Origin of the sequence: Vibrio sp. 10N.261.55.F4 (assembly GCF_041470465.1) — a bacterium.
Classification (GTDB): domain Bacteria; phylum Pseudomonadota; class Gammaproteobacteria; order Enterobacterales; family Vibrionaceae; genus Vibrio; species Vibrio crassostreae_C.
This window is the reverse complement of sequence record NZ_JBFRMM010000033.1, coordinates 1-57671: the sequence shown is the minus strand read 5'-3', so window position 1 is coordinate 57671 and position 57671 is coordinate 1. Positions and strand designations below refer to the sequence as shown.

Annotated in this window: 55 protein-coding genes; 30 read left to right on the top strand and 25 right to left on the bottom strand. The window is 42.3% G+C overall.

Annotation, left to right across the window (positions count from 1 at the left end; genetic code table 11):
- The first annotated feature begins 230 nt into the window (after window positions 1-230).
- Window positions 231-1838 carry a BCCT family transporter gene (locus tag AB4249_RS15870; RefSeq protein WP_017064293.1) on the top strand — a complete coding sequence of 536 codons (1608 nt, stop codon included), beginning with the start codon at window positions 231-233 and terminating at the stop codon, window positions 1836-1838.
- Between the two features lie 203 nt (window positions 1839-2041).
- On the opposite strand, the gene AB4249_RS15865 is transcribed toward AB4249_RS15870, so the two are convergent.
- Window positions 2042-2968, bottom strand: coding sequence for a M14 family metallocarboxypeptidase (locus AB4249_RS15865; protein ID WP_017064294.1), 927 nt, complete (start codon window positions 2966-2968; stop codon window positions 2042-2044).
- Window positions 2969-3143: 175 nt separating this feature from the next.
- On the opposite strand from AB4249_RS15865, the gene AB4249_RS15860 reads away from it, so the two are divergent.
- Window positions 3144-4049: a DUF808 domain-containing protein gene (locus tag AB4249_RS15860; RefSeq protein WP_017059964.1), complete on the top strand. Its 906-nt coding sequence runs from the start codon at window positions 3144-3146 to the stop codon at window positions 4047-4049.
- Between the two features lie 117 nt (window positions 4050-4166).
- Here the strand turns inward: AB4249_RS15860 and pyrC are convergent, their stop codons facing one another.
- On the bottom strand, window positions 4167-5195 hold the full coding sequence (pyrC, locus tag AB4249_RS15855; RefSeq protein WP_372103879.1) for a dihydroorotase: 1029 nt from the start codon (window positions 5193-5195) through the stop codon (window positions 4167-4169).
- Between the two features lie 192 nt (window positions 5196-5387).
- Entirely contained in the window at window positions 5388-5546 is a 159-nt protein-coding gene (locus AB4249_RS15850; protein WP_017059962.1) for a YqaE/Pmp3 family membrane protein, read from the bottom strand.
- Between the two features lie 368 nt (window positions 5547-5914).
- Between AB4249_RS15850 and AB4249_RS15845 the strand changes: the two genes are divergently transcribed.
- The 8 genes from AB4249_RS15845 (at window position 5915) to AB4249_RS15810 (ending at window position 16082) form a co-directional block, all read left to right on the top strand.
- A complete protein-coding gene (locus AB4249_RS15845) occupies window positions 5915-8239 on the top strand; it encodes an adhesion domain-containing protein (RefSeq protein WP_102332691.1) in 2325 nt (774 codons plus the stop codon).
- A gap of 581 nt (window positions 8240-8820) precedes the next feature.
- On the top strand, window positions 8821-9351 hold the full coding sequence (locus AB4249_RS15840; protein WP_102332690.1) for a hypothetical protein: 531 nt from the start codon (window positions 8821-8823) through the stop codon (window positions 9349-9351).
- A 66-nt stretch (window positions 9352-9417) separates the two neighbouring features.
- Entirely contained in the window at window positions 9418-9945 is a 528-nt protein-coding gene (locus AB4249_RS15835) for a hypothetical protein (protein WP_240492705.1), read from the top strand.
- Window positions 9945-12746 (top strand): CS1-pili formation C-terminal domain-containing protein, encoded by a 2802-nt coding sequence (locus AB4249_RS15830; RefSeq protein ID WP_102332689.1) that lies wholly within the window; start codon window positions 9945-9947, stop codon window positions 12744-12746. Before AB4249_RS15835 ends, AB4249_RS15830 begins: the two co-directional genes overlap by 1 nt.
- A 13-nt stretch (window positions 12747-12759) precedes the next feature.
- On the top strand, window positions 12760-13464 hold the full coding sequence (locus AB4249_RS15825) for a hypothetical protein (RefSeq protein WP_372103876.1): 705 nt from the start codon (window positions 12760-12762) through the stop codon (window positions 13462-13464).
- The gene (locus AB4249_RS15820) at window positions 13421-14548 is read left to right on the top strand and encodes a hypothetical protein (protein ID WP_017059956.1); all 1128 of its coding nucleotides are present in this window, start codon (window positions 13421-13423) and stop codon (window positions 14546-14548) included. The genes AB4249_RS15825 and AB4249_RS15820 overlap by 44 nt, the downstream gene beginning before the upstream one ends.
- Window positions 14545-15285, top strand: coding sequence for a LysM peptidoglycan-binding domain-containing protein (locus AB4249_RS15815; protein ID WP_065584792.1), 741 nt, complete (start codon window positions 14545-14547; stop codon window positions 15283-15285). Before AB4249_RS15820 ends, AB4249_RS15815 begins: the two co-directional genes overlap by 4 nt.
- Window positions 15286-15818: 533 nt before the next feature.
- Window positions 15819-16082, top strand: coding sequence for a hypothetical protein (locus AB4249_RS15810; RefSeq protein WP_102332688.1), 264 nt, complete (start codon window positions 15819-15821; stop codon window positions 16080-16082).
- 255 nt (window positions 16083-16337) lie between these two features.
- On the opposite strand, the gene AB4249_RS15805 is transcribed toward AB4249_RS15810, so the two are convergent.
- Window positions 16338-17348: a helix-turn-helix domain-containing protein gene (locus AB4249_RS15805; protein ID WP_102332687.1), complete on the bottom strand. Its 1011-nt coding sequence runs from the start codon at window positions 17346-17348 to the stop codon at window positions 16338-16340.
- Between the two features lie 96 nt (window positions 17349-17444).
- Entirely contained in the window at window positions 17445-18401 is a 957-nt protein-coding gene (locus tag AB4249_RS15800) for a helix-turn-helix domain-containing protein (protein WP_102332686.1), read from the bottom strand.
- Window positions 18402-18670: 269 nt separating this feature from the next.
- Between AB4249_RS15800 and AB4249_RS15795 the strand changes: the two genes are divergently transcribed.
- A complete protein-coding gene (locus AB4249_RS15795; protein WP_372099856.1) occupies window positions 18671-19435 on the top strand; it encodes an EAL domain-containing protein in 765 nt (254 codons plus the stop codon).
- A 209-nt stretch (window positions 19436-19644) separates the two neighbouring features.
- Entirely contained in the window at window positions 19645-21516 is a 1872-nt protein-coding gene (locus tag AB4249_RS15790; protein WP_372103873.1) for an MOSC N-terminal beta barrel domain-containing protein, read from the top strand.
- 106 nt (window positions 21517-21622) lie between these two features.
- Here AB4249_RS15790 and nadE read toward each other — a convergent pair whose 3' ends face one another.
- A complete protein-coding gene (gene nadE, locus AB4249_RS15785; RefSeq protein ID WP_017062768.1) occupies window positions 21623-22453 on the bottom strand; it encodes an ammonia-dependent NAD(+) synthetase in 831 nt (276 codons plus the stop codon).
- Window positions 22454-22562: 109 nt separating this feature from the next.
- On the opposite strand from nadE, the gene AB4249_RS15780 reads away from it, so the two are divergent.
- Both AB4249_RS15780 and AB4249_RS15775 read left to right on the top strand, forming a co-directional pair.
- Complete coding sequence (locus AB4249_RS15780; RefSeq protein WP_102535294.1) at window positions 22563-23084, top strand: nicotinate-nicotinamide nucleotide adenylyltransferase; 522 nt, start codon at window positions 22563-22565, stop codon at window positions 23082-23084.
- A gap of 27 nt (window positions 23085-23111) precedes the next feature.
- Window positions 23112-23597, top strand: coding sequence for a hypothetical protein (locus AB4249_RS15775; protein WP_372103870.1), 486 nt, complete (start codon window positions 23112-23114; stop codon window positions 23595-23597).
- A 133-nt stretch (window positions 23598-23730) separates the two neighbouring features.
- Here the strand turns inward: AB4249_RS15775 and AB4249_RS15770 are convergent, their stop codons facing one another.
- Complete coding sequence (locus AB4249_RS15770) at window positions 23731-24357, bottom strand: AraC family transcriptional regulator (protein ID WP_102332682.1); 627 nt, start codon at window positions 24355-24357, stop codon at window positions 23731-23733.
- Window positions 24358-24532: 175 nt separating this feature from the next.
- On the opposite strand from AB4249_RS15770, the gene AB4249_RS15765 reads away from it, so the two are divergent.
- Entirely contained in the window at window positions 24533-25639 is a 1107-nt protein-coding gene (locus tag AB4249_RS15765) for a 1-acyl-sn-glycerol-3-phosphate acyltransferase (protein WP_017062764.1), read from the top strand.
- A gap of 157 nt (window positions 25640-25796) precedes the next feature.
- On the opposite strand, the gene AB4249_RS15760 is transcribed toward AB4249_RS15765, so the two are convergent.
- Window positions 25797-26396, bottom strand: a complete 600-nt coding sequence (locus AB4249_RS15760; protein ID WP_017062763.1) for a hypothetical protein — start codon at window positions 26394-26396, stop codon at window positions 25797-25799.
- Between the two features lie 103 nt (window positions 26397-26499).
- Between AB4249_RS15760 and AB4249_RS15755 the strand changes: the two genes are divergently transcribed.
- Window positions 26500-26796: a YnjH family protein gene (locus tag AB4249_RS15755; protein WP_017067955.1), complete on the top strand. Its 297-nt coding sequence runs from the start codon at window positions 26500-26502 to the stop codon at window positions 26794-26796.
- 36 nt (window positions 26797-26832) lie between these two features.
- On the opposite strand, the gene AB4249_RS15750 is transcribed toward AB4249_RS15755, so the two are convergent.
- Complete coding sequence (locus AB4249_RS15750) at window positions 26833-27132, bottom strand: YfcZ/YiiS family protein (protein WP_017062761.1); 300 nt, start codon at window positions 27130-27132, stop codon at window positions 26833-26835.
- A 530-nt stretch (window positions 27133-27662) separates the two neighbouring features.
- Between AB4249_RS15750 and AB4249_RS15745 the strand changes: the two genes are divergently transcribed.
- Window positions 27663-28124, top strand: coding sequence for a TetR/AcrR family transcriptional regulator (locus tag AB4249_RS15745; protein WP_004731875.1), 462 nt, complete (start codon window positions 27663-27665; stop codon window positions 28122-28124).
- Between the two features lie 300 nt (window positions 28125-28424).
- On the opposite strand, the gene AB4249_RS15740 is transcribed toward AB4249_RS15745, so the two are convergent.
- The 6 genes from AB4249_RS15740 to AB4249_RS15715 all read right to left on the bottom strand — a co-directional run bounded on the left by AB4249_RS15740 (window position 28425) and on the right by AB4249_RS15715 (window position 33306).
- Window positions 28425-29207 (bottom strand): heme ABC transporter ATP-binding protein, encoded by a 783-nt coding sequence (locus tag AB4249_RS15740; protein WP_017062759.1) that lies wholly within the window; start codon window positions 29205-29207, stop codon window positions 28425-28427.
- The gene (locus AB4249_RS15735) at window positions 29207-30244 is read right to left on the bottom strand and encodes an iron ABC transporter permease (protein WP_017064312.1); all 1038 of its coding nucleotides are present in this window, start codon (window positions 30242-30244) and stop codon (window positions 29207-29209) included. The genes AB4249_RS15740 and AB4249_RS15735 overlap by 1 nt, the downstream gene beginning before the upstream one ends.
- A gap of 103 nt (window positions 30245-30347) precedes the next feature.
- On the bottom strand, window positions 30348-31235 hold the full coding sequence (locus tag AB4249_RS15730) for a hemin ABC transporter substrate-binding protein (RefSeq protein WP_372103867.1): 888 nt from the start codon (window positions 31233-31235) through the stop codon (window positions 30348-30350).
- A gap of 165 nt (window positions 31236-31400) precedes the next feature.
- Window positions 31401-31814, bottom strand: a complete 414-nt coding sequence (locus tag AB4249_RS15725) for a biopolymer transporter ExbD (RefSeq protein ID WP_017064314.1) — start codon at window positions 31812-31814, stop codon at window positions 31401-31403.
- Entirely contained in the window at window positions 31811-32512 is a 702-nt protein-coding gene (locus AB4249_RS15720) for a MotA/TolQ/ExbB proton channel family protein (RefSeq protein ID WP_017064315.1), read from the bottom strand. Before AB4249_RS15720 ends, AB4249_RS15725 begins: the two co-directional genes overlap by 4 nt.
- A 2-nt stretch (window positions 32513-32514) precedes the next feature.
- On the bottom strand, window positions 32515-33306 hold the full coding sequence (locus AB4249_RS15715; RefSeq protein WP_372103864.1) for an energy transducer TonB: 792 nt from the start codon (window positions 33304-33306) through the stop codon (window positions 32515-32517).
- Between the two features lie 161 nt (window positions 33307-33467).
- Between AB4249_RS15715 and hutW the strand changes: the two genes are divergently transcribed.
- From hutW to AB4249_RS15695, 4 genes are all read left to right on the top strand, one after another.
- Window positions 33468-34877 carry a heme anaerobic degradation radical SAM methyltransferase ChuW/HutW gene (gene hutW / locus AB4249_RS15710; protein WP_372103861.1) on the top strand — a complete coding sequence of 470 codons (1410 nt, stop codon included), beginning with the start codon at window positions 33468-33470 and terminating at the stop codon, window positions 34875-34877.
- 58 nt (window positions 34878-34935) lie between these two features.
- Entirely contained in the window at window positions 34936-35457 is a 522-nt protein-coding gene (gene hutX, locus AB4249_RS15705) for a heme utilization cystosolic carrier protein HutX (RefSeq protein ID WP_016784265.1), read from the top strand.
- A 155-nt stretch (window positions 35458-35612) separates the two neighbouring features.
- Window positions 35613-36143, top strand: a complete 531-nt coding sequence (gene hutZ / locus AB4249_RS15700) for a heme utilization protein HutZ (protein WP_004731858.1) — start codon at window positions 35613-35615, stop codon at window positions 36141-36143.
- A 113-nt stretch (window positions 36144-36256) separates the two neighbouring features.
- The gene (locus AB4249_RS15695) at window positions 36257-36817 is read left to right on the top strand and encodes an ATP--cob(I)alamin adenosyltransferase (RefSeq protein WP_048610703.1); all 561 of its coding nucleotides are present in this window, start codon (window positions 36257-36259) and stop codon (window positions 36815-36817) included.
- Window positions 36818-36911: 94 nt separating this feature from the next.
- Here the strand turns inward: AB4249_RS15695 and AB4249_RS15690 are convergent, their stop codons facing one another.
- Window positions 36912-37826 carry a chemotaxis protein gene (locus AB4249_RS15690; RefSeq protein ID WP_017062751.1) on the bottom strand — a complete coding sequence of 305 codons (915 nt, stop codon included), beginning with the start codon at window positions 37824-37826 and terminating at the stop codon, window positions 36912-36914.
- 281 nt (window positions 37827-38107) lie between these two features.
- Between AB4249_RS15690 and ppiC the strand changes: the two genes are divergently transcribed.
- Both ppiC and AB4249_RS15680 read left to right on the top strand, forming a co-directional pair.
- Window positions 38108-38389, top strand: a complete 282-nt coding sequence (gene ppiC, locus AB4249_RS15685; protein WP_258185064.1) for a peptidylprolyl isomerase PpiC — start codon at window positions 38108-38110, stop codon at window positions 38387-38389.
- 283 nt (window positions 38390-38672) lie between these two features.
- On the top strand, window positions 38673-40079 hold the full coding sequence (locus AB4249_RS15680; protein WP_017062749.1) for an alpha-amylase family glycosyl hydrolase: 1407 nt from the start codon (window positions 38673-38675) through the stop codon (window positions 40077-40079).
- Between the two features lie 128 nt (window positions 40080-40207).
- On the opposite strand, the gene AB4249_RS15675 is transcribed toward AB4249_RS15680, so the two are convergent.
- From AB4249_RS15675 to AB4249_RS15660, 4 genes are all read right to left on the bottom strand, one after another.
- Window positions 40208-42079 carry a methyl-accepting chemotaxis protein gene (locus tag AB4249_RS15675; protein ID WP_017062748.1) on the bottom strand — a complete coding sequence of 624 codons (1872 nt, stop codon included), beginning with the start codon at window positions 42077-42079 and terminating at the stop codon, window positions 40208-40210.
- A 435-nt stretch (window positions 42080-42514) separates the two neighbouring features.
- Window positions 42515-43885: a YjiH family protein gene (locus AB4249_RS15670; protein ID WP_372103858.1), complete on the bottom strand. Its 1371-nt coding sequence runs from the start codon at window positions 43883-43885 to the stop codon at window positions 42515-42517.
- A gap of 228 nt (window positions 43886-44113) precedes the next feature.
- On the bottom strand, window positions 44114-44788 hold the full coding sequence (locus AB4249_RS15665; protein WP_017062746.1) for a YoaK family protein: 675 nt from the start codon (window positions 44786-44788) through the stop codon (window positions 44114-44116).
- A 175-nt stretch (window positions 44789-44963) separates the two neighbouring features.
- Window positions 44964-45446: a GFA family protein gene (locus AB4249_RS15660; protein ID WP_170926836.1), complete on the bottom strand. Its 483-nt coding sequence runs from the start codon at window positions 45444-45446 to the stop codon at window positions 44964-44966.
- Window positions 45447-45478: 32 nt separating this feature from the next.
- Between AB4249_RS15660 and AB4249_RS15655 the strand changes: the two genes are divergently transcribed.
- From AB4249_RS15655 to AB4249_RS15645, 3 genes are all read left to right on the top strand, one after another.
- Window positions 45479-46132: a hypothetical protein gene (locus tag AB4249_RS15655; protein ID WP_017064322.1), complete on the top strand. Its 654-nt coding sequence runs from the start codon at window positions 45479-45481 to the stop codon at window positions 46130-46132.
- Window positions 46133-46256: 124 nt separating this feature from the next.
- On the top strand, window positions 46257-46556 hold the full coding sequence (locus AB4249_RS15650) for an isoamylase early set domain-containing protein (protein ID WP_009845720.1): 300 nt from the start codon (window positions 46257-46259) through the stop codon (window positions 46554-46556).
- A 276-nt stretch (window positions 46557-46832) separates the two neighbouring features.
- On the top strand, window positions 46833-48143 hold the full coding sequence (locus tag AB4249_RS15645; RefSeq protein WP_136975961.1) for a peptidoglycan DD-metalloendopeptidase family protein: 1311 nt from the start codon (window positions 46833-46835) through the stop codon (window positions 48141-48143).
- 106 nt (window positions 48144-48249) lie between these two features.
- Here AB4249_RS15645 and AB4249_RS15640 read toward each other — a convergent pair whose 3' ends face one another.
- Both AB4249_RS15640 and AB4249_RS15635 read right to left on the bottom strand, forming a co-directional pair.
- On the bottom strand, window positions 48250-50094 hold the full coding sequence (locus tag AB4249_RS15640) for a putative bifunctional diguanylate cyclase/phosphodiesterase (protein ID WP_372103855.1): 1845 nt from the start codon (window positions 50092-50094) through the stop codon (window positions 48250-48252).
- Between the two features lie 180 nt (window positions 50095-50274).
- Window positions 50275-51171, bottom strand: a complete 897-nt coding sequence (locus AB4249_RS15635) for a LysR family transcriptional regulator (RefSeq protein WP_009845717.1) — start codon at window positions 51169-51171, stop codon at window positions 50275-50277.
- A gap of 108 nt (window positions 51172-51279) precedes the next feature.
- Here AB4249_RS15635 and AB4249_RS15630 point away from each other — a divergent pair, with 108 nt between their 5' ends.
- From AB4249_RS15630 to AB4249_RS15620, 3 genes are all read left to right on the top strand, one after another.
- The gene (locus AB4249_RS15630) at window positions 51280-52485 is read left to right on the top strand and encodes a multidrug effflux MFS transporter (RefSeq protein ID WP_372103852.1); all 1206 of its coding nucleotides are present in this window, start codon (window positions 51280-51282) and stop codon (window positions 52483-52485) included.
- Window positions 52486-52585: 100 nt separating this feature from the next.
- Entirely contained in the window at window positions 52586-52936 is a 351-nt protein-coding gene (locus AB4249_RS15625) for a hypothetical protein (RefSeq protein ID WP_372103849.1), read from the top strand.
- Between the two features lie 285 nt (window positions 52937-53221).
- Window positions 53222-53356: a hypothetical protein gene (locus AB4249_RS15620; RefSeq protein WP_277869202.1), complete on the top strand. Its 135-nt coding sequence runs from the start codon at window positions 53222-53224 to the stop codon at window positions 53354-53356.
- A gap of 153 nt (window positions 53357-53509) precedes the next feature.
- Here the strand turns inward: AB4249_RS15620 and AB4249_RS15615 are convergent, their stop codons facing one another.
- The 3 genes from AB4249_RS15615 to AB4249_RS15605 form a co-directional block, all read right to left on the bottom strand.
- The gene (locus AB4249_RS15615) at window positions 53510-54127 is read right to left on the bottom strand and encodes a glutaredoxin domain-containing protein (protein WP_017062739.1); all 618 of its coding nucleotides are present in this window, start codon (window positions 54125-54127) and stop codon (window positions 53510-53512) included.
- A 68-nt stretch (window positions 54128-54195) separates the two neighbouring features.
- Complete coding sequence (locus AB4249_RS15610; RefSeq protein ID WP_017062738.1) at window positions 54196-55086, bottom strand: DMT family transporter; 891 nt, start codon at window positions 55084-55086, stop codon at window positions 54196-54198.
- A 154-nt stretch (window positions 55087-55240) separates the two neighbouring features.
- A complete protein-coding gene (locus AB4249_RS15605; protein ID WP_017064330.1) occupies window positions 55241-56215 on the bottom strand; it encodes a porin in 975 nt (324 codons plus the stop codon).
- A 376-nt stretch (window positions 56216-56591) separates the two neighbouring features.
- On the opposite strand from AB4249_RS15605, the gene AB4249_RS15600 reads away from it, so the two are divergent.
- Window positions 56592-57608, top strand: coding sequence for a succinylglutamate desuccinylase/aspartoacylase family protein (locus AB4249_RS15600; protein WP_122081174.1), 1017 nt, complete (start codon window positions 56592-56594; stop codon window positions 57606-57608).
- Window positions 57609-57671 lie beyond the last annotated feature (63 nt).

Sequence of the window (57671 nt, the reverse complement as noted above, 5' to 3'; positions counted from 1 at the left end):
CTATCACTATCAACGGTGGTTTGGGTGACTATTGAGCTAAAACTCAGTCAAAATGCTTTGAGCTGTGCTATAATGTGCGCCTTGGGATTGAGCCAGTAAGTCCATTTGTCACTAACTATTGTGATTTTTATTGCCTTTTATTTAGGCGGTTCGGCGAGCCAATCAAGTAGTAATTGGATACGGAGAGCGTCCTTATATTCGTTGATTCGGATATGCGAACATCATAATTTATGAGTTTTAAATCAAAAAAATACAGTATTGATTCTACTGACTATCAAGTTGGTCAAGATAACGTCAGTAAATGGGGCATGGATGTCCATAACACAGTCTTCGTAGCCTCAGTAGGCTTATCTCTTCTCTTCATCATCACTCTTCTTGCTCTTCCTCCTGCAGATGCTAAAGCTGCAATTGATTCTATTAAGGGTGCTGTTCTATCAAAGTTTGACTTCCTGTTTATGTGGGGAGCTAACATCATGCTAGCGTTTGCTGTAGTTCTTGCTTTTTCACCGTTGGGTAAAATCCGTTTAGGTGGTGAAGACGCGACGGCGGACTATTCAATGTCATCTTGGATTGCGATGTTATTCGCAGCAGGTATGGGTATTGGACTTATCTTCTGGGGTGTTGCAGAGCCAACTGCGTTCTTCACTAACTGGTTCGGAACGCCATTAGACGCAGAACCTTTCACAGCCGCTGGTCGTGAACTGGCGCTAGGCGCAACCGTATTCCACTGGGGTTTTCATGCATGGGCTATCTATGGCATGACGGCGCTTTGTCTGGCGTACTTTGTTTATAACAAAGGCTTACCGCTATCAATGCGTTCTGTGTTTTACCCAATTCTGGGTGAGCGTGTGTGGGGCAAAACTGGTGATGTAATCGATGTTCTAACCGTACTGGTTACTCTGTTTGGCCTTGCGACTTCATTGGGCTTAGGTGGTACACAAGCAGCAAGTGGTATTAGCCACGTGTTCGGCTTGGAAAACAACATCTTCCTTCAGCAATCTATCATCGTTCTGATCATGGGCTTGGCGATCATCTCTGTACTACGTGGTATGGACGGTGGTGTTAAGTTCCTAAGTAACCTGAACATGGTTATTGCATTCATATTCCTTGGTCTTATCGCTGTATTGAATTTCACAACTGTGCTTGATTCAATGGCAACGGCGGCAACGGGCTATGTGAAAAATATCGTAGCTTTGAGCCAAAGTGCGGGTCGTGAAGACACAACATGGCTGCATGGTTGGACTGTGTTCTACTGGGCATGGTGGGTAGCGTATGCACCTTTCTTCGGTATGTTCGTAGCGCGTATTTCTAAAGGCCGTACGGTTCGTGAATTCCTACTTTGCGTATTGATTATCCCAACATTGGTGACTTCAGCTTGGATGTCTATCTTCGGTGGCGTAGCTATCGAGCAAGTGATTAATCAGGTGGGGCAACTTGGCCTCGACCAAGGCATTACAGATGTATCTCTAAGCTTGTTTTACATGCTAGATGCTTACTCGTTCGGTAGCATTCTGTCTGTTCTCGCAGTCGCGCTGATCATCGTGTTCTTCGTTACAACGTTGGACTCAGGTTCTATCGTTATCGATGGCATGACGGCGGGTGGTAAATTAGAAGTGCCAGTGAAACAGAAAGTCGTTTGGGCGGTTATCTCAGGTGCTATCGCGATGGTGATGCTGTGGATTGGTGGTACTCAATCAATCCAAGCTCTGCAATCTATTACGATTATTGCAGCACTGCCGTTTACGATCATTCTTTTGATTGGTTGCGTGAGCTTGTTGAAAGGCCTACTGACAGAAGTCGGTAAAGGGCAAGAAACCGTAACTCAAACTACAAAATAAATCGTGAATTAAGTAAGTCGCTAGATAGAGATTTACTTTACTCAGCATGATTCAAAGCTCTCTTGTACTTGGTGCAAGAGAGTTTTTTATGCCTAGGAAGAAATCAGAGACCAGATAAAAAAGAGCCACAAGTGAATCATCACTTGTGGCTCTTTTCGTTCTTAGTTCTAGGTGCTCGGTTCTAGTTATTAGCGGGTATGAGCTTATGCGTTCAATTCGTGCTGAATAACGTAATCTAAAGCACCAACAACAGCAGCAACTTGAGCATCATTACACTCTTCGTCTGTTACTTTGTCACTGTCTGGGTAAACCTCTGTGGTTGTACCGTACTTACAGTCAGTCACGCCGCCACATAAGCCAAGCTTCTTCATTGGGTAGTTGATCACGCCGTGTTGAGTGACGTCTGAACCAATGATCTTGCCTTCGTCATCCGCAGGCGCAATGTGGGTTACTTTTTCAACTGAAGCGATGACAGCAGCTTGGAATTCAGGTTGTGGGTTTTCAGTATCGCCAACAGTGTAGAAACCGTCTGGGATCATACCTTCGATGTACTCAATGCCATCACGAGCTGCGAGTGCAGGTCGGAATTCAGTTTCATCAGAGTCAGTCGTCTCATGCAGGTCAACGTGAACCAATACTTCTGGCAGAGACGCTACTAGAGCTCGTAGGTTTGCTGATTCTTCTGCTGGCGTACCGTCGTAGAAAGAGCGGTTTGGATCAACAGCATTTGGATTCCAGCGGTTGATCACTTCGTAGCCCCAAGGGCTCACACAAGGTGCGACAACAATGTTGAAGTGCGCCGTGTATTTTTCTGCTTGAGTCGCAGCGAATTTGATCGCGCCATGCACGCCACTGGTTTCGTAACCGTGAACACCACCTGTCACCAGAATCGTCGGCTTTGACTCGTCCCAGTTTTTGCTCTTGATAGCGAAGAGTGGGAAGCGAGCTTCGTCGTAGCTCAGTGCGCCGTATTGTTCGATGTCAAAGCGGTCTGCAAGTGCTTTAATCTTTGGTACAACTTCTTGCTGGTATTCACGCTTAACCGTTCGTTGAGCTAACCATGCTTCACGTTCTGCTTGTTGCCATTTTTGCCCTGGCTTACCAATCGGGTAGGTAGATTCACTTTTCATCTATACTTTTTCTTTTATGTTCGTGAAAGATTAAGACAGATTATTCCTGTCTAACAGAGACAGCAATAGAAAACACAACTTGTGACTTTATTTTTTACAGACTCATAACTTTGATGAGTGAATTGATGGTGTTACATTTTATTGATGGTTCAATTCTTTATAAAGAGACAACAAAATGGCTGGAGCAAGTTTACTAACACTGTTAGATGACATTGCAACCGTGTTGGATGATGTCGCATTGATGTCTAAGGTAGCCGCTAAAAAAACCGCAGGCGTATTAGGTGACGATTTAGCCCTTAACGCCCAGCAGGTATCCGGTGTTTCTGCTGAAAGAGAAATCCCAGTGGTATGGGCGGTCGCAAAAGGCTCATTTAAAAACAAGCTGATTTTGGTTCCGGCAGCACTATTGATCAGTGCATTCATTCCTTGGTTGATCATGCCACTACTGGTGATTGGTGGTCTGTTTCTTTGTTTTGAAGGGGCAGAGAAAATCTTAGAAAAGCTTTTTCCTCATGCTCATCAACACGAAGAGAAAGATGAGGAAAGCAGCTCGGGTGAATCTGTTGAAGAGTATGAGAAGCGAAAGGTCTCAGGCGCAATTCGTACCGACTTCATCTTATCTGCGGAAATCATTGTAATTGCGCTGGGTACCGTAACGGGTACAAGTATCGTGACTCAGATTCTTGTGGTGAGTTTGATAGCGGTTGTGATGACGATTGGTGTTTATGGCTTAGTGGCAGGGATCGTTAAGCTGGATGATTTAGGTTTCTATCTCCAACGCACATCAAATGGGAGTGCCATTAAAACCCGATTGGGTAATGGGTTAGTCGCATTTGCACCAAAGCTAATGAAGATGCTTGCGGTTGTCGGCACGGCTGCGATGTTCTTGGTTGGCGGCGGTATTGTGGTACACAACGTTCCAGCAATTCATCACTTAATTGAACCGATTATTATGGACTTCAGTGGACATACGATTGCGACTGCGGTGGTACCAACGCTATTAAATGGTGTGATTGGGGTTTTATCTGGATTGATTGTCGTTGCTATTTGGACTGCTATCGGAAAAATTCGCGGTAAGTAATCGTTAAATTACTGCTGGGAATAAGACAGTCTTTTATCGAAACAAAAAAGGGTCACCATAATTACTATGGTGACCCTTTTTGCTAAATGGAGGGTGTTTATTTAACAGCCCAAGTGCTTATTTTACAGACCAAGCAATCGCCTCGCCGCCACGGATTGGCACAACGATGTCTGAACCGAAAGGGATCGTTTCAGCAACATTCCACTCTTCTTTAACGAGCGTAATTGTATCTGAGTTACGTGGCATGCCGTAGAAGTCTGGGCCATTGTGGCTCGCGAATGCTTCTAGGTTCTCAATCTTGCCTTCTAAATCGAATACTTCAGCGTACAGTTCAACCGCAGCGTGCGCTGTGTAAGAACCTGCACAACCACACGCTGACTCTTTTGCACCTTTAGCGTGTGGTGCAGAGTCTGTACCCAAGAAGAACTTCTTGCTACCGCTTGTTGCTGCTTCAATAAGTGCTAACTGGTGTGTGTTGCGCTTAAGGATAGGTAGGCAGTAGAAATGTGGCTTAATGCCGCCAACCAACATGTGGTTGCGGTTATAAAGCAAGTGGTGAGCAGTAATGGTTGCCGCTACGTTCTCGTTAGCGTTCTTAACGAAAGTCGCAGCATCTGCCGTCGTGATGTGCTCTAGAACGATCTTCAGGTTAGGGAAGTCGTTAACAATCGGTGCTAGAACTGTGTCTAGGAACTCTTTTTCACGGTCAAAGATATCAACATCGTGAGCCGTTACTTCACCGTGTACCAGCAGCAACATACCCACTTCTTGCATTGCTTCGAGTACGTGGTAAATCTTTTGAGCTGAAGTTACACCTGAATCAGAGTTAGTCGTCGCGCCAGCAGGGTATAGCTTCGCTGCTACAACAGCGCCAGATTCTTTCGCTTTACGAATTTCATCAGGTGTTGTGTTGTCTGTCAGGTAAAGTGCCATTAGAGGCTGGAATTGTTCACTTGGCTGCTCTGCCATGATGCGTTCACGGTAAGCAAGAGCCATTTCGGTATCGGTTACCGGTGGGATGGTATTTGGCATGATTAACGCTCGACCATTGTAACGGCTGATATCGCGAACTGTATCTTTTAATACTTCGCCATCGCGTAGATGAACGTGCCAGTCGTCAGGACGAGTAATCGTAAGTTGTGTCATTGAAGGCTCCCACCATTTGAAGTGTTATGTAGTTGGAGCCTAAACTCAGCGAAATCTGTGAAAGCAATCGCTTACGTTTAGGCGACAGGATGATAGTGGAAAAGTACTTTCATTTCATCCTATTTTTAACTCTTCATGGCTAGGAGCTTGTTTTTATGGATATTTTATTCGGTATCTATTTGTTAATAAGGGTTAGCGGGTGGCTACCCACAGACCATGGATCATTCCTGGAACCCAGAAGAAGAAAGTAAGAATGATATTAATCACCAAATCTTTCCCGGCGCCGCGAGCGAAGAACACGCCAACAGGCGGAAGCAGTACACATAAGATGATAATGACGAGTTTGTTCATGATAAATCCTTTTTATTCAATGAAAGTTCAATGCGGTAAACGTGTTCATATTATAGAACGTCTCGAGAGTGTTACTGCATTGCTGCCTTAATGTATCAAGATAGAAAGCTAAACATCTCAAGATACTAGCCTAGTATCAAGTGTTTAATGCCTACCAGTTTATCTATTTATAACCAAATGCTTATAATCAGTATTCCCATCAAGATATACATTTAATCATTTGAAGTTTGGCCGTGATTTTATGACTAGGCATTTCCAAGAGTCAATTTTGCATATTTGCTAAACATATCCAGTTGCAAAAAGATAACATCGCAATCGAATGTAGAATTCGTATGCTACAAGGTTAAATTTTAAAAAGGTCAAACGATATGTTAGATGTGTTGTCAAAGAAGGCTAATTTGTTACAGGTAGCTTTAATCTTGGCTGTTTCAGGTTGTAATGGTGATTCAGGAGTTGGTTCTACTTCGAGCCCAGATAGCCCAGATAGGCCAGCTCAATCGAACGTACTTTACTCCGTTCAAGATACCATGCAGCACACTAAACCTCGTGAAACTTTTTATGTTGATCTCTCCAACAATATGGAAAGTTCTGATGGGACACCTGTTGCTCTGCTGAATGTTGAATCCCTTAATTCTGACTATCATTGCGATGTGGTTTCTAACGACCAAAATGGTTTTTATATTAAAGCAACGCAAGTAAACCTATGTGACTACCGATTTCGTGTTGGATCCTCTGTGTCAAGAATGTCAACAGCGATATCTTATGATGGCTATAGTGAGGCTACAGCTCGAATCGCTATAGCTGAAAACAGTGAACAATTAATACCCATATCATCTGCAACTTCAACTGGAACACCCATTTCGGTGAACGTGAAGGACGAGTTAGCAAATTTGGGGTACGAGGTCGACACGAGTCGCTATACACTTAGTATGACGCTAACTTTGCCTAATAGCGATTCAACGCTTTCATCAGCAGTATCTGATCCCGCGAATAACGTTATAGAGTATACTCCAGGTGCTGGACTTGAATCTGGAGTTGAGAGGGTTTTATATAGCTATAGTGATGGAGTAAATGTTCTTAGTGGTAGCCTGGATATTGCAGTTTCAACAACAGTAAATGGTGCTCCAATAGCTAACTCTACATATATACAGACATTTACCGATCCTGATACCTTAAAAATAGTGTCAGAAGTTCCATACGGGAAAACGGTCACAATTGACGTTTTGAGTCTCATTTCTGATCCTAATGGTGATTCATTACAATTAATTGATGTCTATGCTTACGATGCTGATGTTGCCATTATAGAAGATGCTAACTTAGATGGTAATCTGTTCAATGACACTATTTTCACGTTTACTACTTCTAATTCTGGCTATCACAATATCACTTACGTTGTCTCTGATAACAAAGGAGGCTTTGCCACCGGGATAATAAAGTTAAAATCCGAAGACTTATACCCGATAATTGTTTTTAATGAAGGCAATGTATATCAATCTGTTACTCCACCTTTAACTATGGAGCAGGCAGAAACTGCGAGTATTGAATTCGAAATAATAGGAACAGGAGATGGCACCAATGCCGTCGATAATGTAACAACCGTAGCGCATTCGAAAGGTGTTGCTGAAGCAATTTGTACTGCAAGAGGTGCTTTTTTACCGAATCAAGTAGATTTGCAAGAACTTTATGCTTGGAAGCCTGATGGTCAAATATTTACAGACTATAGATATCCAAATGACAAACCGTATTGGACTAGTGACCAGGTTGATGAAACTACCACAACACTAGTCAATCTATTTGATGGTTCAGTCACTGCTAGTAATAATGAAGAGGTAAATTATGTTCTTTGTACTAATACTGAGTATATCCCAGAAATCACCCCAGTATCTATCAGTTTAAATGGTGTGACTTCGATTCAACGTGACTTAGAGCTAGATAAACATGAATTATATCAGGCGACTATAACTAACTCAATTGGCCAAATGGAACAAGTTCCAGCCGAATATGTCAATTGGACAGTAACTGAGTTGAACATTAGTACCTTTGATGAACATACAGGTATCTTGACAGCGTATTCTACCGCAAATACTGAACCTCAATTTAATGTTAATATTGAAGCTTGCTATGACTCATTTTGTGATAACTTGAACGTTACTTTACTCGCACCTTTGGGTATAACTTCATATGAAGGAAGTGAATTTCTTCCGTTGTTAACGAGAGAACAAGTACTCCGCTATAGTGATAATAATACTTCGATTTTTGCTCCGAATGATACTGCCGATTATACGTATTCGTTACTCAACAGTTATGGGTATAACGCAGATGACGCGAACTTTATAGAGTCTGGATATGATAGCAGCCAGACTCAATATTACTGCTCATCAATAAACTTCGATGGTGGTGGGTGGAAAGAATTTGACTCGTCAACTATTGCACTTCGGTTTGCTAGCGCTTGGAATGCAGACCCTGCATATAAAGCCATACCTTCAGGTCGTATATATTCACATTTCGGTTACCTAGATGAGTTTTGGTTCCGAGGAAATGGTTTGCTCTATAAGTTTTACATTAATAATTACGCGGAACCAACCAGTGAAAACGGTGGTATCACGTATTATAGAGGTCCTGAAGATACTCCTGAGGCCGACTTTAATTACTTTGGTAGCCAAGTACACGTTTTTTTATCATGCTATAGATGATAGTTATGAGTCTGTCTCCCTTTAAAGTAGGTTGAAAATCTTTAGTAAGCCAGTAGCGATGTTACTGGCATTTTTAATGCGAATTATTTACGTGTTATTGTCATGTTGATATTTATTAATTAATAACCGCAAGGTAAATTCTCCGTCTCACTCTATTTCCCCAACTAAAGACATCACTTGTAAATTAAACGCTAGATTATAATAACTTAGGTTACGATTTAGGTAGTTTAACTTGTGATGGTCATAATTAATATTATATAAAGCAATATAATAAAATAGTTATGATGCTCATTTTTATAACTCAGATAGTCACCAGCGTTACCCCTTCTCATATCCAATTGAAACACCTTTCTCAAAGTTTGATAATGGTTATTATGATATCCAATTTAGTGTAACTGAAAGTATTTATTGTACAGATCTTATTCCCTAGATAAATGAACTAGTCGGCGATATATCGACTAGGCATATTTAATTATAAATAATTCCAACGTGCTAACCTAAAACGTAGTTATTTTAATATTATATACCCGTTGTTTAGCAAGAGGCTAACGCAATGCTTATATTATATTAAAGGAAATAAAATGAAAAAATTAACACTCATTACATTATTGTCTGCAATTGCTGTTGTTCCGGCTTTTGCTGCACCTGGCGATACCTCTGTTGGTTCTGCAGTATTCAGCGGCTTTGTTCCTGGTTTTGTATCCAACGGTGACATCATTGTTACTGGTGCGGGCGGTAGTGAAGACTCTGCTTCTTTTGTTGGTACGTTACAGGTGAACGCTGACGGTACGTTCACAACGACTAAACCAGTTGTTTTGGAAGCGCATGACTACACGGGGGCTGTGCTTGGGGCTTTAACTCCAGCTAACTGGACGGTATCACAAGTAAATGTGCTTCCAGCTTCAATGGGTGAAGTACAGCCTAACATTGTCGTTGGCGATAACCTTTCAGCGACGGAACTTACTGCAGCTGACTACTTAGCTTCAACTCAACTTTCAGCAGGCGATACGATTCAACTGTATGTTGCTAACGATACAGCACACTCAACTCCAGATGATATTGCTGGTTCAGAAGTTATCGTTAACGTTGATATGATTGCAACTTTGCCATAAGAAAAAATCTCATTATTTGATAGGCACTTAATTAATTAAGTGCCTTGTTTTTCGAGGCTGATGAAAATGAATATCTATATAAATTATTTCTTTCTATTATTGCTTGTTATTTTTAGTTTCAATAGCTTTGGCTATGAAAGCTATTCATTTCCAGTAAATACACAAATAAATAGAGCGAATTTGTATGACTATTCTATAAGTGTAGATTTATCTGATGAGTTTATTGCACTGAAGTATGATAGTGAGAACGAAACCTTTCTAAATGGGCGTTTTTATTCTTATATTAGAACTAATATACCAACAAGCACTGGGGATTCGTTTGAATACAGTTATAACATATCAGAGTTCACTTCTAAATGTGTTCTCAACGATAGCGGTGAGACTATGTATGATGATTTTGTCGATCTCTATATCGATAGAAAACATTACTCTGATATTTTAGATATACCAAACTTTGAATTTAATAATATTAAAAATACTGAATATGAAAACTCTACCAATGAATTTGAATTAGTGACAAATAAAAATATACCGAGTGATGAGCCATTAGATTGCAATGGTCGTATTACGTTCAATGTGGAGCTTCAACTATAATGTTTATTAGACTTTGGTTTGGTTTAAACTTAATTATCATATTTTTCTTGGCCATAATATATAGTTCAAAATCCGTCGCAAATATTCCAGATGGATTTGAAGATATGTTTGAAGAGAAGTTGATAAGAATGCCACTAATTCTCTCGGCTGATAACAACAAATTATTCTATTCGGAAGCTTTCATCTCGGGTGATGAAGTAAGAATTCCCACTTCACAAAAACAACTTGTAGCACAAGCATTGGCGAATGAACTTGGTATTGAGAAAGATGTTAGCGATGCGATGGCAACAACACTGGTAAATGGGGTTGAATCGAGCCTAGATTGTAAAGGTTATCGAAGTGAATGTGGTCTACTACCTGATTTATATGATTTTGTTTATGTGCCAGATAGCCAATCATTGATTATTCATGTTAACTCACAATTCTTAACTGAGATAATAGAAGAGTCAGAAATAAAATTTGTAAAAGAAGAGATCGATCAAAACGCGATCATTATGTCACATGGTTTGAATCTATCTGGTTCTTATAGCGACAACACTGATTATACATCGTCTTATTCTTATCAACATGAAAATTATGCAGGTTTTGGCAAGTATGGCTATTTGCATAATGATCTAAACTTTAGTGAGGTCAATGGTTTCAGTTCGGATGACTCATCGTATAACTATGTTGGTGGTAATACTCGTTTCTCTGTCGGGTATAAATACCAAGAACGCTCTTGGAATAGTACTCAGTTTTTAGAAAATGGCAGCAAAACTTCTGGTTACATGTTGTCGATTGGATCGACGAGAGAGCTAGTAAAAAAATCATCTCCTAATTCTAGACGAGTATATTTGAACATTTCAAGAGCTGGTCGACTAGAAATTAATGATGATAGAGGCCGTGTTCTATTAAGTCGTAATGTGGATGCAGGGCAAGAATACTTTGACTATAACGAGCTACCATCTGGTACTTATACTGCGACAATTCGAATATTTGATGGCAGTGAAGAGTTTTACACAGAAGATAGGTTGATAGTCAATACAAGCTCTTCGTCGATTAAAACCGGCGAACTAGATTATCATATTACAGCCGGTTATTTATCAAGAGACCTGACGAATACGGGACTAGAGGACGATTTTGACCAGAAATCCATCAACTTTGCTTATGATAATTATGAAAGTCCAATGTTCACCAATGGGAAATTGAGCTATCAAGTTACGGATTTTTTTGCACTGGGTGCAGGTTCGTTTATTACAGGGGAAGATAATTATAATTATGTTGGTGGTCACTTATCTTTAGGGGAAGTGTCCAGAATATCGGCAGTAACAGGATTATTTGACGATGGATCTAGTTTTTATAATTTTGATGTGGGGATTTATAACTTAAGTGTATCTTACACAAAATTTGATAGTGAAAATGATAATAGTATTGGAGATATTAGTTTGTCTCAACTTTTATTCAGTAACTCGAACTATACATCATTATCAGTAAATTACAACAAGTACTTAACGAGAAATATATCATCATATATATCGGGTATATTAACAAAAAACCAATATAAAGATTTTAGTAATGGTTATAATAATGAATCAGAAAGTTGGTCTGCAAGAAGTGGCGTGCAGATATCATCATTACCACTTGACTCAAAGGTGAACTTAGAGTTATCAGCAAGTGAATCGAGCGATATAAATTATGGTGTTATGGCCTCAATAATTATTCCAATAGGCCAGGAAAACACATACACACATAGTACACAAGCACAAATAGATGATAGTGGTGATGTTGCGCTATCGCATAGAGATACAGTCTCAAGCAGTCTAATTAACAGAAACAATCTAAATGTATCAAGCTCTGCGGGACTTTATTATCAAGATTCTACTGAAGACCAAAGCAGTGCCGATTTATCATTGTCTGCAAATTATAAGAATAAACATATTGACTCAAACTCTTATGCCTATATCAATTCAAGTAGTAATACAAGTGTTTCTGCATATATTGGTACAAGTAATATCATAACTTCTCAAGGAATAGAGTTTACGAGTGAAAAGTCATCTTCTTATTTTATTTCGAATAATGATACAGGGGAACTGTCTTCGGATGGAAAATTCTTGGCGGTAGTTAACTCCGAGCAGAATGGAAAACAAAGCAATGCTTATGTTAGTGGAGATGCTTTGACGGTATATCCATTAAAAGAGTTCTATGAATATGAATTCAAGCTTGATACGGAAGCCTCTGATTTTTACAACAATGGTGAGTCTTATACGTCGGCTACTAGTTATCCAGGAACTGTTATCCGTTTGGATACGTCGTTGTCTGAGTTGAAATCATTTATATCGACGTTTAGTGATATAAATGGAAATCCGATAGACGGAGTTGAATGTATCGGTGGAGGTTGTGTTTCTACTGACAAGCTTGTTGAAGGTGTGTATCAATTTAAGGTGAAAGATAAACAACCTTACAAAATTATATCTAAGGAAAACCAATGTGTAATACCGGAGTTATCATCGGTTAATAATTTGAATTTAGGTAATAACTTCTGTATGCCATCATTCGAAGAAAATAGTGAAGGTTATCAGATAGCCCTAGTTGATGGTGTTTATTATTACTACTTAGGGCAATACAAGGATAGTAATATTGTATTGAACTATCAGAACAAACTGAACAACTCAGGTGTTGAAATTATAAACAAAAAGCTTGGCGGTTATTTGTATATATTCGCTAAGTCTCCTGAGCAACTAACTACGGCAAACAAACTGTATGTTGATGAACTCATTAATTATGCAGTTCATATGGAGATGACGCCATATGCTTATAACTAACATAGAGAAAATTATGCAACGTGTAATATTTACTTCGATACTATTAATGACGACCTCTTTTAGCCATGCATTTAGCATAGATAAAATGCTTCTTATAGCTGGAGAAGATGGTAATGGAGTTTTTACTCTGACTAGTTCGAAAACTGAACCTGAATTTATAAAAGGTAACGTTAGCCAAGTAAAGGTTGAAAACGGAGAGTTAGAAAAGGTAGAGCTAACAAAAGATAATTTACCTTTATGGGATCTTGCGCTATTACCCAATAAACTGATATTAAATCCGGGGGAAAGACGTCGTGTATCAGTAAAGAATTTATGTCAGGTTAATTGTGATGATTTAGAGAAGGACAAAGTTTATCAAGTGACTTTCATGCCTAGCGTTATCGATGGAGATAAAAAAGAAAGTATAATTGGTATTAATTATGGTTATGCTCCTTATTATATTGTACCTGCAAAAAATACTAATGTTGACTACAAAGTTAAATATAACGGTTCAGAAGTTTATGTGGAAAATAATGGTAACACATTTTTCTACATACAGTTTGATAACTGTAAACCGAATTCTGTTAGTAACAAATGTAAACAAACTAATACAATACTATCTGGTCGAAAGAAAACCATAAAATTAGCAGAAGGCCTGCAAAATGTCGATTCGTTATCCGTTAAGGTAGCCAACCATGATTACAGTTATAACAAAAATATCACTATTAAAAAGAAATAGCCTAATTAGTATAGCGCTATTATTCACGGCTTTAGATAGTAGCCATGCTGCAGATGTATACGGAACGATTACAGCAAACAACTCTGTGGTTTGGAACAATGCGGCGCCAAATAGTTATTTCGGTAGTGAAGCTATATCTCCATCTGCATGGACGATAGCGCAAGAGCAACCAACGGCAGAGTGGTATCCCGCAACGATGGATAACCAACCCGTTAATAACGTTAGCTTTGTTAATCATTCTACAGGCGAAAGTTTTAACACCAGCCTGGAGTTGTTAGGCGTTGAGTACAATTTGGGTAGCTCGGCTAGTTATTTCACATCAAAAGACTACGGGTCAAATGTGGGAATGGGAGTTGCCAATGAGTGTGCAGCTACAAATATAAGTGGTTCGAGTGCGAAAGTGGGCCAAGAGTCGACTTTGTGTGTGTCGCGAATGGGTTACACAGCAACAAGCCGAATAGAGCCTTTTAAGTTTTATCGACCTGCTTTCGCTTTGCCTAATATCAGTAATGATGTGTTCGCAGCCCCTGTTGGATCTGGAACTTTTACGGCATCAATTAACCTTTCACCCACTTACTTTTTTACAAGTCAAACCGGTACGATGACTTATACCAGAGTGCCGGAGACGTTAATTATCACGATTGATTATCAAGCTGCGATCCTTGAATCATTAACGGTACTTGGAGACGGGAATATTGAACCCCAGTATGATACTGCAACAAAAAGGATCTCTGGTACAACGAGGTATGATGTTAGCTTGTTAGGGACTTTACCTACAGGCGTTATTATGACATTTAGCCCTACGTCAGGTGACTATGAGCTTACAAATATTGATAACTCGCTAGAAAAGATACCCTACACAATCACGTGTGCCATTGGCTGCGAAAGCCCTGACAAGGTGATTGTCCAAGACGGAGTACTTAATACCGCATCTTTTCCTGATTCAGAAGTGATTACAGTGAATGGAGAAGGTAGTAACAAAGTTGATGTAGCATACGATGTTAGTTTTGATGTCGATGGAAATGCACTCAGTTCAGGTAATTACCAAGGGTCGTTTAATGTTGTTTATGAGGTGAACCTGTGAACCGACTAATTAATAATATTTTTTTTATGTTTCTAGTACTAACCAGCGGTGCAGCGGTTGCTGAGAAGCCAACTGCTCATATTTTGGGGGTAGGGGCAAACTATGGCTATAATTTTGATGGAGATATGTTTGAGAATTCTCAATCTATTTATTTTCTCTACCAATATAACCGACTTCAATTGAATCTAGGTATCAAACATTATAAATTATTAGATGATTCTGAGTACATACCTGATTTAGGTTTGCTTTATAGTATACATGATGGAGAAGAAATTGATTTAAAGGTTGGAGTCGGATTTGAAGATAAATATCCAACAATAGAGTACCTTGCTGAGTATGCTTTGAATGAATATTTCGGTGCGAGTATCGCACTTAATCAAACGTTGAATGATGATTTTGGGCAAAATCAACGAGAAGCCGTGGTTGGATTATCTTATTATTTCAATGACAGCAAGCGTAAGATTGAGTCTGACCAAGTTGAACCTCGCCCTTCGTCACTTGAAATTACGAAAGCTCCGGATTGCACATCTGACCCAACTGATACGGACTGTGACTTCGATACTATGTCTAACAGTATATCCGAAGTTGCTGTTAAGCCGACATTACCTTATGTCGTACAAGAAGGTGATTGGTTATATGAACTACGTAGAAAGTTCGGCTTCGATTTAGAAGAGATCATTGAGAGTAATGATATTGAAAATCCTGATTTGATCATTCCTGGCCAAGTATTAGAATAAGCTCTTACCGGTAACCTGATCAATATTAAAGTATTACTAGACCTATTTCTTATAAGGTATGGTGATGCTTTTTTTTTGCACTCGATTAAATCTGTCTAACTATTCATCTATGATCTTACATAGCTTACGTTGATGTGAATAATCAAGTGTTGCCAAGAATCATGGTTTACATACCAGATCTTAGGTTCAGGTATTAAATATTACGAAGTTAGATAAAATTTAATTCTCTTAATGTAAAACCATTAAACTACTATGAAGACTTGCAAGATATGTATTAGCGTTTTACTCTTCGGTCTCTCCCTAAGGTTTAACTGCCATCAAATAGCTAACCAGCGCATAATATGTATAAGTCTGGTGAATTGATGTGGTTGTATCCATGCTATATCATGATTATTATGAATGGACTTTTCTGAACAAATTAATGTTTACAAATCTAATATCACGGATGCAAGAGTGGCTGGTAGGCATTAGACTTCTTTTTTCCTGCGAATAAGCTAAACTCTCATATGTAACCAATTACATTTGAGGTGTTTATGAAGTCGTTTGTCAATATTAAGGTCGTTTTATGTTCGTTTTTATTTTTTGCAACCTCAGCGATTGCTTCTATTAGTGCTGATGATGTCACGTTTTTAGGCCGAGTCGGTGGAGATATACGAGCAATTTATTCTGACAAAAGTCTAACGAATGTGGATGGCATGCAAAACACGAAAGCTGTAAGAGGCATGACTCAGAGCAGTTATGTAACATTACTAAACAATGAAGTAGATGATGTAATTGTTCGTGAGGTTGACATGTAGTCAAGCGAACATAGCATATTAGATTCTAACTTTTTACCATATGCTTTAATACTCAATCGCTTAATTACATAGTATATAGATTGTACTGATAATTTAAGTGGGAAAATAATGAGGTATATTGGTTCAATAATATCGAATACGAATGTCAAAACTGTAGAGCTGTGTTTTGAAAGATTGAAGCAAGCAGGAGTTCATCCATCAGAACTATCTTTCGATGGATTGGTACTCCTGTTAATGTGCGCGGAAAGAGACCGCTTAGCAACACTGAGAGCTAATTGAGCATGGGTTTGAACAGGTTTGACAGCCTGTAAGCAAGTTCAAGAACTCGGGTTGAGTAAATAGCTGGCTTGTTTTTATGTGCATTAAAGCTTTAGAATAATAGTGTTTACCAATTTTGATTGCACCGTTGGTTGATTTTTTCTCGTACGAAACAACAGAAAATCCCATTTTTTCGAGTACTTCTGCTGAGCTCTTTATAGCAACTGTTGTGTAGTAGTCGGTAATGTTAGCGTGTTTTGCTAGAAACCTGAATTCTCTATTTAATTGTAGACGAAAAGGTCGCTCGTACAGCGAATGCTGGCTCACCGCAAAATAAGCTAATTTTCGGCTTTTATTATAAGGAACGGTTTTTCTTAAATCTATTTCATTAATCGACTTTTGAGAAAGTGTTTCAATTTCGGAGATCATACCTTCTGTCGTGAATATAGTGCCTATGTTATGTCCTAATAGCTCCCCTGTGACGCTGTCGACATATTTATAGGCAATGAAACGTTTTTCATTGCAATAGTTTAAAAAATCGATTTTATAGAGTCCATGCTTAATATTCTCATCAGAGGTTTTCTCATGAAAAACAAGTACAGAATTTACAATCTCACTATCATTAGAATTTCCAATCGGACATTCACAAACAGGATTGTGTTCGATCATCGATGTTGACTGATAATTTGCTCTGGCGATCAAGTTATTTAAACTACGGTATTTCTCTTCCATCAGAGTATTGAATTGATCAACTCTATTTTTAGAACTAGGGTCTTGATGTTGTAAATGACTAACTTTAGATAGATAAGGCTCAAGATCGTTGGTAAATTCTCGCAAAACACGAATACTACGGCTAAGAGTTGGTTTAGTTGTTCCTCTTTCCCATCGACTAAGTGTAACGGTATCAATGTTCGATAGATCTCCTCCGAGTAAGTTGAGCTTTGTAGCTGCTTGACTTTGTGTTAGTTTATTCGCGATTCGATATTTTTTTAAGTATTCGCCAAACACAGTAATTTTCTCCAATCTTTTGCATAAGGCGAAGTATTATTATGTGTAGAAACTTAAGATGGTAGGCATCTTAATTTAAAGTCTGTTTGGCTATGCCTAATGATTTTTGATTGAGTATTGGTTATCCCACTGGGTTGTTTTTATGAGGGTTATTATTTCGGGTTGAGAAAGAAGTGTCGCTGTATCAATTTCGTATAAGCAATGTTCGAATGAGCGGTTGCCTAATTTAAAACCTCCTTTTTCTGACTCAATATCAAATGCTATTTTCTTAAATCCAAGTTGCTCTAAAATTTGTCCGATTTCAGGCCATGCACTAAAGAAATAATAACGTTGAACATTTGAATAGTGAATTAGGTTTATAAATTGAGAAACTAACATACATCGAAATATCTGGAAATTAGAAGAGTAACGATTATAATTACAAACCGATAACTTAGTCGAATTTTTATAACTGACAGATTTTGTCAGGTCGATATCAATGATTTTTGAATGAGTAACTTTGTCAAAATAGTCACTTTCGAATATAAAACTAATTGAGTGACCTACCAACTGCCCGCTTTCTGTTATAAATCTTTTTAAAATAGCTCGTTTGTTTTGTTGGTAGTCATATAGATTAATGTCGAAAAAACCCTTCGGTGTATGGATGGCTGTTTCGTAAAAGATTTTAAGGCTAGATAGTATCTTGTCATCATCTTTCAAAAGAAGTGGCATCTCAGTAATTAAAGTTGATTGTGGCTCTTGTGGCTCTTCATAACTTAATGATGAAAGCTTCGTTACCCTGTTATTAAAACGAAGTTGTTCAATCTCGTCTAGTAGCTTTGTTTCGTTTGGATTAGGTATTAATTCATAAAAGTCACTCAGGTCAACCTGTAAACAACGCAAGATTCTTAGGCATTTTGCAAGTGTTGGTTTGGTTTTTCCTCGTTCCCAACGACTGAGAGTTACCACGTCTACAGAGCGAAACTCTTCATTTGCAAGGTTTAACTTAACAGCAAGCTCACTCTGAGTAAGACCTAGTGAGACTCTCAATTCCTTTAAATAGTCACCAAACATACATTATCCCTAAGCGTAATTTGATCTAATTGAAGTATAGTCATCTATGATAGTTTATGGCGTTTTTAATAACCTATCTAGAAGTAACAGACTCGAGATTACCGTTTTGAAACGGCATTGTGTATTTGTACAGGAGTTCGTTTAACTACTTATGCAGTTTGTCTTCACGGTTAAGAAGTAGGCATGTAAAGCTACATATGATTTGTTCATGCTAATCCTTGCTAGTTATTGATCTGTAGTATGGATTAATCACAAAAAGAGGTTTGTTTATGAATACGAATATGTTGTCTGAAAATTTACAAGCCGAAGCACTTATTGACGATGTTAATCAGGGATTGTTTTATCCTGTTTTTCAACCGATAACTAATGGCAATGGAACTGTCGGTGCTGAGGTTTTGTTACGTTGGGAAAAAGGGCACGATGTTGAATCGTCAATTCGCTGTCTGTTAGACGCTAAGAAGATTGCATGGTTTACTCAAATATTCTTGTTAAGAGTGTCCGAGGAATTATTGTCTCAGAAGAAAATGATTGATTTTCTGACTATTAATATCTCCCCTGATCACGTTTTAAGTTTCACTTTTCTACGTGATATTTCCCCAATTTGGCAAGCATGCAACAAGTTAGGTATAACCTTATGGATTGAGCTTACTGAGAATGAACAATACCCGGTTGGCATTGACGAGAAAAGGATGATGTCCCAGTTTGGAGTATGTCGTGGTCTTGGAATTAAAATCGCGATAGACGACTATGGCAGTGGTTATAACACTGGTGAAGCACTGATTAGGGTTGTTAAACCGAACATAGTGAAAATAGATCGGTCGTTAATGAGAAACCGGAGTGATAATTCGACCTTTTGGGAGCGTCTTAGATTTTTAGCTCGGAAGTATCAGATTGAATTGTTATCTGAAGGTATAGAAAACCATGAAGATTTACGTTTTGCACAATCGCAGGGCATAGATTATTTTCAGGGCTATCACTTAGGCAAACCTGGCTCATTGAGTCAATTGTCGAAACAAGGTGCAGCATATTGCTGATCTACTTAAAAATAGCGTGAATAAATTCGGGTTACTTTTAGTGTGTAAAGCATCATCGTTAGTTTCAAGAGTTTTAGGTTTGCCGGAACATAATGCCATTCTATTAGTTTAATCATGCCTACTTAGTATCAAGTGTTTAATGCCTGCCAGTTTATCTATTTATAACCATTTGTTAGCATTGGGACAAACAACAAAACATTGGAATCGTTATGTCGCAGTCACCTTTGGATCAAAAGGCTTTGGAGCAAGAGCTTTCAGGTCAACAGCCCTCCTTATCTCAAATTAATGTGTTTCCGGTTAAATCAGTAGGTGGGATTGCACTCTCTTCTGCTTGGGTCGAAAAACAGGGCCTTACCTTCGACAGACGTTTTATGTTGGCCTTGGCTGACGGCTCAATGGTGACGGCGCGTAAGTACCCTAAAATGGTCAAGGTGTCTTCTAGCTTGCAGCCAGACGGTTTGATTTTTACTTACGAAGGCAAAGAACCGCTGCGCCTAAAATATGCAAACTTCAAGATGCAAGAAGCGCCTGCAACAGTGTGGAAAGATAGCTTCACTGCGTATACCACCAACGACGAGGCGGATGATTGGTTTAGCGATGTGCTTGGTGTTCGCGTAGAACTTCTGTTCTGTGGTGAGCAATCTAATCGTGTTCGAGAAAAGCTTGGTCAGAATGTCAGTTTCGCCGATGGTTACCCGATGTTAATCATCAGCCAAGCTTCGCTTGATGAGTTGAATCGCCGTAGTCCTGAAACGCATTCCATGGATCAGTTCCGCACCAATTTTGTCGTCTCAAACACTGAAGCGTTTGCTGAAGATGGTTGGAAGCGCATTCGAATTGGTGAGGTTGAATTCGAAGCGGTGAAGCCTTGTGAGCGCTGTATCCTAACGACAGTCGATGTTGAGAGCGGCGAATTCAGAGCAACAAAAGAGCCACTCAATACCTTTTCTACGTTCAGAGCCAATGAACGTGGTGGCGTTTTCTTTGGTCAGAACCTTGTGGCGAAAAATGAAGGTCTGGTGAAAGCGGGTGACGTTGTTGAGGTACTTGAAACCAAAGAGAAAGAACACTACGAAGACTCTTGGGTCGAGTCACTGCACTTAACTTGCGTCGAGCGTGAAGAGATCGCTCGCGACTTCACAACCTTTTGGCTAGAGCCAGCGAAAGAGAACAATTTATTACCAAGCTATCAGCCGGGGCAGCATCTACCGATTGAAATGGTGATTAATGGCGAGAAAGTGTCTCGTCGTTACACGTTATCTTCTAGCCCTTCACGCGCAGGTCGTTTGGCGATTTCCGTGAAGCGAGTGGACGATGGTCAAATCTCAAACTGGCTCAATGATCACTTCCAAGTCGGTGACACGCTAGTTGCTCAGAATCCAGATGGCGCATTCTACTTAGAAGATAACCCAACACATCCATTACTGCTGTTATCAGCGGGAAGCGGCATCACCCCTATGTTGTCGATGCTTCGTTACTTAGCCGACCATGGTCAGATTGATGATGTGGTGTTCTATCACCAATGCAGCAGTGAAGAAGATATCCCTTATCAAGCTGAGATTGATAAGATCGCTCGCGAACATGCTGGTCTAAGTGTGATTTATTCACTAAGCCAACCAACGAAAGAGTGGGATGGTTTGTCAGGTCGTTTGAGTGTGTCTCATATCGCCAAAATTGAGGACCTTCATAAGCGCCAAGCATTCGTGTGTGGCCCTGACGGCTTTATGGATAATGCCAAGAAATTGCTGATTCAAATGGGGCTGAATCCTCAGCATTATCATCAAGAAGCGTTTGGTGTTGCTCAATCAACGGAAGAAGCGGTGAAGCAACTGCAGTTGAGCGTTAACGGCTACCTGTTCGAAGGCAACAACCAATCAACACTACTAGAGCAAGCTGAGTCGGCAGGTGTGTCTATCGCATCAAGCTGTCGCGCGGGTTTCTGTGGTGCTTGTAAAGTGACCCTTGAGTCTGGGCAAGTTCATCAACCTGATGTACCGGCGTTGCAAGAGCATGAACGCAACATGGGGCAAATACTGGCGTGTTGCAGTGTGCCTCAAACTGATATCGAAGTTGTAGACTAACTCGGTAGGTCGGAAGGCCAGAAAGAAAAGCACATTGAATAGAAAAGGCCGGAAGTTCACTGAAATGAACTTCCGGCCTTTTTGATTCTAAGATTAATTCAAACAATTAATCGTAGATCGTTGGGATCGGTTGACGCTTGTGCTGTGTTGCTTTGTAGATGCCTACTAAGCGGTCTGACACGTCTTGAGGGACTTCTTTACCTTCAAGGAAATCATCGATTTGGTCGTAAGAAAGGTTCAATGCTGCTTCGTCGGCTTTCTGTGGATCAAGCTCTTCTAGGTCGGCAGTAGGCACTTTCTTAACCAATAGCTCTGGCGCACCTAGCGTTGCTGCAAGTTCACGAACTTGACGCTTGTTCAGGCCAAACAAAGGCGCTAAATCACATGCACCGTCACCGTGTTTGGTGTAGAAGCCAGTGATGTTTTCTGCTGAGTGGTCAGTACCAATCACAAGACCACCAACGTAACCCGCAATTTCGTATTGCGCGATCATGCGAGCGCGAGCTTTCACATTACCTTTAACAAAGTCGATTTTTGCTGAGTCTGTTGGTAGTAAACCTGTACCTTCAAGTGCAACGTGAGATGCTGCGTGAAGCCCATCAACCCCCGCTTTGATGTTTACAGAAACAGATTGAGAAGGCTGGATGAAAGAGAGAGCAAGTTGTGCTTCATCTTCATCTTTTTGTTCGCCGTAAGGTAGGCGAACCGCAATGAATTGGTAGTCGTTGCTGCCAGAGTTTTCATTCAGGCTATCCACGGCCATCTGTGCTAAACGGCCACAAGTTGTCGAATCCACACCGCCACTGATACCAAGGATCAGAGACTTGCAGCCTGACTGCTGAAGTTTCGTTTTGATAAAGTCCACACGACGAGTCACTTCGAAGTGAGGGTCAATTGAAGGTAGTACGCGCATTTCGTCACGAATTAACTGTTCCATTCGTATTCCTTTCCTGCAAGCAAATTAAAAATCTAGTGTTATCATACCTAAATCATCCGATTTAAAAACCTCTTTGCACAAGCTTAGAAAGAGAAGGCAGTAATAAATAATGGAAAAAATAGCCATTTTCGGTAGTGCGTTTAATCCGCCGAGCTTAGGGCACAAAAGTGTGATTGATTCGTTGGCTCACTTTGACAAAATTCTACTTGTTCCAAGTATTGCCCATGCTTGGGGAAAAGAGATGCTAGACTTTGATACGAGATGTCAGTTAGTTAACGCATTTATTAGCGATCTTTCACTGGATCAAGTGGAGCTTTCTTTGATCGAAAAGAGCCTATTTACTCCAGGTGAAAGCGTCACGACTTATGCAGTGCTCAGTGAACTCCAAAAGTTACATCGTGACGCTGAACTGACATTTGTTATTGGCCCAGATAACTTCTTTAAGTTCTCATCTTTCTATAAATCAGATGATATTACCGAGCGGTGGTCTGTAATGGCTTGCCCTGAAAAAGTGAAAATTCGCAGCACAGACATACGTAATGCACTGATAAGTGGAAGCGATGTTGCAAAACTGAGTACAAAGTCAGTTACAAAGATGTTGCAAGATAGTGGACTGTATCAGATAATGTAAGTTCACTAATCAAGAGGTCAGAGGACTATGCTAAAGAGCGCGATACCAGCGACGTTGATCATGGCAGCATGCAGTATGCCTGCGTATGCTGAGTGTGATTTTTTTAGCCTAGATTCGATCATGCTGACTTCTGATGAAAGTGACAACTGTCTAGATTTCTCGACCAGCATCGAGTCTTTTGGCCAACGTATGATGGAAATCAGCGGGCTGAGCGATGATGAACCGGAAAGCACACCGGACTATTGGTCTGATTGGGTTCTTCAAAGTAAAGACTCGCCATTGCTGACACAAAGCATTGAGTCAAACTATGTTGGCTTGGGTATGTGGTTTCCAGAAGACCTTGAAGATGAGCAATATGATATGTCGACTGAAGAGTGGTTGATGAATCATGGTCTTCAACTCAGCATCGGTTTTGGCGAGAAAGTCGAAGGGCAGCCGCGTATGCGCTTTGATTATCGTTGGCACAACTCACGTGACGCCGACCTAATGATGCAGGTTGAGTTGCCATTTTAGACAGGCAGATACACAGATAGATTGCTATCTACGTCTAAATAGTAAGAATTAAAAAAGCCGCAAAAACTCAGTTTTTGCGGCTTTTTAGTATCTGGCTTGCGAGTTTTAATACCAGCACTCACTTTCCGGCAAGCTATAAATCTTCACCAAAAACAAGCATACACAGTTGCTCGAACTCTTCTTCTTTACCTGAGAACAGATCATCAATCACAAGTGAACGTTTTTGACCTGACTGCATGCGTTTCTTCGCTTCTCGCATCACCATCACCAGAGTGTGCTCTTGTGGCAGGTTTGAATCATCAATGTTCCATTGATTGAATCGCTGAGAAAGAGCACTTTCACAAAGCAGTGGTTTAAACGACAACACTTCTTGCTTCAATACAGAAAGCATATCTTTAAACGCTTGTTCCGTATTATTGGCATTGGAAGCGCGAGCTTTGGTTTGCTCTAGTTTTTCTAGTAGTGCCGAAGAGAGGTTGGTTTGCGTAATGTAACCCGCTTGTCTTGGGAATGAATCCGTCAAACGAACAGAAAAATCGACACGGTTAACCTGAGTGTTTGGAAAGTAGGTCAGTGACGTTAGGCAGTCGTGTGGAATCCAGACGCTTTGTCCTGGTTCAACGGCATACTCTTGTTTGCCTAACTTAATCAAAACCAAGCCATTTTGAACCGATACAAGGCTATGTTTAAGTACTTTCTTGCGTGGTGTGATCACCAAGTGTGAAAAGTAAGCCGATGTATATTCAATAGCGAAGTTCATAGATAGTACCTTAATTTTGGGGCGTCAAGATTACCGTTAATCTTAAAGAATGCCAACAATAACAGGGGATTTTCAATGTTTCTGGTCTGACCTTGTCAAAAGTATGGGCTCTGTAGCTGCGAGAAGTCAAAACAACGCGTAGAATGAGCCAGCTTTTTATTATATGAATTAAAAAATGACCTCTCCAACCGATCCATATGTTGATATTCGTCCTTACGGCGATGATGAAATTCCAGCGGCACTAAACCGTCTTATTAATGATGAAGAATTTATCAGTGCAATCTTGCACTACCGTTTTTCAAACCATGCGTCTTGGTTCAAAGCATTAATGAGCCCGATTTTGCGTGTGTACTTAAAAATGAAGTGGAGCAAGCTGACTAGCGTTGAATCCATTCAGATTGAAGTGAAAAAGTACTTACGCGACACGTTAGCGAAAACCACTAACGGTGTGACGTACACGGGTATCGAGTCACTGGATGCGAACCAAGCTTATCTGTTTGTATCAAACCATCGTGACATTGCTATGGATCCTGCGTTAGTAAATTACGCTCTGCATCAAAATAATCATCAGACTTGTCGTATCGCTATCGGAGACAACCTGTTGAAAAAGCCATGTGCGACTGAATTGATGCGTTTAAACAAGAGCTTCATCGTAAAGCGTTCTTTGAAAGGACCGCGTGAGATGATGAAAGCGCTAGGGCAGTTGTCTTCTTACATTAAGCACTCTCTAGAAACGGGCAACTCAATCTGGATCGCTCAAAAGGAAGGTCGTGCGAAAGACGGTAACGATTTTACTGAGCCAGCAATTTTGAAAATGTTCCACGTTGAAGGACGTAAGCAAAAAATTGCTTTCCCTGAATACGTGAAGTCATTGAAGATTGTTCCTGTGGCTATTTCTTACGAGAACGACCCATGTGACACGGCTAAAGCGATAGAGCTTTTCGAAAAAGACGTAAACGGCAGTTACGAAAAGGGTGAGTTTGAAGATATCGAAAGTATCATTCAAGGCATCATCGGTGATAAAGGACGCGTTCACGTTGGTTTCGGTCAGGTTATCGACCAAGATTTTGATACGCCTGAAGCGCTTGCTGAAGAGATCGATCGTCAGATCCACGATAACTACAAACTGTTCCCAGTAAACTTGCTGGCAGCAGAAAAAGAAGATGAGTCGATTACAGCGGCCGTTAAACAAGAGTTTGAAGCTAAACTGTCGAGCCTGCCACAAGGTGCGCGTCAGTACTTGATCGATAGCTACGCCAACCCAGTGAAGAACATTGGTTAACGAGCGTTAGTTAGCTTGCTAGTTGATTAGCAACTTGATTGAATTGAAAAAGGAGCCTTGGGCTCCTTTTTTGTTTCTGAATCACCATTTGTTGCTGCGATCGAGCATTAACGTATTAGAGCATTAGAGCATTAGAGCATTAGAGCATTAGCCTGAATTAGCGAGCGACTGCACCACCGAGATCTAGATTGGTTGGCCATTTGGTTACGGTGTTGCCGCCCAGATAGATGTTGCCTTTGACTGTCATGGTCTCGGGGAATGTTGTAATCCCAGAACCACCTATATAAAGGTCGCCGTCAATCACGATCCCGTTGGGTAACTCGGTTAAAGGAGTGCGGATCACGCTCAGATCGCCTTTTACTCTAAAGCCATTCGGTAGCCTTTCCAGTGGAGTGTCGGTGAGGTTGATAAAGCCGCCCACTCTTACACCTCTTGGCCAGCTGGTGATTTGGCTGCCAATCAAGTCGACGTAACCTTTTATCTTAACCCCGCTCGGGACTCGAGCGAGTTGGCTGTTAGAGCCTTTAAGGCTGCCGTTCACTTCTAACCCTTTGGGTAGGCGTGTGATCGCAGTATTCTCTATATTGAGATTACCATCTACCACCAAGCCAGTTGGAAGTGATGTATAAGGCTTATTTCGTAGATATAAGTTTCCGTAATTATCGAGATGGTTCAATATTTGATAGTGATCGAGTGGTTCAGCACTGACATTTGTTATGGTTAAGGAACCAATAATAAGTGCAATTATTCTGAGCATAACAGGCTTCTTATTACGATAGACGCTTACACTATAATGGAAAAATTAATCTCGCATAGTGTTTTACCCATTTGGCGGTAGATTAACGAGGAATGGAGCAAAGATGATAGGTAAATTAATGATTAGAGTAAATATACGAATTATTAAGGTCTTTCTGATAGCCGCTTCAGTGTTTGGCTCAATGTCTGCGAGTGCCAACAAAGTAATTTCAACGCCCGGTAAAGCTGCGGTGGTGGTGACACAAGGCGGTCAACAGCAACGAGTTTGTTATTACGATGACAAGGCTTATAGCATTGGGGCTGTGTTAGAGGTGGGGGGCGTAGTGATTCAGTGCGCTGCAGAAAACGATTTTGAGCAAAATGGGTCACTGGCTTGGGTTCAATTAAAAAAAGACGAGTAATTCACTCGTCTTTTAATAAGCATATAAATGCTTATATTAACGCGCTAGAGAGCGAGTCTTAAGTTCAAAAATAATCTTCTCAGCGCTAACTTCAAATTTAAAGCGAGCGTGCAACTCTGTGCTTTCTTCAGTCATCTCTGATGCTTCGAACTCAACGTTGCTAGACACTTGTTTAGCAAGTTCAACATACTTAGCAAACTCAGCTTCAATCAGTGCTTTTGAGTTTCCGTAAACCGTTACTTCAGCAACATCGTCGCCTTCTTTAATGATGAACCCGATTTCGCCTGCACAGCCGCAAGCCTCACATACATCGTTGTTACCAATATCTTGGCTCATAAATAATCCTCTTACAAAGTCTGAGGTTATTCTAACGAGCAATTTGAACTGTATCTACAAAAATTAAAACCTTTGAACTAATTTATACTGGTATGCTATGTTGTTTGTTAAGGTGTTTGATGAATATCTATATTCGCTCCGCCAAATATGTATGTGATTTACCTCACGTTTTGTTGAAAAGGAATGTTATTAATATGTCAGAATATCATTCACTTAGTTGCGCCAGAAATGATTTTATAAGACTATCTATCGCTTGATAGGTATTTATACAATGAATTTTTCGTTGGGTATTTCATATTCTAAGTCGTTATTTAAACTTATCGACTTAGGATTGTAAGGTGATTTTCGAAGAATAATTAGACAAAGTGTCCAAAGAGGCATCACTGTAAAATTGTTCGTACATAGTATTTGTGTGAATTTAGTTATAAATACTTGCGAAAAAATACCTTGCTCACATAATGCTGATAACGATTTTCATTCTGACTTCATTTGATTGAGTTAGATGGATTTACAAAGAGAAGAGCCTGAATATGCCAAAGCGTAGTAAAGAAGATACAGAAATCACGATCCAGAAAATCATGGATGCCGTTGTAGACCAGCTACTAAGATTGGGTTACGACAAGATGTCATACACGACGTTGAGTCAACAAACGGGTGTTTCTCGTACAGGTATAAGTCATCACTTTCCAAAGAAAACGGATTTTACTGCTGCTCTAGACGGTCGTATTTTCAAGATGTTCATGGAACACATTGACTTCGAAAATGGCCTTGACGCATTTTCAGCTAGCTGGGTTGCAGCACTTGAAGACGCTGAGTTCCTAGCAATCTTACGTTTACTTTTCCATCATATCGTTACTGCTGAGAGCGCACATGAGTTCGCTGCAAACGGTATTGATCGTCTATACAAGCTGACTGAAACTCAGTTTGGCGATACTAGCGGTAAAGAACTAGAGTGGTTGATTGGTAAATCATTGATTCGTATGAGCCAATAATCAGCACTCAATAAAAGAAGCTCCTACGGGGGCTTTTTTTGTGCTTGCAGTTTCACTTCTTGTACGTTTTTCTCTTCAGTGTTAAAAGCTAAGTAACCCTAACAAGTAGAGTTCATTTCTAGAGCCTCAAATGCTCAAGGTGAGTCGTTTTGGTGCTTGCTGTTGTGGTTATTAATAAAATTGAGTTTAAGCCGAGAGAGTGGCTGTGAGCCAATAAAAAGCCCCGAACAAATCGAGGCTTAGGATTACGTCATTGTTATCAAGAACGAATACTCAAAACGAGTCGCTCCTTAATCGGACTTATTGTGCGGGGTGAACCTGAGGGAAGCTCATGGTTGGGTGTTTTTCTACGATACTTTTGTAACCATACACATCTTCTATCATCGAAGGTTTCAGTGCATCCCAAGGCTTGCCATCACACACCAAATTGCCATCTTTCAATACCACCAATCGATCGGAATACTGCGCGGCTAAGTTGAGATCATGCAAAACCACGATAACCGCGGCATTGTGGTTATCGGCTAATTCTCTCGCAATCTTTAAGGTGTTGTGCTGGTGGGCAAGATCCAGTGCAGAGGTTGGTTCATCAAGCATCAAAATACATTGGTCACCAGAGTGGTGAAGCTGAGTTAATACTCGAGCCAAGTGCACTCGCTGCTTTTCACCGCCTGATAGTGAAGGGTAAAGCCTTTCACTCAGGTGAGTCACATCAGCAACATCCATTTTTTGGCTAGCAATGCTAGTTAGTTTTTTGTTGGATTCTTGCAGAGGAATCCCACCAAGCTCGACAACTTCATGTGCCAAGAATGGGAAGGTCAAGGTGCTGTGTTGAGGAAGCATAGCAAGGTGCTTAGCTAACTTTTGAGAAGGCCACTTGTCTTTGCTGTGTCCAAAGTATTGAATATCGCCGTTGCTTGATATCTCTTGGCATAAAGCTTTAAGCAGCGTGCTTTTACCTGCGCCATTTGGCCCAAGCAGTGTAGTTACCTTTCCCGCTTCAATCTCAATGGAAACGCCATCTAATATCACTTTACTGCCGAACTTCACTTCGATATCGGTCGCTTTTAAAGCTGAAGGAAACATTAAAGGATTCTCCCTTTCTGTTGAAATAGTAGATATAAGAAGAATGGGGCACCGATAATCGCAGTGACAATACCTACAGGTAGCTCTGCCGGAGCAAGTACCACACGTGAGAACATGTCTGCGGCGGTTAGCAGCAGTGCGCCTAGTACCGCTGATAGTGGCAACAGAACTCGGTGGTCAGGGCCTGCCAACATGCGACCTAAATGTGGGATAACCAATCCAATAAAACCAATCATGCCAGACAGGCTAACTGTGATACCAACGCCCGCAGCCGTCAGTAGAATCAGCTTTCGTTTCAGCTTTTGAACTGGGATACCAAGGTGTTGCGCTTCTGACTCGCCCAGTAATAGAGCATTTAGAGACATCGCTTGGCGGTAGAAAACAACAAACAAGCCAACGAGCGTGACAGCTGCCAGCAAAATTCCTGACCACTTAGCGCCCGCCAATGAACCCATCGACCACAATGAAAGATCGCGCAGCATTTGGTCATCAGCAATGAAATTCAAGAAGCCAATACCTGCGCCAGAGAGCGCACTGATCGCCACACCCGCCAACAACATGATGGTGACAGAGGTGCCGAATTTACCTGTACCCAGCTTATACACCAGCAGCGTGGTTAAAGCGCCGCCAAGAAAAGCGAACACAGGAACCGCAGCAAAGTTCATGAAAGCAGGGTATTGAAGCGATAGCTCAGAGAACAAAACGATAGCCAGTGCAGCACCTAATGCTGCGCCCGCAGACACACCTATGATGCCAGGTTCTGCAAGTGGGTTTCGAAACAAACCCTGCATCACTGCACCACACAAGGCGAGGATCGCACCAATCAGCATGCACAAGATGGTTCTAGGTAAGCGGATCTCTTGAATCACTAAGTTGATGTGGGGGGCTAAATCATTGTTTGGTTTAATTAAGCTTGTGGCGCTGTCCGCTAAGCTAATGTTCATTGGCCCAACAGTGATCGAGTACAGCGCGACAAAAGCTAGGGTTGCACCTAGAGCTAACATCGACGTTTTCAGTGGGACGGAGCGTAACAACATAAAGGGCCTCAATATCTATCGCTAACTTCGACCTCCTTCAACAACAGCGTGAGTCAGTTGGTGAGGGAAGCGAATTAGCGATAGCAGAAATAGGGTGGTTGAGTTATAGCGGGTAGATAAGTGCGTTTAGACGCTTTGCTTCAGAGAGGCTTTCTAGGCCAAGCCCGCCAACCAAAGCACTGCCATTTACGGTAATGATTTGCTTGTTCATACCTGCAGGCGTTGCCGCTAGCATAGGCAGTGATTTCAGGATGGCATCTGCGCCGCCCATTTTTTGATAACTACGGCCGCTTACTAAAATGACATCAGGTTGCATCTCAACGAGTGATTCCATTGAAAGTGGCTTGTAAGACGTTAAGCTCTGAGCGGCAGGGTTGATACCGCCAGCTAACTCGATGATTGCGTTTGGTGATGTTTCACCGCCAGCAACGTTGGCAGGGCGACCTTCATGCAGCAACAGGAATAGAACTTTCTTCGCTTCGTTGCTTGGTACTTGGTTCGCTTTCAGTGCTGCGATCTTTTGATTCACATCGGTTTTCACTTGCTGCGAGTGGTCTTCGGTATGGGTGATCTTTGCGATTTGGTCGATACGCTTTAATAGCCCTTCCACGTTTGCTTCAGTGTTAACAATCTCTACATCGACGCCTGCCGATTTTAATTGAGAGATAGCGTTGTCTGGTCCCATTTCATCCGAGCCAATCAATGTGGTTGGCTCTAGGGCGAGTAGACCTTCAGCAGACAGGTTTCGGTGATAACCAATCTTTGGCAGGTTTTCTCCTTGAGGGAAGTGGCTGGTCACATCAATCGCGACTAACTGCTCTTCGGCACCTAATGCCAAAACCAATTCAGTAACGGCACTACCGGCACTGATGATTCGAGGTTGTTCAGCGTCGTTGGCCATTGCGGGTGCGCTAAGTGCCAGGCTCATAGCGGCAACTGAAAGGAGATGTGTCTTGGTCTTTAATTTATTGAGCACGTTTAAGTTGTTCATAATAAGTTCTTTATATTTTCTTTTTGTATCGCGAAGATACTCAGTGAGCAGTCCGTTCGCATTGTGAGTTCGAATCGATAGAGAGGCTTAGTTCTGTCTATTTGGTCTTAGCTATCAGGAGCCAAATTTTATAAACGCTAGGCCTCATAAAAATTGAGTGTTGTTCTAGCCATCGTCCGTGAGCAGTTGAGTCGCTGGTATTCCGTTCTCTTGAAGGAATGAAAGCAACTTCACTAGGTTTTCAACATTGGCGGCTTTATCCGCGCCAATGATGATCGGTTTTTTATCCGTTGAGCCTGTCTCTTCTAACAAGGCAATCTTGAAGTTTTCCCAGTTGATATACTCTTGGCCGTTAATCGCCCAGTAGGGGGCATGGTCTAGGATGTTGACGCTAATCGAGTCTTTGTGGACTTCAGAAACGTTTTTAACATCCGAGCTTGGTAGCTCAACTTCTAGCGATTCCAGCTTTACCGATGCCGTAAGCAGTAGAAAAACCATCACGATAAAAATGATGTCGAGCAGCGGTGTTAAGTCTGGCGCTAGGCTCTGTGTGTGAGATGAGTGGGGCGTTTTAATCATGCTTGACTCACATCACCGATAGAGGTTTTGTTGATAGGCTTACCTTGAGTATCATCAGACTGATTGGTTTGAATCGACATGCCTTCTAGCCACACATTCACATAGTTCAATGTATGCTCCAATTGAGCCAGCACTCGATCGGCCCATAGCCCTAGTAGCTGAGCACCAGAAATAGCAGGAAGCGCAATCATCAAACCTGCTGCTGTGGTTCGCATTGCTAATCCAAGACCGTCTGCCAAATCATTAGGCGTGATGCTGCCTGTTGTCGCGGCAACGCCTTTAAACATCTCAATAAGACCAAGTACCGTACCAAGCAAGCCGATGAGTGGGCTGATCACGCCGATCAAACCAAGCAGTCTTAAACCTGCATGAAGCTGGTGGCGTTTTTCTTGTAGCCAGATCCCAGCGGCATCTTCACGTAACCCTTTTGAGAAAGAGTGGTGAGCAAGCAACATTGACACGCCCTTGTACAAGAGCGGGCGTTTACCTGAAATCGACTGAGCAAGCGCTTCAATCTCTTTGCTGTTGGTTGGTGAAATTTGGTTAAGCTCACGACGAATAGCACGTTTGCCCACACCAATGCTGAGCATGACTTGGAAGACACGTTCAGCGATGATCATTGCTGTTAATGCTGAGCAGATAAGAAGAGGCCAAGTCATTAAGCCAAGTTGATCTTGTAAATAACTGATTTGTTGCATGATTAATCCAACCTAAAACGAACAGGTATTTGTACTCGGTGAGCAATCGCTCGACCATTGACAGTGTGAGGTGAGAATTTCCATTGTTTAATGGCATCTAATGCGGCGTTATCGAGCATTAGCGCGCCTGATGAATTTACTAATGCTTGTTTAATTTGTTTGCCTTCAGCGTCTAGCCAGATCTCATAAGTCGCGACACCTTCAACGCCACGACGTCTTGCTTGGCGAGGGTAATTCGGTGGGGTAGGACGCGCAGAGAACGAAGGCTTAGTGACTAAAACCGGCTCTTGGTTTGATACGCCTTGGTTTACTTCCTGAGACTGGTTGGCAGATTCGTCCATATTCTTATCGACTTTCTTGTCGGCCAGTTTCTCTGGTTGAGTGGCTGGCTCTGGGCGTTCTTTCTTCACCACCTTTTTCTCAGTCACTGGTTTCTTTTGAACAGGCTTTTTCTCGACAACCTTCTTTTCAATCACTTTTTTCTCAACTTTCTTTGGTTGAGGTTTATTGGTGATCGCTTTTTTCTTTGGGGTTGGCTTAGTTTGCTTTGGCTCAACCGTTTTTGGTTCGGCTTGTGAGACGGTTTCTTTTATTGGCTCAGGTTTAACCGGCTCTGTGGTGGTTTTTTGTTGAGCTGGAGAAGGCGTGCTCTTGGGAGTGAAGTTGATCGATACCGTGTTCGATTGGCTACCTGCAGGCATCGCGAATACTTTGGATTCTTGAGCAACAAATAATAGCGCTGCATGAATCACTAACGATGCACCGCCTGCAATAACATATCTAGGAACGTTCACACTCAATCCTTTACCAAATCCAAAATCTGTATCGGATTATTGCTTAGAATCTAAATAAGATCAATTATCAATTGCATTATCATTTGCGTGTATTTATGATTCTCTCAGTTTTTAGCGAATAGTCTTCCAGACTTTGCTATGTAAGTGTTTAGAGAGATTATATGAGTCTTAATATTTATAAATTTGACGAATCAATCTTGGGCATTTCTAGCCCTGATCCGCTTCGTTTTGCGTTTGCGAAAAAGCATTCTGCACACGCCGGAGGAAGTTCAATTCCGGTCGACCCCAGTAAGAAGTTAGAACTCTTTGACGAACTGATGCTGAGTGAAGGGAAAAAACAGGATAAGCGTTGCTTGTATATCCACATTCCTTTCTGTCGTGTGCGTTGTACGTTCTGCAATTTCTTCCAAAATGCCGCAAGCCGTAAATTGGTGGATGAGTATTTCGATGCACTGATGGTCGAGCTAAAGCAGAAAGCCAAAACACCTTGGGCTCAGTCTGGACTATTTCACGCTGTCTATATTGGTGGCGGAACTCCCACCGATTTGTCGCCTCAACAAGTTGAGCAGCTGGGTAAAGCGATTCGTCAATATTTCCCACTAGCAAACGATGTGGAAATGACCTTGGAAGGGCGCATCAATCGCTTTGGCGACGAGATGTTTGATTGTGCGCTTGAAGGTGGTTTCAATCGCTTCTCATTCGGTATTCAAAGTTTCAACACTCAAGTTAGACGCAGCGCCAAGCGCCTAGATGACCGAGAGGTTGTGCTAGAACGTATCAGTTCACTAAGCCGCACCGAGCAAGCGCCAATCGTTCTTGATCTGTTATACGGATTACCACACCAATCTATGGAAGTGTTCCAACAAGATTTAGAAGACTACATGTCTACTGGCGCACACGGCATTGACCTCTACCAACTGATTGTTGCGGGCAATGCACCTATGCTTAATCTTGTTGAGAAAGGAAAAATCCCACCGCCTGCGAATACGCCAGATAAGGCGAGCATGTATTTGGCGGGTGTGGAGTTCATGGCAAAAAATAAGGTCAAGCAACTGAGCGTAAACCACTGGACTCGTGATAACCGCGAACGCAGCATTTACAACAGCTTAGCGAAAGCTTATGCCGAAGTTCTACCCATTGGTTGTGGCGCTGGTGGCAACATCGGCGGTCATGGTGTGATGCAGCATCGAACTTTAGACAGCTACATGGAGTCTATAAAGCAAGGTCAATTACCTATTGCCATGATGACTAAGCAAAGCTCATTAGAGCCTATCTTCTCAACATTAAAGGCAGGTTTCGATTCTGGTGTTGTTAGAAGAAGTACGCTACCGAGATTTATGGGGCAAGATACGTTCGACTACCTCAAGCCTTTGTTCGCGCATTGGGAAAAGAACGGTTTAGTTGAGCTTTCGGAAGATTATCTGAGCCTGACTATTGCTGGCAGCTTTTGGGCGGTAAGCCTAGCGCAGAGTGTGATTCAAGTGCTTAACGCTGAATACCAAGCTATGCACCCAGCGCCTAAAGCGTCAGGTTCGGGCGTACACCCGCATGCAAGTTTGAAGCACGCTTAATATCGAATTTTTAATTTAAAACTTACGTAAATTACTCGTTTATACGGAAACATATTCAATGACAGATACAACATTAGAAATGACAGAAACTCTAGAACAACGCGTAGCTCTAATTTTAGAAGAAGAGCCAAAACTACTGCCAACAGCAATTGCTGAGAAGCTAGGTGTTTCAGAGGTTGAAGTGGTTGCTGCTTTTCCAAACGACATGGCGGTAATGCTAGATGGCAGCCGTGCTCAAGAGATTCTAGAAGGTTTAGTGGGTTGGGGCCCTGTGACCACTATCGTGCATTCATTTGGTTCTATCTTTGAAGTTAAAGCGCCATTCCCGAAAGGTAAGGTAGCACGTGGTTACTACAACCTAATGGGCAAAGAGGGCGAGCTTCATGGTCACCTTAAACTTGATAACGTTAAACATATCGGTTTGGTGAGCAAGGCGTTCATGGGTCGTGAAAGTCATTACTTCGGCTTCTTCAGTGAAACCGGTGAGAACATTTTTAAGATTTACCTAGGCCGTAACGAAAAGCGTGAGCTTATTGCCGACCAAGTAGAACGCTTCAAAGCGTTAAAAGAACAAGCTTAAGTACAGTCAATAGTAAATAATCAGCAGTAATCTTACATAGGGTTGCCAACTGGCTTAAACAAGACATCAATGCTCGAGGATCGTTTAGTTCGCTAATGATCGCTCAACCTTGGGCAAAAATAATAAATCAGAGAAAGTGAAGAAAGGAATTACCCATGGAACAGCAAGTAAAACAAGAACGTCTACAAGGTCGCCTAGGTCCAGAAATTAAAGAGTTTCGCCAAGAGCGCCGTACCCTTCAACTTGCAACGGTTGATGAAGAAGGTCGCCCGAACGTAAGTTACGCACCTTTCGTTCAGAACCAAGAAGGTTACTTTGTTCTAATTTCTGATATTGCTCGTCATGCTCGCAACTTGAAAGCGAACCCTCAGGTCTCTTTGATGATGATTGAAGACGAAGAGAGCTCGAAGCAACTTTACGCACGTAAACGTTTAACGTTTGATGCTCAAGCAAGTGTTGTGGAGCGTGAAACGGAACTTTGGACTCAAGTGATTGGCCAGATGCAAGAGCGTTTTGGTGAAATCATTGATGGTTTGAGCCAACTTCAAGACTTCTCTCTGTTTAACCTTAAAGCTGAGAACGGCCTGTTCGTTAAAGGCTTTGGTCAGGCATACCAAGTGTCAGGCGACGATCTGGTGGATTTCGTTCACCTACAAGAAGGTCACAAAAAAGTATCTAACGAGTAATCTCGTTTAATCGATTTCTTTAGGAGCCCTCCAATGTGAGGGCTTTTTTATGTCTAAATCAAAGAGTTTGGTATATTGGCGTTTGATGACTATTTATATGTAAGGATCGGTACGTGAAACCAGTAAGTCGAGATTGGGACGAGTTCTGTTACCCGTTTATTTATGAAGACAGTCCTATCTGTGATTTTGAGATTTTGTCGGATGAACTTTGTTGCCGAGTTGGATTGGTGTTGTCTTTAGAGCTAGAGCCTCAGGTTCGTGAGATCCTGCAACGCTTGCAGCCAAACATCTACCATTTGAATGGCTCTGTGCGCGGTAAGCTTGCCATCACCGAGTCTGAATTGGTCGAGCTCAAGCAAGATTATCATCGTATCCGTGAGCAGTTAGAAGGGGGGTTTAAAGGCTTTGTCTTACCCGGTGGACACCGAGTGTCTAGTGAACTTCACTTGTGTCGTTGTCAGGCTAAGAAAGTTGTGCGAGCTTTGGTGAGTATTGAACATCATGAAAGCAAAAAGTCGCCAGACCCGATTCTTTTTAAATACGCCAACCTAGTCGCGAACACTCTCTATGCATTGGCCTCTTTTACCAATCATGTGAATGAAGTCGAGGAAGTGGAATTTGTGAGTAAGAGCTACTCTATGCCGAAAAAGTCTATGCCAGAAAACAAAGACTAACGGTTAGCTCTATTCTTATTAAGATTTGAAGAAAGAAGAGACTAAGAAGCTAAACCATTGAGCACTATGCCAGGTTTAGCTTCTATAACAGAGCCTAAGCAGCCGTAGAGGCGCCGTTTAAGACTTTTGCGCCGCGTAGCATAGCTTCGATTAATTCACCCGCGTTGAACTTCTCAAGCGCTTCATGCGCCCCCACCTGATTAGCACGGTCGACACAGATCTCACTGGACAGTGAGGTATGCAAAATACAGTAAGCGTGACTTAAAGCGCTGTCGTTTTGCACTTCAAATGCAAGCTCATAACCATCTAATCCCGGCATCTCGATATCACTCACCAGAAGATCAATGGCATTGCCAGCGCTGGCTTGGCGTCGCATTAGGTCGATGGCATCTAAGCCGTTGTTACATATGCTGTAAGGGATGTTGATGCTGTCTAAGGCATCAGATAACTGTTTACGTGCAATCAAAGAGTCATCCACTAATAAGATGTTCAATGCTTTGAGGCGTTCCCTTTCTACATCGGTCAGCATCGGGATATGAGCATTCTCATAAGCTGGGTAGATCTTAGAAAGCAGCAGTTCCACATCGAGCATTTGCACAATACGGTCTTCAAAACGTGTAATACCCGTTACAAACACATTGCGACCCACACTGGTGGGTGGAGATTCAATGCTCTTCCAGTCGCATTCAATGATTTTATCAATTGAACGAACCAAGAACGCCACAACTGTTCTCAAACAGTCAGTAACGATGAGTACACAATCTTGGTATTCAGCGGGTGTTATCGGACGGAAGCCAATCGCAGCGGACATATCAATCACAGGAACTGTAAGGTCGCGGATAGTCACTGTACCAATCACGTGATGATGGGAGTAGGGGATCTGAGTCATCGGCTGAAAAGGGACGATTTCTCTGACCTTAAGCGTGCCAATCGCAAAACTTTGAGTGAGGGACAACTTGAACATCAACATTCCCTGTGACTGACTCGCTTTACTGATCGGTTTGGCCATAAGTGGCTCCTACTTAATACGCGCTTAATTTATAAGGATTAATTTAAAGGGAAATGGAAGCCGCAGCAAGTCGCGATGCGGTTTTTAATGGCCTTTAAGGCAGTTGTTTTCGGTTATAGAGTGAAGAATAGCGGTTCTTGGGTTAAAATCACGCTAAACGCTGGCTGTCGATGAATTTATGTCGATAAGCCGTTAGCGGCAAACAGATTTACAACAGTCAGTTCATTCGCGATGTTCTAAGTAATCGTCGTAAGTAAACTGGCAGCAACAAACTGAGAATTATCATGGCAAGAACAGCAGCAGCGCTTCATATTTTGGTGAAGCATAAAGAACTAGCAGAAGACATCATGACGCAGCTTAAAAAGGGCGCTAAATTTCAAACGCTAGCGAAGAAACATTCAACCTGTCCATCTGGTAAAAAGGGCGGCGACCTAGGTGAGTTCAAAAAAGGTCAAATGGTGCCTCAGTTTGATAAGGTTTGTTTCTCTGGCGAGACGCTTGTACCACACCTTGTGAAAACAAAATTTGGCTGGCACGTCGTGAAGGTTCTTTACAGAACTTAGTTATAAATATGTGTTAGATTGAATAAAAGGAGCGTATATACGCTCCTTTTTTGTGACTTTTGTGAGCGTTTTAAAGCACTACGGTTGAGTGTTCATCCCAGACGTTATGCGATAATTGGTGCTACGCCCTCAACCATCCACCGTGAGTAATTGGTAGGAGGAGGAGGGTTTTTAATGAGTAACTCATATAATAAATGCCATTCTTGAGGAAATTTATTGCAGCTTTGCCTTTTAGCCTTTGCCTTTTCTAAAAAGCTGTAAACGAGTTTGGTAGGAGAACAACATGGAGAGTTCAGCTATGTTAAGCAAACCAGCGACAGATGTCATATTGCATGCCTTTGACTGGTGCTACGCTGACGTAATGAAGAACGCCCCACTGATCCAAGAGTTGGGTTATAAATCTGTTTTAGTATCACCGGCGATGAAATCGCTGCGCGGCCCTAAAGGTTGCGATCGAAATTCTGGTACTCAATGGTGGCAACGCTATCAGCCCCAAGACTATCGTGTGATCGATAATCAGTTGGGTGACACACAAGATTTTAAAGCGATGGTCGACACGTTAAAGCGACATGGGCTTCGTACTTATGTGGATGTGGTGTTTAACCACATGGCCAACGAATCGGGTATCCGCGGTGATCTAACGTATCCCAATCAGCAAGACATGGCGTCTTATCAAAAAGATGCTGACTATTATGAATCCATACGTTTGTTTGGTGACCTTTCTGAGCCTCTTTTTGATGAGAACGACTTCGTGGAAGCGTTTGGTATCAAGAACTGGAAAGACACGTGGGAAGTGCAAAACGGGCGTATTACCGGTGGCGCCAGCGATCCTGGCCTGCCAACGCTACTCGATAACGATAATGTGGTGGCACAACAAAGAGCCTACCTAAAAGCACTGAAAGAGATTGGTGTGAAAGGGTTTCGCATTGACGCGGCAAAGCACATGACACTGGCACATCTACGCAAGGTGTGGACTGATGACATCTGCGAAGAAATGCACATCTTCGGTGAGATCATTACCGATGGCGGCGCGACAGAAGAAGAGTATGAGCTGTTCCTTGAGCCTTATCTTAAACACACTCGCTTAGGCGCTTACGATTTCCCGTTGTTCAACACCATCTTCAAAGCATTTGAAGAGCAGGGCAGCTTTAAGTCTTTGATTAACCCATACTGTTTTGGTCAGGCTCTGTCGAATATGCGAGCGATCACGTTTGCGGTCACTCATGATATTCCCAATAACGAGGTGTTTTTGGAGCATGTGATGGATGAAGTGGATGAGCGATTGGCTCATGCTTTCATTCTTGGTCGAGACGGCGGTGTGCCGCTTGTTTACAGTGAACTGAGCACCAGCGGTATTCTGGACAAGAGCGGTCAGCCTCGTTGGCTTAACGACTGGCAAGCGCCTTACATGAAAAGCATGATTCAATTCCATAACCATGTTCATGGCGAAGCGATGCGTGTGGTTGAAGCGAATGATGATTTGTTGGTGTTTGTCCGTGGCGATAAAGGCATTGTGGTGATCAACAAGTCGAAGCGAAGCAAAACAGCCTCATTAAATTGGACTGGTGCGGTAACCGATTTACTGTCGGATGATGTGTTTGAATGTGTTGGTAAGGATTTAACCATCAAGGTGGAATCGAACCAATGTATGATGTTAACGACGAATGAATTGAAGCCTGTCACGAGTTAACTTGGATAGACTAGAAAGAGAAGCCCCGCTTACTGGCAATCAGTAATCGGGGCTTTTTATTTTAAGCTATTGCTCGGTAACTAAACCAAATGGCGACTCAGCCAAACGGCAACTGAGCCAAACCTTGGTTAAACCGTAAACTTATTCAATAGCTCGTCTTGTTGGCGAACATTGTCAGTTTGCTGCTGCATTGCGGTATTCGCTTCTTGGGCCGCTGTTGATACTTGTGTTGAAAGGTCTTTGATCTTAACAGTGTTGTTATTGATCTCTTCCGCTACTAAGCTCTGCTCTTCTGCCGCTGAAGCAATCTGGATGTTCATATCTGAGATGCGTTGAATCGCGTCACGGATACGGTCAAGTGAAGAGTTCGCTTGCTGAGCGCGTTCAACGGCGTCAGTGGCTGTGTCTTTACTTTGGTTCATCGCGTTCGATACTGAGCTTGCACCCGCTTGGAGCTGCTCGATCATGTTGCGGATTTCCGTAGTTGATTCTTGAGTACGTTGTGCCAGAGTACGAACTTCATCGGCAACGACTGCGAAACCACGGCCTGATTCACCAGCACGCGCCGCTTCAATAGCCGCATTCAATGCCAGTAGGTTGGTTTGGTCTGCAATATCGTTGATTACTTTTAGAATTGTTTCGATGTTGGCTGTTGCTGATTCAAGTACTTGTACTTCGGCAACCGCTTGGTCGATACGTGCTGAAAGGTTATCAATCGCTTGAGTGGTGTCACTTACGACAGATGTGCCGTCTAGCGTTGCTTCGTCTGCTTCACGGGCTGCCGCTGCTGCGCCTTGAGCATTGTTTGCAACTTCAGTTGCAGTAACCGCCATCTCGTTCATTGCAGTCGCTAACTGTTCAAGCTCTTCCAGTTGGGTATTCATCGCTTTCGCTGATTCGCCTGCACCTTTAACCGTGATTTCAGTACCACGCTTAATTTCAACACCAATCGCTTTCGATTGAATGATCTGATTTTGCAGGTTTTCAGTAAAGGTGTTGAAACCTTTCGCTAGGTCAGAGAACTCTTGGTCTGTGTTGGTATCTAGGCGCTTAGTTAAGTCACCTTGTCCACTTGCTACATCTTGAATCGCTTGGTTAAGTGCATCCAGTGGACGCATTAACACGCGAATTAGAACTGTTAGAGCAATGATGCTGAGAATTACCGCAATCAAAGAGTAGATCATTGAGCTGTTCTTCAACTCTTCAACGGTTTGGAAAGCGATCTCTTCATCCAGGATGGCACCGATGTACCAATCTTCACTAGGGATGTGGGTGAAATTAACTAGGAACATTTTGCCGTCGACTTCAATTTCTTGAGAGCCTTCACGAATAGTCGCTTGTGGCATGTAGCTTGATAGCGTTTCACCGTTGTTTTTCGCATTTGGGTGAGCAATCGTGGTGCCGTCGGCTGTTACTAGGAACAGATAACCCGCATCAAACAAGTTCACTTGGTTGACCAAGGTAGCAAGGTTCGTCAATTCTAGGTCGTAGAACATACCCGCAGTAAAGCGGCCGTTGTCTTTAACTGGAGTACCTACTGATATGATGACTTTCTTACTTGATGCATCCACATAAGGAGCGGTAACAACTAAACTGTTTTTGGATTTAGCATCAATGTACCAAGGACGAATTCGTGGGTCGTAGTCTGGACCGGCATCCCAACCATCATCATTTTCAATAACGAAACCGTTTGCTTCATAACCAAAACCAACCGCTAGGAAGCTGTTTTTAAGCTTTGGCTTTTCTAAGATTTCTTTAACGTAAGCGCGATCTTCAGGGTTGATCTCGATGACTTCAGTCGTCGATTGAGCCAACGCTTTCTTGGCGTTCATCTCCGATACGACGGTATTTTTCACGCCCGAGACCATCTCTTTCAGGCTCGCATTGACGTGGTTTTCTACTGCACTTCTTACAGTGTAAAGTTGTTGTATTGAAAGCAATGATACTGTCACTAGCAGCAAGGCTGATGATGCAGCAACCACCTTATGGCTAAATTTCATTGAGTTTTCCCCTTCTCACAGGCTTTGCGAAGACTAAAGTTAATCGTGTTTTTGTAATTATATATATCGACTAGATTGGGTTTTACTTGAATGTAATTTCACAAAATAGACTGCAAAAATACAACAACCTAAACAATACAAAATTCACTAAATCACATATTTGTTACTTTTAGTATTTGGTTCAATGAGTTGGGGAATGGGGCTAGACAGAGTTTAAGGAGGGATTAAGAATGTATTAATTTGACGATTATGCGTTCAGTTTTCTATTAACAAGAGGTGGGTTGAATAAATGATATGAAATCAAGTGATATACAGAACTTATAAATTGATTGAACTCTAAATAATGCTGTGTATATATTTGTGCTAATAAAAAGCCCCACAAAAGTGAGGCTTTATAAACTGAATCTTTATTGAGTTACATAAGTAGTATCTAATTTAGAATATTAGATGCGCTACACCAGCGATAACTGGAAGCGTAATTAACGTACGTAGAATAAAGATAATAAACAGTTCTAAGATGTTCACTGGAATCTTACTGCCTAGAAGCAGAGCGCCCACTTCAGACATGTAGATCAGCTGAGTTACCGACATTGCTGCAATAACAAAGCGAGTCATCTCGTTGTCGATAGAAGCCGCAAGGATTGCTGGGATGAACATGTCTGCAAAACCAACCACGATGGTTTCAGATGCCGCAACCGCTTCAGGAACACCAAGTAGCTCTAGGAACGGAATAAAAGGTTGACCTAGGAATGAGAATACCGATGTGTATTCCGCAATAACCAGTGCCATCGTACCAAGGCCCATCACCACAGGCAGTACGCCAAATACCATATCTACGGCGTTACGAACGCCTTCGCCAAATACAGATTTAGCCGACTTTACTTGAGATGCTTTATTTACCGCTAGCTCAAGACCCCAAGAGAACGTTGAGTGACCTGCTGGGATCGCGTCAGCGTCTTTGTGCGGCTTGCTGCCATCAATGAAAGTATCTTTCTTCATGCTTAGTGGTGGAAGGCGAGGGATGATCACCGCTGCCACAATACCCGCTAAACAGATTGCTGCGTAGAAAGGTAGGAACAGGTGCTCTAGTTCTACCTGAGCAATAACCACAAGACTGAATGTGATAGATACTGCTGAGAAAGTCGTACCAACAACCGCAGCTTCACGCTGAGTGTAGAATTTCTTCTCGTACTGTTTGCTTGTAAGCAGGATACCAACACTGCCGTCACCCAACCAAGAAGCCATACAGTCAATAGCACTGCGGCCTGGTAGGTTGAAGATTGGACGCATGATTTTACTTAGTAGCGTGCCAAACAGCTCTAGTAGACCAAAGTTAAGTAGAAGCGGAAGTAGCAAACCAGCAAAGATGAATACTGAGAACAGTGTCGGAAGCAGGCCTTCTAGAACCAGACCACCAGTATTTTCTTCCCAAATAACCTCAGGGCCAACTTGGAAGAAAGCCATAACGGCTGCAGCACCACCAATTAAACGAACCAGCAACCACAGTGGAGATGGGTTGAAAAGGCCGTTTAAAAATGAATTTGATGTAATGAATGTAGGCTTAAAAATGGTGCTTAAAACTGAAGCTACAGACATGAAAGCAACGATTGCAGTGATAATAGCAACTAGAGACTCACCGAAAACCGCTTGAATTGATTTGGCTAAGATAGCTACAGGGATGGTTAGATCACCTTGATAGCTGATTGGCGCCATGAAAAGGAATAAACCAATCAATGATGGGATTAAGAAAACCCAGAAACTGCCTTTAGATTTCTCTGTTTGAGCAGTATTCTTGTTGTTAGACATGTTATTGTTCTCGAATTTCTACACGTAAAAAAGCCACATCCTTGGCATTTTTATTCACTAAACGTCCGTATTTTCTCATTGGGTGCAAGATTACCCAGTATTAATATCGCTTGCAATACTATTCATCAAATATCGCTAAATATTCATACTGGTTATTCTGCAACGTATTAAGAGTTTAGAATAAAGTGTTGCGGATGTTACGTAGTTTGAGGTTATATTGCCAGATATTTATAAATTGACTGGGGTTTCAGTTCGATAGGTCAAGTATAACCAGTAGCTAAACGCAATAATGAAAGCAAAAGAGGCAGGGAAAGCCAATGCCAAGATTTCGAAGCGTTGGAACAGACAAGCGCCAATTAAGCCGCCAAACAGGAAGCCAACCACAATGAAAATTAGCAGTTTGGCTTTACGGCGGTCAAAAGGCATCCCCTTTAAGCGAGCGCCAATCATGATCCCAAGATCGGTAATGATCCCGCTCATGTGTGTTGTTCGAATGATTGCCCCGCTGTAAGTGGTGATCATCGCGTTCTGCAAACCACACGCGGCTGAAGCGAAATACTGACCTGAAGTATAGCCTTGCAACAGTGTCCACAGCGCCAAAAACAGCAATCCACCCTCAATACATAGTGCAACACCGTAACGGCGTCCTAACTTCAATGCTTGGTTTTCAATAAAGAACCCGCTGAACGCCGCACCTAACATGAAGCTCATGATCACCAATAGGAGGTGAACAGAAGCCGAGGTCGGTGTAAGCAGGCTACTGCCTAGCAAAGACATGGTGCCGGAGATATGGGAGATAGCTTGATGTTGGAAGCCAAGTAAGCCGATAGCATTAACACTGCCAGCAAGACCAGCTAACAAAAGGGCGCCGTATTCAACCCAGCGAGGTAACTTAGAAATCATGTGGTTCACCCTGGGTTAAATAGAGGAGCAAGATTATAACGCTAGACAAAAGATACGCTAGCGCTGTGAAGCGTTGATATTTGATCTTAGGCAACAGTATTGCAGTTTGTTATAATACTGTTGCTATATAAAGATAACGGTCAATAACGAGATAAAGATAACGCTCAATGACGAACTAGTTGTAATGGCTCATTTGGTGGTCGAACTTAACCCAACCGTGTTTGCGTTCTTCATAAACCGAAAAGCTCGGCAGTGGGAAGTCTTGCTCTTTAAATAACCCGAGCGGGACGATATAAAAATCAGCGGCGGCAACCGACTGCAAAAGCATGGTGGTGCCACACTTGGGACAAAACTGATAGGTGACTTCATTACCCGTATCGCTGATGCGTGAAAAAGAGGTCACTTCACCGCTGAGTGTAACTTGTTCTATTGGGAACCGAGCCTGAACGCCGAACACACTTCCGGTGCGTTTCTGACACTCATAGCAATGGCAGACAGATGTACGTTGAGGTTCACCTCGGCATACTAGGTTGACTGCTCCACAGCGGCATTCGCAACTTCTGATATTTCTATCTTTAATATGATTGATATCCATCCATGCTCCACTTCTGGTTAACCCTGTATTGATAATTATACTAAAGCCCTTTATGGTCTGCACAACTGGATGAAAACAAAAGAATATAATTGCCCATGAAAAAGAAAATCTTACCTATCCCTCTGATTCTACTGATTCCAATTGTCATGCTGGTTGTGGTGATAGTAGCGGGTATTTATCGCTTTAGCTTAAGTGATGAAGAGATCTTGGCGAAGTTTCCTTCTTCTCAAGTCAGTTATGACCCAGTCGTAGAAACCGTTTTTGATTTGAAGACGACCAATCCATGGACAATTAAAGTTCCTGAGACTAACGCCTACGCTTTTATCAATGAAGTTGATGAGCCTAGAGCCATCGCGTTTGGACGCTATGACTCAGGTGTTGAGCGCGGTGTGGTAACGGTAGACACCAATAATCTTTCAGCCGCCACGTTGGGCAAGGCGAGTTTCTTTGTCGCGCCGATGTGGATATCTAACCAAGGCAGCGGTGTTTTCTATTATCTAGGCCTGTTTAAGCATGACCAGCAACGAAGCCGTGTGGTGTTAGTCGACCAACTTTTACTGGGTGATCGTATACAAATTCAGACATTGGAGGTAGCTCAGCAGCCAGGTTCGCAATCACAGAATAAACTTACTGGGGAAGGTTTTATCGGCTTTACTCAGCATTCTGCGGAACAATCATTTGCAGAACCCCCTTCTGAAAAGGTGTTAATGAGTTTTTCTTTTGATACGCAATCAATTGGTAAGCAATAACGTTTTCGTGAATGTAAGGATCTGTTGTTTATGTGAGCCAAATTACATATTATCTTAGTTAGATGAATGAAATTTAGACACAGTTAGCTTTGTGTCCGCTTATTATTACAAATGGAGCTTGCGAATGATTAATAAACGTTTTTTTAAGACGAAAGATGAAGTTGAAGTGACCTTCGAGCTAGAAGCTCAGGAAGCGAACTCTGTATCTATCGTTGCTGACTTTCTTGATTGGAAAGCCACCCCAATGAAAAAACTGGCCAAAGGGAAGGTTTACAAGTTTAAAACTCGTCTACCTAAAGATGGCGAGTTTCAATTCCGCTACCTAGTTGATGACCAACAATGGGTGAACGATGCGAATGCTGACCGTTACATCCCAAATGAGTTTGGTGAAGACAACTGCTTAGTGTCGACGGTAAACGCATAATCTTTTCTTAAAACCAGCGACTAATTCGCTTCGTTTATTAATTATTCGAAACGGAATAACGTAAACCAATAGAAAGCAGAAACTAGCCGTTTCTGCTTTTTTATTTTTAAATTTAGCGGTTAATTTTATTTCTTATCTAGTGGCTCTTCATCTACGGCAACTCAATGACTTAGGCTAAGTTGGGAAGATTCACATCATATTATGACAATGCATTGATGATTTATGCGTTTGAAAAGCATATCCTATGCCTTTATATCGTAGAAAGACCTGTTTACCGTGTATTCAAAAATATTTCCCTCTCCGTTTGCTGAGCTTTCACCTGTAAAAAAAGTAGCTATTTTGGGACTGCCACTTATTGCTGCGATTGGTGTTGCTTTGCAATCGTCACAATCGGATCTGACGAAAACGATCGATCTTGATTTGCCCGACTCAACCGTTATTGAGTCAATTCTGTCACCATCTTCTGTTACCGTTATTGAGCCGCCGACATTTGAGTATCAAATTCAATCTGGCGATAACTTGAGTAGCATCTTCACTCAGCTTGGATTTTCTTACAAATCGATGATGAGCGTGATGGAAACCGATTTAAACTTCCTTGCGTTAGACACGCTTCGCCCAGGTAACACATTGCGTTTTTGGCGTGATGAAGCGACGGGCGACCTTTCCAAAATGGAACTTCAATTTAGTGTTGCAGATAAAGTGGTTTACCGACTGCTTGAAGATGGTACATACGAGTTTGAAGATATCTCTATTCCGGGCGAGTGGAAGCAAAAACCTTTAGTGGGTGATATTCAAGGCAGCTTCTCTATGTCGGCGAACAAGGTTGGCCTGAGCAGTCTTGAGATTGACCATATTGTGACTCTTCTTAAAGATAAGCTGAACTTTAGCCGAGACCTACGTGCTGGCGATCAGTTTGAAGTGCTTCAAAAAGCGCAATATGTTGATGGTGTTGCAACCGGAAAACGTGAAATTGAAGCAATTAAGATCATGAATCGTAACCGCGTTGTGTCAGCATACTTACACACTGACGGACAATATTACGATGCTAATGGCGATAGCTTACAACGTGCTTTCCAACGTTACCCAGTGAGCAGTAGCTGGCGCCAAAGTTCTCAGTTTAACCCTAAGCGCTTACACCCTGTGACTGGCCGAATCTCACCGCACAACGGTACAGATTTCGCGACGCCAATTGGCACACCTGTTCAAGCAACGGGTGATGGCAAAGTGATCATGACGCGTAAACACCCTTATGCGGGTAACTATGTGGTGATTCAACACGGTAGCACTTATAAAACGCGCTACTTGCACTTAAGCAAGATCCTTGTTCGTAAAGGACAAACGGTATCTCGTGGTCAACGTATTGGCCTATCGGGTAAAACGGGTCGAGTGACAGGTGCTCACTTGCACTATGAACTGATCGAACGTGGTCGCCCTGTTGATGCGATGAAAGCGAATATCCCAATGGCCGATTCTGTGCCTAAAAAGGAAAAAGCGACATTCACAGCCGCGAGAGATGAAGCCGACAAGCTATTGAAGGCAGCGTTAGAAACGCGCAATCTAGCAATGGTTAATAATGCTAGTAAGTAGCTAGCCATTAAACTGTTTTAAAGCCGCAAGAGCATCACAAAGCACAGTCAGTGTTAAGTGATGCTCTTGCGGCTTTTTAGTTCTCAATAGAAGGTTCGGTAAAGGTTTAAACTAAAGGCTCTGAGTGCGCGACATAGCTAACGATAGCTTCAGGTCGCATTGGAGGTGAGTAGAGGTAACCTTGGATCTTGTCACATCCCATCGCGTGCAGCTTTTCTAATTGCTCATGCTTCTCAACACCTTCCGCAACCAAAGATACATCGAGTCTATGGGCCAGTTGAACAATCAGCCATACTACGCTCTCTGAGGTCGAACTAGTTAACAAGTCTCGAATAAAGGTCGCATCAATTTTAATGCAATCGATAGGGTAGCTGTGGATGTAGTTCAAACTGGAGTAGCCTGTACCAAAGTCGTCGAGTGCAATCGTGAAGCCTTGTCCTCTCAGAAAGTTAAGCGCGGATTTTGTCTCTTGTGTTGGCGATAACAGAACGGTTTCGGTTAACTCGATAACAAACTCATTCGCCTTAAAATGGTGCTGTTCAATGGTTCGAGTCAGGTAGGATATATAACGTTTCGAATCAGTAAGCTCGTGCGCAGAGCAGTTGATTCCAAGTTTAACCTTGTAGCCCAAGCCTTGCTCTAGTGTGGTTTTAGCGCGGCACACCAATTCAATAATGCGTTCACCTAATTCGACAATCAGCCCTGACTCTTCTGCCACTTGAATAAACTCTACGGGTGAGATGTCTCCATGTCTGGCGGTTCTCCAGCGAGTCAGTACCTCGAAATATTCCCATTGCGTTTCACCTTGACCCACAATCGGCTGTACCACTACGTACATTCCATTGCTGTCGGGGATATAGCTTTGTGAAATTGGGTTTTCCAGCTCACTTCGTAGCGCTGCGACTAGCTCGGTTTTTCTTTGGTAACGAACTCTTAAGTGAGTGTCATAACATTGAATATGAGTATCTTGGCTGTGTTTACACTCTTTAAGCGCCAAGCTGGTATTGAAGATGATTTGCTCAACGTCTTTGTTGTCTCCATCCGAACTGGCAATACCGATGCTGACGTCGAAATCTATCTTGATATCAACGCTACTGTAGCCCTGCTTAATTTTGGCCAGTATTTGTTCGCACACGGCTATCGGATCAGAATGGTAGGTGATGAAGGCGAACTCGTTGCCAGCCGTCCGGAACGTCAGGTTGTTGTCGGGCAAGGTTCGGCGCAAGGTCTCTGCAACGAACTGAAGTACCTTATCGCCAATATAATTACCGTGCATATCATTGATGGCTTTGAAGCTATTGATGTCGAGCAGAGCGAGCGTGAAGGGAGTGACACTCTGCTGAGTGATCGATTCCAAGGTGTCTGATAAGCAGCTACGGTTTAATAGCCCAGTTAGACTATCGTGTGATACTTCGTAGCTGAGTTGATTAACCAGTTGCTCAGAACGGTCGTTGAACCACATTTCACGCAAGGTGTGAATGACGATATCTGCGAACAACTGGTGGTGTTTTATCACGTCTTGTTGTTGATCTGTACTCATAGGCGAACTAAAGGTTGAGAAAAGCACACCCATGACTTCGCCACTTTGACTGCGTGCTGGGATAGCGATTGAGTTCTGTGAGGTGATTTCCTGTCTAAATGCTGATGTTGGGAGTGACTGAACGATATACTGAGCAAATGAGCAATCTGGGTGTTTTTGATTAACGGCTTGTTGGTATATGTGACCATGGCGTGCGTTTATTTTGTCATGCAGTACATGGTCAGAATGGGCAATTACCAAAGGAACCATTTGATCGGGGAAGTGCTTTTTCTCAATGATACTGGTGTATTGAGTACCGAAGGTTTGATGCAAAGTAAGCACGGCAGATTCTAAAAGGTCGATACCTTCCAATTTGAGTAAGCGGCCAATGCGCTCTGTGTCTATCATGCTATTGCGTGTATGTTGAGTCATAGTCACCATCCGTAGCCAACCAGAATCGTGTGTAAGCTGTATGTGTATGATCTTGTGTATACGATCTTGTAGCAGCGCTGTCTTAAGTATTAACAATGCAACTTGCATTAATAATCTTGATATGCGTCTAGTTTATTATTGGTCGTGTTGTGTGATTTTTCAAATTTAGTGCAATATATTTCACAAAATTTGACTATTTCTTTCTTTGTCTAGCCTATCTTTTAGGTGGTCTAAAAATAGCTTGGTTCGTGTATGTGAGTAGTCAAGCTTAGGGTAGTACGCGTAAACCATCACTTCGTCGGCTGTTATATTTGGTAATACTGGAACCAGTGTCCCTTGTTTAAGATCCTCTTTGATCATTGCTTTGATGGTTAACAGTACGCCCATTCCTCGCTTGGCGGCATGAAACAAAGCCTCAGGGTTGGTGGTCGCAAAGTTACCGTTCAAAGTGATGCGCTGTCCTTTAGTTAGCGTGACTTCACGAATAGGACGCTCTCCCCATATTAAGGAGTTGTGCTGCTCTAAGTCTTGCTCGTTGATGGGATAACCATGTTTAGCCAAGTAACTTGGTGCGGCATAAAAGCTAGCTTTGTGTTCGAACAGTGGTGTTTTCTTGAAGCTTAACGAGTTGAGTTGTTCCAGTTCACGACTGATCACCAGGTCCAAGCCAAGCTCAGGTAATTGACCTGGCGTGGTGGTGATAAGCTGTACTTTAATGTCTGGATACTTTTCTAAGAAGTCGTCCATGTATTGCACGAGAAACTTAGAACCAACAGCAATGGTTGCGCCTATCTTTAGTAGGCCCGCAGGCGTTTGGTTAACCGATCGGGTTTCATCAATAATCGATTGCCAATTATCGAGCTGATCCTTGGCTCGCAGATAAAAGAGAGCCCCCGCTTCGGTTTGGCTGATTGAGCGCGTGGTGCGCTTTAATAGTTGAGTGCCGATACGTTCTTCTAACCAGTTCACTCTTTTGCTGATCGCTGAGCTGGTGGTATTGAGTTTACGCGCTGCGCCATTGAAGCTGCCTTCTTCCACCACTTTTACATAACTTTTTACGTTAAGAATCCAATCCATATTATTTCCTGTTGGGACTTAATTAAATTCCAATTTAGCTAATTATCAATTATTGGTTTTGAATGTAAACTCATCTGATGAACAAATAACAAACGAATAGGGAATTTTTTGAGCCAATCGACCTTTAAAAAAACACCGCTACTCTTAGCCATGATGATCATAGCTACAGGGCAGGTAGGGGTGAGTATCTATTTACCATCATTGCCGCTAATTGCTTCAGACTTAAGTGTGACTCAGGTAGATGTACAGCTGCTCGTTACGCTGTTTCTTGTGGGTTTTGGCTTGTCTCAGCTATTTTATGGGCCGATGTCCGATGCCGTGGGGAGAAGACCTATCTTCTTGTTAGGTCAGGGTGTTTATTTGATTGGTACTGTTGTTTGTGTTGTGTTTTCTGACAATATGACGGCGCTAGAAGTTGGTCGCTTGCTGCAAGGTTTAGGGGCGGGTAGTGCCTCGGTTCTTGGGCGAAGTGTGCTGCGCGACAGCTATGATGGCCTTCAACTGACCAAAGCACTGTCTTATATTTCGGTCACCGCTTCGATCATGCCGATTATTGCGCCCGTGTTTGGTGGTTGGATCTCATTCCACCTCGGTTGGCAGGCGGTGTTCCTGTTTGTTCTTGTGTATTTACTGGCGATATTCACTCTCGGCTATTTTGTTCTTCATGAAACTTTGCCATACGGGAAGAGCCGCTTTGAAGTCAGTCAAGTGGTCAAGAACTATGGCCGTTTGTTGACGAATCGCCAAGTGTTGACCAGTGCCAGTTATAATTGGATGAGTTACATGGCGAGTTTGGTGTCGCTATCACTGTTTCCATTCTTAATGCAAGAGCAATTGGGGCTGACAGCCGCTGAATACGGATCGTTGATGATAGTCCCTTCGGCTGGCTTACTGATTGGTAGCGTGGCTTTGAACTTGCTCAATCGTAGGTTTAGTACACCACAATTGATGAGTCTTGCGATTTTGATCATTTTAGCTTCAGGGACTTGGTTACTTACTCATGAGTTATCCATCTTTAACTTAGTGTGGGCATTTACGTGGTTAGCTATCGCTCAAGGTATCTCCTTCCCTCTATCGATCAGTATGCTATTAGAACCTCATAAGAAGAAAGCGGGCGCGGTGTCGGCATTGTCTGGTTCAATTCAGATGTGTTTAGCGGGTTTATTGGGTGGGTATCTTGTAGAGAGTTGGGTCACGACTCATCTTCAATTAGGCGTGTTCTACCTCATTATTGGTGCAGCCATGGGCGGAGTGCTTTGGTCTTCAACCAAAATGAACAAGAAAGGCGATACTGTTGAAGTGGAATATAGTTAAATGCCAAATTCACTATCGTTTAACGCACCATCGTTAATACGTTGTATTTGTGCTGATGGTTTTCTACAATGCTTCGGTCCATTGAATAGGTAAAAACAAAATGCAGCAAAATGAATTTGAAGTACTGGTAAAAGCTATCTGCGCACTAGATGGCCTGCCTAAAGCGCTTGAGCTATTGAAATCCAATGAGGATACAGAAGTCGCTGAGGCTGCTGCATCACTGACTGGTCAATTTGCACTTGCTGAAGTGGAAGGCGAAAAGCGTATTTACCACGTGACGCTTCAAGAAAATGAACAAGGCGAAGAGCAAGAGTACATCGAACATGTTATGAATGAAGGCGATGACTTAATCAAATTTGCAGCTTGGTTCTTTGAAACGATGTTTGAATTGAAGCAAAAAGACACATACCAAATTGCCGGTAAAACTTACAGACAGCCAAAGCGCAGCTAGGTTTCTCAGTAAAGCATTTTAGAAAGCAGCTCTATTGAGCTGCTTTTTTTATCAGTGTCTAAATCAATGTCTTGGGTTGTTATTAGGAATGGAGCATTAAGCTCAAACCAGAATTTAGGTTAACTCATTGATATACAAAAACAATGCTGATTAGCACAGAGACAAAATTAGGCTAATTGCAAATGAATGCTTAATATTGCATTAAAGTGTGATTTAGATCTTGTTTTTGGGCGTTTTAAGTGTAGAATCCGCGCTAAAGAAAGTTGACTATGTGCGGAGATAAGCATGAATTACGAACTAGGCCACGCATACCTTGGTCAAATGGCAGCAAAAAACATGATGCACGAAGTATTGTACGGCACTTCAAAGCCAAAGAAACCATCGTTCTTTAAGCGAATGATGAAGAAAATGGCTAAATAAGCATTTTCAAAAACGGAATTTTAAAAGGCCTTAAACTCGATGAAGTTTAAGGCCTTTTTCGTTTTAGCGATTGGTGAAAGTTATCGCTTTGTTTTGTTGTGGATGGACACAAAAAATACCAATTAAGCTTCTGACTAATGGCTTTTAATGAACTCAGCCAGCAGATTGATTGGATAAGTCGACCACATTATTAGGGATGCTATCTAAGCCATTCTCTTTCATCCACGCTTCTAAGTTATCGGCACCACCGATGTACTTACCATCAAGCCAGATCTGCGGGACGGTGACCGGTGTTTTCTCACCAATGTGTGCTTTTACCTCTGGAATCATACGGTACAAAGCGGCGCTGTCTTTTACGACATCGTGGTATTGGTATTCAACACCCGCTTCATCCAGCATTTTCTTCGCTTTAACACAGAATGGGCAGGTCGCCTTACCATAAACGATGTTGCCTTTTAAGCTGTCTCGTTTGGTCCACTCTTTGATCACCGATTGGATTAACACACCGCGATTCAGCGCTTCACCTTGGCTGACCACTTTGCCTTCAACAACAAGGATTGGAGCATGCCAAGAGCCTAGTTTTAGCGGCTCCCACCAGTGAGACAACCAATCTTTCACTTCCAGTTCGACATCGACATCGGCCAACTCATTCTCAAAAGTATCCTTCAGAATGTCTTTGGTAAGGGTACATTCTCCACATGGGATGTTAACTTTAAATGGACCCCAGCTGCCTGCCCAACGGTATAGTGTAATCTTGACTGGTTTCTTCATGGTTACGGCCTCGTTTGAATTCTCTTATCCATATAGAACGGACTGTCGAACTATTTATTTCACCAACCTTAAACTTTCTTCACTTTTGAAGGTTTTTTAGTTTCCCAGTGCGTTATAAATGCAACTGACGCAATAATAATAGCAGCCCCTAGCCATAAACGACCCGGTGGAACCCAACTAAATACAATCCAACCTGCTAAAACGTTTAGCGGTAATTTGGCGTGGTCAAAAGGTTGCACAAACGAAGCATCAGCGACCGAGTAGGCTTTTACTATCGCCCATTGAGCGAGTGCCGTCATAACACCGATAACAATCAATATAGCCCAGATTGTACCGCCGCTTGGCGTTTGCCAATCTGGCGCAGCAAGCAGGATGTTAAATGGTGTGATTAATAGTAGAAGATAGACCACCATGGTTGAAGGACTGTCTTGCGAAGAGAGTTTTTTCACCATCAGTGAGTAGCATGCCCAGAAGAAAGCGGCACCGACTGGTAATAACGTTGCCCAGTTAAAATCTTCAGCCCACGGCTCTAGAATCACCATCGCACCCACGAAGCCTGCTAAGGTCGCGCCCCAGCGAGCAGCCCCAACTTTCTCTTTTAAGAAAAGCCCTGAACCAATGGTTGCAAACAATGGCGATGTCATGAGAAGGGCAATGCCTTGCCAAATTGGTACTGGGTAAGCCAGTGCCCATATCCAAAGTTGAATACCAATAACAGACAAGAAGACACGGAATACGTGCAATTTGAGGTTGTCGGTTTTTAGTGCGCGACGAATGCCCAGCGTTTTCAGATAAGGAAGAATAGCGAACAACGCGATGGCGTATTGAATGACGGCAACGGTGGTAGAAGTAAGTCCGAAATGAATGCTAGCAATTTGAGTTAGGCTGTTAATAACGGCAAAGGCTAGGCCTGCGGTTAGCATCCAGCTAGCGCCTTGGATCGGATGGTGTTGTGACATGATGCTTCTAATTATTTGATGTGGTACACCTATGATACGGATTTAGCACCACTTAACCAGAAAAAGCATTGATGAAGTCAGTCAGAATATTTGAATATGAAAAAAGGTTGAGCTATTGCCCAACCTTTTAGTCTGTATCTAAAGTCGATTTAGATTAGAAGTCGTAACGGATGCCCGCTTGTAGTTGGTCATCTTTATTGTCTCGCTGTTCAAACTTGTAACCAGCATATGTGCGAATGTGGCCGTTAAACTTGTACACCGCTTCAATAGCAAAGTTATTTGCTTCTTCGTCAGCCGCTTTATCGAACTCGCCGTAGTTGTATACGCCAATTAGTGATAGCTGTTTAGTTGCTTTGAAGATAGCTGAAAGCTCGTAGCCTGTGTAATCTTTATCTGCAACTGAAGCCATTGTGTATAGACCACCAACCGTAAACGCATCCATAGAAAATTGAGCTACAAGGTTGATTTGATCGTCATCGAAGTTACCATTCTTTTGAGAAACATAACCCGCACCAAGGTCAAAAGCGCCTAGGTTATACATAGCAGCAAGGCCAAAACTATCTGCATCTTTTTCATTTGCAGCGATGTAGTTAGCTTGTACCGTCAACGCGTCAAACTCGCCAGAGTAAAGGAAGTTATTCTCACGCTTATCTTTGTTGCCATCAACGGCATCAGCAGCATCTGCACCAAATGTTGCCATTGTATCTGTAATGTCAGTCAGCATTACCTGTGAAGAATCTTGCTTACCGTATGAGAACTCACCGAATTTGGTTCCTAAACCTGCGTAGTAGTAGCGATTGGTAAGAGATTCATTTTCAATTTTTACAGTATTGCCACTTCCGTCTTCGAACTCTGTTGTTGATGCGCTAGTGAACTCTGCTTCATACTTACCGAATCCATATAAACCATCAGAAAGTTCAGATTTACCTGAAATATTCACACGAGCTCGTGACTTGTCTTTGAAAGAACTGTCAGATGCGCTTTCGTTGTTGTCAGATACGTTGAAACGAGCCTCCGCACGACCGCCAATTTTAAGTTCTGTACCATCAGAGCTGTAAACTGTTGCTGCTAGAGAAGAACCTGAAACTAGTGCTGCTACCACTGCAGAAGCTAGAACTGCCTTTTTCATAATCACTTACCTTGTATTTTAAAATCCGTGAGCAATGTGCTCTCCGTTTCGATATGAAGCTAATTTAGAGCAGCTAAATTAAGCTTTCATTTCTATAAAATTACATTTTCGTGAATAGGGAACTTTTTAAGTGTTGATTTTATTGCACTTTCATTTCAATAGACTGAGTGGTTTGTGAATGGTTATATAACTTATCGGTTCTTAAGTGCAGACTTTCACAAGCTTTTATTTAGGGGAAGTGATGATGATATGCGTGAGTATTATGGGAAAGTCAGAGCTTGTTCATCTTATTAACTGTTTGTACTGATTAAGATATCCTCTATGATGCAAAAACTTAGAAGAGAATAGATTTTGCTCAACAAGATGGAGACGTTGGATGAAAACAGAGTACTTAGGCGATGTTTTACAAGGTAGGCAGGTTATTGGCTCCTTGAATGTTGAAGACCTACCCGTTGGAGAGCACCAGTTTTGGTTTCAAGTAACCAGTGATGGGCTAGGGCAACCCAAGAACATGCCGGTTTCTGTTTTCAAAGGCAGTCAAGCAGGTCCTAAGTTGATGATCACCGCTGGTATTCACGGTGATGAGCTCAACGGTGTGTTGGCTGCTCAGCAAATTATCAGAGACTTAGTCGGTAAAACTCTCAAAGGCACGGTCACGATAGTGCCTACTGTGAACTTGTCGGGTTTGCTTAACCACAGCCGCGATTTTATCTCTTCGGATCCGGGCTCTTGCCCTGCCAACCTTAATCGACTCTTTCCGGGTGATGCGAATGGCTTAGCGGCAGAGCGCTTTGTTGCGTCTTTGTGGGATCGCTTACTCAAACACAATGCGACATTCGCCGTTGACCTACATACCCAAACTCGTGGCGCGGTCTACCCACTTTATGTTTTTGCTGACTACCGAATTGAACAATGCCTTGAAATGGCAAGGTTGATGACGCCAGATTGTGTTCTCAATGATCCGGGCGACCCAGGTATTTTGGAAACGGTTTGGAATCGAAGTGGAATTCCTAGCATCACGGTGGAAGTTGGGATGGGGAAATTTACTCAGCCTGACATGATTCAACGAGCGGTAGACGGTGTTTTTAACATGCTGTCTTATTATGAAATGTTCGAGGTTGAAATAAATCATCCCGAGAAAATGCAGCTGCCGAGTATGGATTGGATAGAGGGTAATGATGTGGTTTCTATCCGCGCTGATATTGGTGGTTTCGTATTGCCGCAGGTTGAGCTTCTGCAGAGCGTAGAACAAGATGATCTGTTGGCTATTCAATATGACGCTTTTGGTAATGAGTGTCGCCGTTATCACGCGCCGTCTGCCGGACGTGTCCTTAGCTATAACGTGGATGCGTTAAGGGAGCCGGGTGCGCTTGTTTGTCGTTTGCTAAGTTAAGGCTCAGTCGGTTTGACGTTTCCGTGTTAATGCACTGTGTTGTTATCTAATACCAATCCGGAA

Coding starts and splice junctions, on each gene's coding strand:
- AB4249_RS15870 (WP_017064293.1), top strand. CDS start 231: ATGAGTTTTAAATCAAAAAAATACAGTATTGATTCTACTGACTATCAA.
- AB4249_RS15865 (WP_017064294.1), bottom strand. CDS start 2,968: ATGAAAAGTGAATCTACCTACCCGATTGGTAAGCCAGGGCAAAAATGG.
- AB4249_RS15860 (WP_017059964.1), top strand. CDS start 3,144: ATGGCTGGAGCAAGTTTACTAACACTGTTAGATGACATTGCAACCGTG.
- pyrC (WP_372103879.1), bottom strand. CDS start 5,195: ATGACACAACTTACGATTACTCGTCCTGACGACTGGCACGTTCATCTA.
- AB4249_RS15850 (WP_017059962.1), bottom strand. CDS start 5,546: ATGAACAAACTCGTCATTATCATCTTATGTGTACTGCTTCCGCCTGTT.
- AB4249_RS15845 (WP_102332691.1), top strand. CDS start 5,915: ATGTTAGATGTGTTGTCAAAGAAGGCTAATTTGTTACAGGTAGCTTTA.
- AB4249_RS15840 (WP_102332690.1), top strand. CDS start 8,821: ATGAAAAAATTAACACTCATTACATTATTGTCTGCAATTGCTGTTGTT.
- AB4249_RS15835 (WP_240492705.1), top strand. CDS start 9,418: ATGAATATCTATATAAATTATTTCTTTCTATTATTGCTTGTTATTTTT.
- AB4249_RS15830 (WP_102332689.1), top strand. CDS start 9,945: ATGTTTATTAGACTTTGGTTTGGTTTAAACTTAATTATCATATTTTTC.
- AB4249_RS15825 (WP_372103876.1), top strand. CDS start 12,760: ATGCAACGTGTAATATTTACTTCGATACTATTAATGACGACCTCTTTT.
- AB4249_RS15820 (WP_017059956.1), top strand. CDS start 13,421: ATGATTACAGTTATAACAAAAATATCACTATTAAAAAGAAATAGCCTA.
- AB4249_RS15810 (WP_102332688.1), top strand. CDS start 15,819: ATGAAGTCGTTTGTCAATATTAAGGTCGTTTTATGTTCGTTTTTATTT.
- AB4249_RS15800 (WP_102332686.1), bottom strand. CDS start 18,401: ATGTTTGGTGACTATTTAAAGGAATTGAGAGTCTCACTAGGTCTTACT.
- AB4249_RS15795 (WP_372099856.1), top strand. CDS start 18,671: ATGAATACGAATATGTTGTCTGAAAATTTACAAGCCGAAGCACTTATT.
- AB4249_RS15790 (WP_372103873.1), top strand. CDS start 19,645: ATGTCGCAGTCACCTTTGGATCAAAAGGCTTTGGAGCAAGAGCTTTCA.
- nadE (WP_017062768.1), bottom strand. CDS start 22,453: ATGGAACAGTTAATTCGTGACGAAATGCGCGTACTACCTTCAATTGAC.
- AB4249_RS15780 (WP_102535294.1), top strand. CDS start 22,563: ATGGAAAAAATAGCCATTTTCGGTAGTGCGTTTAATCCGCCGAGCTTA.
- AB4249_RS15775 (WP_372103870.1), top strand. CDS start 23,112: ATGCTAAAGAGCGCGATACCAGCGACGTTGATCATGGCAGCATGCAGT.
- AB4249_RS15770 (WP_102332682.1), bottom strand. CDS start 24,357: ATGAACTTCGCTATTGAATATACATCGGCTTACTTTTCACACTTGGTG.
- AB4249_RS15765 (WP_017062764.1), top strand. CDS start 24,533: ATGACCTCTCCAACCGATCCATATGTTGATATTCGTCCTTACGGCGAT.
- AB4249_RS15760 (WP_017062763.1), bottom strand. CDS start 26,396: ATGCTCAGAATAATTGCACTTATTATTGGTTCCTTAACCATAACAAAT.
- AB4249_RS15755 (WP_017067955.1), top strand. CDS start 26,500: ATGATAGGTAAATTAATGATTAGAGTAAATATACGAATTATTAAGGTC.
- AB4249_RS15750 (WP_017062761.1), bottom strand. CDS start 27,132: ATGAGCCAAGATATTGGTAACAACGATGTATGTGAGGCTTGCGGCTGT.
- AB4249_RS15745 (WP_004731875.1), top strand. CDS start 27,663: ATGCCAAAGCGTAGTAAAGAAGATACAGAAATCACGATCCAGAAAATC.
- AB4249_RS15740 (WP_017062759.1), bottom strand. CDS start 29,207: ATGTTTCCTTCAGCTTTAAAAGCGACCGATATCGAAGTGAAGTTCGGC.
- AB4249_RS15735 (WP_017064312.1), bottom strand. CDS start 30,244: ATGTTGTTACGCTCCGTCCCACTGAAAACGTCGATGTTAGCTCTAGGT.
- AB4249_RS15730 (WP_372103867.1), bottom strand. CDS start 31,235: ATGAACAACTTAAACGTGCTCAATAAATTAAAGACCAAGACACATCTC.
- AB4249_RS15725 (WP_017064314.1), bottom strand. CDS start 31,814: ATGATTAAAACGCCCCACTCATCTCACACACAGAGCCTAGCGCCAGAC.
- AB4249_RS15720 (WP_017064315.1), bottom strand. CDS start 32,512: ATGCAACAAATCAGTTATTTACAAGATCAACTTGGCTTAATGACTTGG.
- hutW (WP_372103861.1), top strand. CDS start 33,468: ATGAGTCTTAATATTTATAAATTTGACGAATCAATCTTGGGCATTTCT.
- hutX (WP_016784265.1), top strand. CDS start 34,936: ATGACAGATACAACATTAGAAATGACAGAAACTCTAGAACAACGCGTA.
- hutZ (WP_004731858.1), top strand. CDS start 35,613: ATGGAACAGCAAGTAAAACAAGAACGTCTACAAGGTCGCCTAGGTCCA.
- AB4249_RS15690 (WP_017062751.1), bottom strand. CDS start 37,826: ATGGCCAAACCGATCAGTAAAGCGAGTCAGTCACAGGGAATGTTGATG.
- AB4249_RS15680 (WP_017062749.1), top strand. CDS start 38,673: ATGGAGAGTTCAGCTATGTTAAGCAAACCAGCGACAGATGTCATATTG.
- AB4249_RS15675 (WP_017062748.1), bottom strand. CDS start 42,079: ATGAAATTTAGCCATAAGGTGGTTGCTGCATCATCAGCCTTGCTGCTA.
- AB4249_RS15670 (WP_372103858.1), bottom strand. CDS start 43,885: ATGTCTAACAACAAGAATACTGCTCAAACAGAGAAATCTAAAGGCAGT.
- AB4249_RS15665 (WP_017062746.1), bottom strand. CDS start 44,788: ATGATTTCTAAGTTACCTCGCTGGGTTGAATACGGCGCCCTTTTGTTA.
- AB4249_RS15655 (WP_017064322.1), top strand. CDS start 45,479: ATGAAAAAGAAAATCTTACCTATCCCTCTGATTCTACTGATTCCAATT.
- AB4249_RS15650 (WP_009845720.1), top strand. CDS start 46,257: ATGATTAATAAACGTTTTTTTAAGACGAAAGATGAAGTTGAAGTGACC.
- AB4249_RS15640 (WP_372103855.1), bottom strand. CDS start 50,094: ATGACTCAACATACACGCAATAGCATGATAGACACAGAGCGCATTGGC.
- AB4249_RS15635 (WP_009845717.1), bottom strand. CDS start 51,171: ATGGATTGGATTCTTAACGTAAAAAGTTATGTAAAAGTGGTGGAAGAA.
- AB4249_RS15625 (WP_372103849.1), top strand. CDS start 52,586: ATGCAGCAAAATGAATTTGAAGTACTGGTAAAAGCTATCTGCGCACTA.
- AB4249_RS15620 (WP_277869202.1), top strand. CDS start 53,222: ATGAATTACGAACTAGGCCACGCATACCTTGGTCAAATGGCAGCAAAA.
- AB4249_RS15615 (WP_017062739.1), bottom strand. CDS start 54,127: ATGAAGAAACCAGTCAAGATTACACTATACCGTTGGGCAGGCAGCTGG.
- AB4249_RS15610 (WP_017062738.1), bottom strand. CDS start 55,086: ATGTCACAACACCATCCGATCCAAGGCGCTAGCTGGATGCTAACCGCA.
- AB4249_RS15605 (WP_017064330.1), bottom strand. CDS start 56,215: ATGAAAAAGGCAGTTCTAGCTTCTGCAGTGGTAGCAGCACTAGTTTCA.
- AB4249_RS15600 (WP_122081174.1), top strand. CDS start 56,592: ATGAAAACAGAGTACTTAGGCGATGTTTTACAAGGTAGGCAGGTTATT.